General features: G+C 44.5%; 45 protein-coding genes and 1 pseudogene (1 of these 46 running past the window's edge). 21 read left to right on the forward strand and 25 right to left on the reverse strand.

The window, feature by feature from the left end:
- The 6 genes and pseudogenes from AAA952_RS18915 to AAA952_RS18940 form a co-directional block, all read right to left on the reverse strand.
- Positions 1-414 (reverse strand): hypothetical protein (locus AAA952_RS18915; RefSeq protein WP_338258848.1); only part of this gene is annotated, 414 nt, incomplete at its 3' end.
- Positions 415-422: 8 nt separating this feature from the next.
- Positions 423-2,027: a site-specific integrase gene (locus tag AAA952_RS18920; RefSeq protein ID WP_338258849.1), complete on the reverse strand. Its 1,605-nt coding sequence runs from the start codon at positions 2,025-2,027 to the stop codon at positions 423-425.
- A gap of 301 nt (positions 2,028-2,328) precedes the next feature.
- Positions 2,329-3,522 carry a hypothetical protein gene (locus tag AAA952_RS18925; RefSeq protein ID WP_338258851.1) on the reverse strand — a complete coding sequence of 398 codons (1,194 nt, stop codon included), beginning with the start codon at positions 3,520-3,522 and terminating at the stop codon, positions 2,329-2,331.
- Positions 3,523-3,575: 53 nt separating this feature from the next.
- Positions 3,576-4,136 (reverse strand): hypothetical protein, encoded by a 561-nt coding sequence (locus tag AAA952_RS18930; protein ID WP_338258852.1) that lies wholly within the window; start codon positions 4,134-4,136, stop codon positions 3,576-3,578.
- Between the two features lie 11 nt (positions 4,137-4,147).
- Positions 4,148-5,458, reverse strand: a complete 1,311-nt coding sequence (locus AAA952_RS18935; RefSeq protein WP_338258853.1) for a site-specific integrase — start codon at positions 5,456-5,458, stop codon at positions 4,148-4,150.
- Between the two features lie 71 nt (positions 5,459-5,529).
- Positions 5,530-5,847: pseudogene (locus AAA952_RS18940) on the reverse strand (toprim domain-containing protein); the annotation flags it as partial.
- Positions 5,848-6,013: 166 nt separating this feature from the next.
- Here AAA952_RS18940 and AAA952_RS18945 point away from each other — a divergent pair.
- Positions 6,014-6,301 carry a hypothetical protein gene (locus AAA952_RS18945; protein ID WP_338258854.1) on the forward strand — a complete coding sequence of 96 codons (288 nt, stop codon included), beginning with the start codon at positions 6,014-6,016 and terminating at the stop codon, positions 6,299-6,301.
- Positions 6,302-6,568: 267 nt separating this feature from the next.
- Positions 6,569-8,047 (forward strand): alanine/glycine:cation symporter family protein, encoded by a 1,479-nt coding sequence (locus tag AAA952_RS18950; RefSeq protein ID WP_338258855.1) that lies wholly within the window; start codon positions 6,569-6,571, stop codon positions 8,045-8,047.
- Positions 8,048-8,173: 126 nt separating this feature from the next.
- On the opposite strand, the gene purF is transcribed toward AAA952_RS18950, so the two are convergent.
- From purF to fabB, 9 genes are all read right to left on the reverse strand, one after another.
- A complete protein-coding gene (gene purF / locus AAA952_RS18955; RefSeq protein WP_028761029.1) occupies positions 8,174-9,688 on the reverse strand; it encodes an amidophosphoribosyltransferase in 1,515 nt (504 codons plus the stop codon).
- A 57-nt stretch (positions 9,689-9,745) separates the two neighbouring features.
- Positions 9,746-10,234: a CvpA family protein gene (locus tag AAA952_RS18960; RefSeq protein ID WP_028761030.1), complete on the reverse strand. Its 489-nt coding sequence runs from the start codon at positions 10,232-10,234 to the stop codon at positions 9,746-9,748.
- A gap of 115 nt (positions 10,235-10,349) precedes the next feature.
- Positions 10,350-11,123 (reverse strand): SPOR domain-containing protein, encoded by a 774-nt coding sequence (locus AAA952_RS18965; RefSeq protein ID WP_338258856.1) that lies wholly within the window; start codon positions 11,121-11,123, stop codon positions 10,350-10,352.
- Positions 11,116-12,387 (reverse strand): bifunctional tetrahydrofolate synthase/dihydrofolate synthase, encoded by a 1,272-nt coding sequence (folC, locus tag AAA952_RS18970; protein WP_338258857.1) that lies wholly within the window; start codon positions 12,385-12,387, stop codon positions 11,116-11,118. The genes AAA952_RS18965 and folC overlap by 8 nt, the downstream gene beginning before the upstream one ends.
- A 44-nt stretch (positions 12,388-12,431) precedes the next feature.
- Positions 12,432-13,217: a tRNA pseudouridine(38-40) synthase TruA gene (truA, locus tag AAA952_RS18975; RefSeq protein ID WP_028761033.1), complete on the reverse strand. Its 786-nt coding sequence runs from the start codon at positions 13,215-13,217 to the stop codon at positions 12,432-12,434.
- A gap of 102 nt (positions 13,218-13,319) precedes the next feature.
- Positions 13,320-16,754 (reverse strand): FimV/HubP family polar landmark protein, encoded by a 3,435-nt coding sequence (locus AAA952_RS18980; RefSeq protein ID WP_338258859.1) that lies wholly within the window; start codon positions 16,752-16,754, stop codon positions 13,320-13,322.
- Positions 16,755-16,931: 177 nt separating this feature from the next.
- On the reverse strand, positions 16,932-17,948 hold the full coding sequence (locus AAA952_RS18985; protein WP_338258860.1) for an aspartate-semialdehyde dehydrogenase: 1,017 nt from the start codon (positions 17,946-17,948) through the stop codon (positions 16,932-16,934).
- Between the two features lie 2 nt (positions 17,949-17,950).
- Entirely contained in the window at positions 17,951-19,081 is a 1,131-nt protein-coding gene (locus AAA952_RS18990; RefSeq protein ID WP_338258861.1) for a 4-phosphoerythronate dehydrogenase, read from the reverse strand.
- A gap of 159 nt (positions 19,082-19,240) precedes the next feature.
- Positions 19,241-20,452: a beta-ketoacyl-ACP synthase I gene (gene fabB / locus AAA952_RS18995; protein ID WP_168824238.1), complete on the reverse strand. Its 1,212-nt coding sequence runs from the start codon at positions 20,450-20,452 to the stop codon at positions 19,241-19,243.
- 138 nt (positions 20,453-20,590) lie between these two features.
- Here fabB and mnmC point away from each other — a divergent pair, with 138 nt between their 5' ends.
- On the forward strand, positions 20,591-22,633 hold the full coding sequence (mnmC, locus tag AAA952_RS19000; protein ID WP_338258862.1) for an FAD-dependent 5-carboxymethylaminomethyl-2-thiouridine(34) oxidoreductase MnmC: 2,043 nt from the start codon (positions 20,591-20,593) through the stop codon (positions 22,631-22,633).
- 96 nt (positions 22,634-22,729) lie between these two features.
- On the opposite strand, the gene AAA952_RS19005 is transcribed toward mnmC, so the two are convergent.
- The 6 genes from AAA952_RS19005 to prmB form a co-directional block, all read right to left on the reverse strand.
- Positions 22,730-23,503, reverse strand: a complete 774-nt coding sequence (locus AAA952_RS19005) for an RNA methyltransferase (protein ID WP_338258863.1) — start codon at positions 23,501-23,503, stop codon at positions 22,730-22,732.
- Positions 23,493-23,777, reverse strand: a complete 285-nt coding sequence (locus AAA952_RS19010) for a YfcL family protein (protein WP_263181552.1) — start codon at positions 23,775-23,777, stop codon at positions 23,493-23,495. Before AAA952_RS19010 ends, AAA952_RS19005 begins: the two co-directional genes overlap by 11 nt.
- A gap of 4 nt (positions 23,778-23,781) precedes the next feature.
- Positions 23,782-24,960 (reverse strand): ATP-NAD kinase family protein, encoded by a 1,179-nt coding sequence (locus tag AAA952_RS19015; RefSeq protein WP_338258864.1) that lies wholly within the window; start codon positions 24,958-24,960, stop codon positions 23,782-23,784.
- A 58-nt stretch (positions 24,961-25,018) separates the two neighbouring features.
- The gene (locus AAA952_RS19020) at positions 25,019-26,194 is read right to left on the reverse strand and encodes an MFS transporter (RefSeq protein WP_263146205.1); all 1,176 of its coding nucleotides are present in this window, start codon (positions 26,192-26,194) and stop codon (positions 25,019-25,021) included.
- A gap of 66 nt (positions 26,195-26,260) precedes the next feature.
- Positions 26,261-27,355, reverse strand: a complete 1,095-nt coding sequence (gene aroC, locus AAA952_RS19025; protein WP_028761043.1) for a chorismate synthase — start codon at positions 27,353-27,355, stop codon at positions 26,261-26,263.
- A gap of 124 nt (positions 27,356-27,479) precedes the next feature.
- Positions 27,480-28,424, reverse strand: a complete 945-nt coding sequence (prmB, locus tag AAA952_RS19030; RefSeq protein ID WP_011788895.1) for a 50S ribosomal protein L3 N(5)-glutamine methyltransferase — start codon at positions 28,422-28,424, stop codon at positions 27,480-27,482.
- Between the two features lie 80 nt (positions 28,425-28,504).
- Between prmB and smrB the strand changes: the two genes are divergently transcribed.
- Positions 28,505-29,035: an endonuclease SmrB gene (smrB, locus tag AAA952_RS19035; RefSeq protein ID WP_105252090.1), complete on the forward strand. Its 531-nt coding sequence runs from the start codon at positions 28,505-28,507 to the stop codon at positions 29,033-29,035.
- Positions 29,036-29,135: 100 nt separating this feature from the next.
- On the opposite strand, the gene sixA is transcribed toward smrB, so the two are convergent.
- Entirely contained in the window at positions 29,136-29,606 is a 471-nt protein-coding gene (gene sixA, locus AAA952_RS19040; protein ID WP_028761045.1) for a phosphohistidine phosphatase SixA, read from the reverse strand.
- 169 nt (positions 29,607-29,775) lie between these two features.
- On the opposite strand from sixA, the gene AAA952_RS19045 reads away from it, so the two are divergent.
- The 3 genes from AAA952_RS19045 to AAA952_RS19055 all read left to right on the forward strand — a co-directional run bounded on the left by AAA952_RS19045 (position 29,776) and on the right by AAA952_RS19055 (position 37,519).
- Positions 29,776-32,565: an insulinase family protein gene (locus tag AAA952_RS19045; protein WP_263184860.1), complete on the forward strand. Its 2,790-nt coding sequence runs from the start codon at positions 29,776-29,778 to the stop codon at positions 32,563-32,565.
- 284 nt (positions 32,566-32,849) lie between these two features.
- Positions 32,850-37,136 carry an EAL domain-containing protein gene (locus AAA952_RS19050; RefSeq protein WP_338258866.1) on the forward strand — a complete coding sequence of 1,429 codons (4,287 nt, stop codon included), beginning with the start codon at positions 32,850-32,852 and terminating at the stop codon, positions 37,134-37,136.
- A gap of 107 nt (positions 37,137-37,243) precedes the next feature.
- On the forward strand, positions 37,244-37,519 hold the full coding sequence (locus AAA952_RS19055) for a hypothetical protein (protein ID WP_258547651.1): 276 nt from the start codon (positions 37,244-37,246) through the stop codon (positions 37,517-37,519).
- A 310-nt stretch (positions 37,520-37,829) separates the two neighbouring features.
- Here the strand turns inward: AAA952_RS19055 and AAA952_RS19060 are convergent, their stop codons facing one another.
- The 3 genes from AAA952_RS19060 to fadI form a co-directional block, all read right to left on the reverse strand.
- A complete protein-coding gene (locus AAA952_RS19060) occupies positions 37,830-38,030 on the reverse strand; it encodes a hypothetical protein (RefSeq protein ID WP_263166705.1) in 201 nt (66 codons plus the stop codon).
- 379 nt (positions 38,031-38,409) lie between these two features.
- A complete protein-coding gene (gene fadJ / locus AAA952_RS19065; RefSeq protein ID WP_263206250.1) occupies positions 38,410-40,530 on the reverse strand; it encodes a fatty acid oxidation complex subunit alpha FadJ in 2,121 nt (706 codons plus the stop codon).
- 5 nt (positions 40,531-40,535) lie between these two features.
- On the reverse strand, positions 40,536-41,846 hold the full coding sequence (gene fadI, locus AAA952_RS19070; protein ID WP_338258867.1) for an acetyl-CoA C-acyltransferase FadI: 1,311 nt from the start codon (positions 41,844-41,846) through the stop codon (positions 40,536-40,538).
- Between the two features lie 262 nt (positions 41,847-42,108).
- Between fadI and AAA952_RS19075 the strand changes: the two genes are divergently transcribed.
- The 14 genes from AAA952_RS19075 to AAA952_RS19140 all read left to right on the forward strand — a co-directional run.
- Positions 42,109-43,065, forward strand: a complete 957-nt coding sequence (locus AAA952_RS19075; protein ID WP_028761051.1) for an AAA family ATPase — start codon at positions 42,109-42,111, stop codon at positions 43,063-43,065.
- Between the two features lie 24 nt (positions 43,066-43,089).
- A complete protein-coding gene (locus tag AAA952_RS19080; protein ID WP_338258868.1) occupies positions 43,090-44,043 on the forward strand; it encodes a DUF58 domain-containing protein in 954 nt (317 codons plus the stop codon).
- Between the two features lie 2 nt (positions 44,044-44,045).
- Positions 44,046-44,690, forward strand: a complete 645-nt coding sequence (locus AAA952_RS19085) for a DUF4381 domain-containing protein (RefSeq protein WP_338258869.1) — start codon at positions 44,046-44,048, stop codon at positions 44,688-44,690.
- Positions 44,684-45,703 (forward strand): vWA domain-containing protein, encoded by a 1,020-nt coding sequence (locus AAA952_RS19090; protein WP_263254719.1) that lies wholly within the window; start codon positions 44,684-44,686, stop codon positions 45,701-45,703. The genes AAA952_RS19085 and AAA952_RS19090 overlap by 7 nt, the downstream gene beginning before the upstream one ends.
- Positions 45,703-47,754 carry a VWA domain-containing protein gene (locus AAA952_RS19095; protein ID WP_338258870.1) on the forward strand — a complete coding sequence of 684 codons (2,052 nt, stop codon included), beginning with the start codon at positions 45,703-45,705 and terminating at the stop codon, positions 47,752-47,754. Before AAA952_RS19090 ends, AAA952_RS19095 begins: the two co-directional genes overlap by 1 nt.
- On the forward strand, positions 47,748-49,469 hold the full coding sequence (locus AAA952_RS19100) for a BatD family protein (RefSeq protein WP_338258871.1): 1,722 nt from the start codon (positions 47,748-47,750) through the stop codon (positions 49,467-49,469). The genes AAA952_RS19095 and AAA952_RS19100 overlap by 7 nt, the downstream gene beginning before the upstream one ends.
- A gap of 72 nt (positions 49,470-49,541) precedes the next feature.
- On the forward strand, positions 49,542-50,105 hold the full coding sequence (locus AAA952_RS19105) for a sigma-70 family RNA polymerase sigma factor (RefSeq protein WP_006085483.1): 564 nt from the start codon (positions 49,542-49,544) through the stop codon (positions 50,103-50,105).
- Positions 50,098-50,802: a DUF3379 domain-containing protein gene (locus AAA952_RS19110; RefSeq protein ID WP_338258872.1), complete on the forward strand. Its 705-nt coding sequence runs from the start codon at positions 50,098-50,100 to the stop codon at positions 50,800-50,802. The genes AAA952_RS19105 and AAA952_RS19110 overlap by 8 nt, the downstream gene beginning before the upstream one ends.
- Positions 50,803-50,959: 157 nt before the next feature.
- Positions 50,960-52,411, forward strand: coding sequence for a sodium/proline symporter PutP (gene putP, locus AAA952_RS19115; RefSeq protein WP_105253092.1), 1,452 nt, complete (start codon positions 50,960-50,962; stop codon positions 52,409-52,411).
- A 353-nt stretch (positions 52,412-52,764) separates the two neighbouring features.
- The gene (locus AAA952_RS19120; protein WP_131525288.1) at positions 52,765-54,069 is read left to right on the forward strand and encodes an outer membrane protein transport protein; all 1,305 of its coding nucleotides are present in this window, start codon (positions 52,765-52,767) and stop codon (positions 54,067-54,069) included.
- 103 nt (positions 54,070-54,172) lie between these two features.
- Positions 54,173-54,559 carry a VOC family protein gene (locus tag AAA952_RS19125; RefSeq protein ID WP_028761061.1) on the forward strand — a complete coding sequence of 129 codons (387 nt, stop codon included), beginning with the start codon at positions 54,173-54,175 and terminating at the stop codon, positions 54,557-54,559.
- 143 nt (positions 54,560-54,702) lie between these two features.
- Positions 54,703-55,419 (forward strand): SIMPL domain-containing protein, encoded by a 717-nt coding sequence (locus tag AAA952_RS19130; protein ID WP_263236913.1) that lies wholly within the window; start codon positions 54,703-54,705, stop codon positions 55,417-55,419.
- A 176-nt stretch (positions 55,420-55,595) separates the two neighbouring features.
- Positions 55,596-56,609 carry an efflux RND transporter periplasmic adaptor subunit gene (locus tag AAA952_RS19135; RefSeq protein ID WP_338258877.1) on the forward strand — a complete coding sequence of 338 codons (1,014 nt, stop codon included), beginning with the start codon at positions 55,596-55,598 and terminating at the stop codon, positions 56,607-56,609.
- Between the two features lie 35 nt (positions 56,610-56,644).
- Positions 56,645-57,671, forward strand: the start of a protein-coding gene (locus tag AAA952_RS19140; protein ID WP_338258879.1) for an efflux RND transporter permease subunit. The gene runs 2,204 nt beyond the window's last position; 1,027 of the gene's 3,231 nt are visible here — the first part of the coding sequence; the start codon lies at positions 56,645-56,647; its stop codon lies beyond the right edge, outside the window.

The raw sequence follows: 57,671 nt of genomic DNA on the forward strand, positions 1-57,671 counted from the left end.
CTCTAACAGAGATAGCTTTTCTAAAGCTTCAAACAGTGTAAATTCAAGCTGGGCATTATGGGCAACAATTTGATCACTAAACGATTTAATTTGATCACGCTGAGTTCTATAACGCTCTTTCAATTGTCTTTCTTTGTCGCGTTGCTCACGTAAATTTTGTTCAGATTGCTTGTGCTGATCGCGTTTACCACTAACAACTTTTCGCTTCGCGGTCTCAATTATACCATTTGCCTTCTTAACAAATGATGAGTAGTAATAGATCCCCCCCGAACTCAAGCCAGCCTCATCATTGATTCTTTTGAGGCTAATACGGCCATCGGACTTAGTTTTTAATGGTTTACCATCAATGAGCCTTTCAAGAGCTTGTTCAAGCCTAATCAGGGTCTCTTTGCCTCTATCTGAATGTTCAGTCATAGGTGATCTTATAATAAAGTTTGGTTGATATCGTGTTTAAAAACTTCAAAAGCAATGTTGTGTTCATTTAAACATTGCTCAATCGATTTAATTTCATAGTAAAGCTTCGACAGAATATTGGGCATTTTGACCCCATAGTCGACTAGTGACTCAAATTTTTTAATCAACAAGTTCCTCTTAGGAATAAGCTCTAGTGCTTTGACTTTTGTAACAACAGCATACTTGCACGCTACGGCATCACAAATACGATTGCATTGTGGATTGGTGCAATGCCCTACTGGTGTCTCAATAATCGACATCTGTCCATCACGTATTTGCCTTGAAATCTCTTCACGACTCAGATAAATCGTACTCCTATCCTCACCGCGTAACTTTTCAATTCGTTTGCCTTCCGCACCAGATAACGATTCGGCTTCATTATAAATATAATAAAGTGTATCAGTCATAAACTCATGATTTTCTTGAGCTATATCTAACAACAGTTCATTGTCTAACATCATATCAAAATAGCCCGCTACATTAGCTTGGTTTGAGTACCAAGAAGTCATTGCAATATTAATATGTTTAAATTGGTATTTAATATCCAAAAGAGATGCCAGCTTGTTACGGACAAGATAGACAGCAAATGTTCTTCGGAAAGAATGAGGATTGACATTTAACAAATCGCCTAGCTTTAGCTCCCCTTTACGTGATGGGTTTAGTAGATTAAATTCAGCAACATCTTGAGACTTTGCTGAATAGTTAATGTTTTTAACTAAACTTTTTAGTGACTTATCAATTGCTTGACGGCCAGCAGCCGGGGACTGGGAAGATAGAGAAAATGATATAAATAGTGATTTAGCTTCTTCTATAATTTTCATTTTTTCATCAAAATGGGGGTATGAGTTAGCTCTATCTATCCAAATATCTCTAGCAAAATCGTAAGCATCCCAGATAAGTTCAATAGCATGTTTTACCGCAGGAATCGTTACCCAACTAGTCTGCCTTTTAACACCCGCAACATTTACTTTCGTATGAATACCATTAACTACGGGGATTATAAAACCCGCATACTTTTTCTCTTCATAAGACTTAAGCGACAATGACTTGATCTCTGAATCTCTACAACCTGTAAATGCAGCAATAACCATATAGCATGCACCTCTAAGAAAACATAACCATGAACCTGTTAAATCTAATTTAAAACCTATCCGTTGAGTTTTTTCACAGTACTTCTCTTGAGCTTTTTTCCTGGCAGTTACAACACCATAACCAAGTTCAATGTTGCCGTTATAATCATTTATAAATCTGCTATAAGTATCACTAATTATTTTTCTATGCTCATAAAAATTACTAACAATATCTAATGATGCTTTAAAATAGATTTTTGCGATATTATCAGGTAAAGCTATAGTTTGTTGTATCTCGTGCTGACCTTCAGAAAGCAGCAAGGCTAATTCATCAAAGCTATTAATGTTATACGAAATAATCCCTTCATTTTTCAAGTACCGCATAACTATTAAATAGTTTTTCCAAGTCTTATACTTTAACTTTTTACTTTGAGCAGCTAAGATAAAACTTCTAAATCCATTATCTGAATTTATATAGGAAAAATTAGTTCCACCAGAAGCCAAGATGCACTTGGACAAAATTGAGAAGCCTTGAATAAATTTAGAAATAACACTCTTTTTATTAATCAATTCATTATTGTATATATGTTTATAAACAACTGCTTTACACAGACTTTTAAATTCACCACTAAGTATTCTAAAATTAACATCAATCCCTTCCGAAAAAACAACCCATCTATCGTACTGTAATAGCTATACGGCTTTCCATCAGAGGAAAATGATACCACCGACCAATCTACATCTTCATTCTTAAAATTAGATTGCACATCAATAGAATAAAATTCAGTTTTAGCATTGTTAATCATCAATAGAGTTCCACTAAAAAATTAAAATCTGTTTTATCAGACCACAAGGGATGTGGAGCATCATAATACTTTGACATTGCGAGGTTATACTCAAATGAAAAACATGACTTAACTCTTTCCAAAATTGATTCCACCGTATATAACACCTTTGTCAAGGTATTAGTCGGAATTGTGTTAATTGAGGGCTGACAAGAAGCTTCAAGAATGACATCACGGAACGATAACATTAACCAAATATCTTCAACCTCAGCAATAACAGCATGATGTGGACAACCAAAACATTCTAAAAATTTATGACATGCAACGATATTATCTTCCTTTGCTAAACCAACTTTAACCAATGAATCTTTTAATTTATGAGCTTTCTCCCCAAAAGAGCTTTTACAGCGAAGTCCATTTGATAATTTACTAGGTACAATTTGTTTTCTTTGTTTATAAAATTGCTCCCTCACTGGATCTGAATAATTATATGAACTTTCAATAATTGCTGTGCTTAACTCTTCTCCATGAGCTGTCATCAGCCTTACATCTAGTGCAGCTGCGATTGAAAATTCCATGGCCTCAGGAACACCATTAGTATAATGCCTAGATACAGCTTTTGGACTATTGTTTAACCCTTCAGCTACAGAAAATATACTTTCTGTAGCCCTCATAATAAGAGTTGCTTTCGTCTTACGAAACTTTTTAGTGCTTAATAATGGAATGCCAAGCATCCTAAAACTATTATTCAATGTGCCAGCTGCGGCTACTGGTTTCATTTTTGTCACATTATTTTTTACTATATATGGGAAAACATAATCAAAATCAATAGATAGTACTATTTTCCTAAGTAATAACCACGCTTCAAAAAACTCTTTTGCTTTTTTACTAAACCCTACCTCAATAAAATTACTTTTTCCATTTTGTCTTTTTTTTACTATTTTAAGAATAAAGCTTCTACTAGAAACTTGGGTAAATTGTTCCGATGAAATATCTGATATTTTTAAATTCCTTAATCCAGAATCATTAATCCCAGTATAAAAACAAGTCAAAAAGAAAGCTGTTTTAATAAGATCGTTACGCCATGTGTCTTCGCTGTTTTTGGAGTATAGTTTTTTCCTCCACGCACTCTCACTGGCATATGTGAAACTGTTATTTTCTCGAAGAATGCGTTCATCATACAGTGGATGTACACTTGGAATAGAGTTTTCCAAAACACATTCTCTATATTTGTTAAAAATTTTGTATAAAGATAAAACTATCTTATTTAATTCATCATCAGTATAAGGTGATGCGGGGTGGTATCATTAGGGAATGCTACAAATTTAGATTTAATACTTTCAAAACCTATGGGATTAACTTCCGCCAAAATGACTTTGACTGAATTTTGAATCGATGAAAGTGTTTTCCCTTTTGTTCCATTATTATATTTTCTTTTTAATTCAGATATAAACCCTACAATTGCGGTTTCAGAATAAAAATCTGATATACAATTGAAATCACAATACTGAATCAATAAAACCATAGCATTAAACATATTAATCTTTGATCTTTTGCTTCGTTCAATTCTAACAAAAGTAAAGTATAATTCTTTAATTTTAACCCACCGATTCATATCAACTAATTTCTGAACTTTTTTTAGTCTAAACTCTTTGCCATATGAACCAATCTTAAGAATAGGACAGCCTTGGTAACCTAGCCTTCTAAAGTAGGCGACATGACTATCATCCTTTAGAGTCATTTCATCAATTGGAATATCAATAAATTCAAGATTATTAAAATTTTTTGAACTTATTACTTTTCTTTTATTGGTGCCGACAAATGCCAATTAAGTCACCATTACCCTTTTAAAATAACATCTAAAGATTTTTCATAAATTTCATTTGCACTAATATCTTGACGGCAAAACTTCAAATAGACTAAAAGTGTACTTCTAGATTTATGTCCCATTACCGACTGTAGATAATCAAGAGCATCCCCCTCCTTAATTCCATTATTCAAAATTTCTTTTAATCTATTTACTGCATATGTTGAACGGAGGTTATGAAATTTATGAACAAAGTTTGGATGTGTCAATTTAACAGAATTCCGTAACTCACCCCATCTGGCATTAAATGTTCTTGAAGCATAATAATCTCCATTCTGCGAAATAAAAAGAGGAGGATTATCTGCTTCTTCTGGATTATTCAGTTCAAAAAGTTTCCTGCGCTTAATGTAACGATTAGAGTTTATATATTGATGTAGCTGTAACATCAATAATGATGGAACTTCAATAGTTCGGCTAACAGATCCTTTAGTTCCTACACCATCTTGTGGTGATATATGAACACCATCAGTATTAATTAAATATTTTTTACTAAGCTGTTCACTTGTTGGCTTGTAAATAAATTTAGACCTGAATGTAGTCAATTCTTCTCTACGCAACCCAGTATATCTTACAAGATAAACTGCAAGCTTAAACTCTTGCGATAAATTAACAAACTTAATACCCGACTGAACCTTTACTTCAAAACGACATATATCATCGACCAAACTCCACTCATGTTCACTCAGAGGAACTAACTCTCTAGATACACCACCATAACTAGTATCTGCAGGTAAATTAAGTCTAATATCCGTTGAGTTCACAAAGATAAATCTATCTCGAATATACTCATGTCCACCATCTGCTTTAACCTTTATAGTTTCATAGTTAAATGGTTTATTTTCAAAGAAATATCCTTTAGCCAAATAAAATTTGTAGAAGTTAACTACTGAGCCTATGTAATTATTTGCAGTTGTTCGCGAGAACAATCCATTTTTTACAGCATCTTTCAAATGTTTACTAAATTTATATGTAGGCCTATTTCTAGATATAATAGGCATCTCATCCCAATCACAACCAATATCATTTAGAAATATAAAATAATGTAGTAAAGCTTGTGCTTGAGTGTTAACTTTTTTCCTATTACGAGAAGATTTCAAGTAGATAAGCCAATTATTTACAATTGATACGGGTTTTCCATTATCTTGGTACAGCAAAGGGATATCCAAAACTTCATAACCAGCTCCATCAAATCTAAAACTGATTTCACCAGTGCTTAAACTAACTTCTTTAGATAAATGTTGATCCACCCTTAAGCGCGGAACTGTCCAGATAATGTAATTCATAGGCTCCATATTTCACACTTTTCCAAATTCAACCGTAACAACGCTTTTTAATCACTAAATCGTAACAGTACGCGGTCGGGATCGCCCGCGTTAACCAGCGTGTTGGCTTGTTTGACTAATCGTTTTAGCACTGTGAGTTGGCTGCGGGTCGCAGCCTTAGGTTTTAGTTGCCACTTGTCTGGCACTATTGGCAAATGCTCGAATTTCCAAGACTTAAATTCGGGATTATAGGCATCAGGTTCTGCTTGCTCGAGCAAGTGACCAACGCACCAAGACACACAATCGCCATTGGCGGCTTCGATAAATCCATCGCCTTTTTTATGGGGTTTAGGCAATACATCGGCAATGGCCCGCCCTAGGCTAGGTTTTTCTGCGATATAGAGAATCATACAAACACCAAGCACTGGATATAATTACAGTATAATTTAGCCCAAACGCCAGTTGAGTGCAAATTTCTGTAGTAAACCGAGCTTAAATGTAAAAGCTTAAGTGTAAATTCAATTGCGAATGATTCTCAACAAGGCATAAGATACACTAAATAACTAAGGAGTGACTATGAGACAGTTTGCAATAAATGCGCGACAGGCTATGGCAATAACTCCAGCATTAATATTAAGATTCAATCAGTTATTGATATTCCATAGCTTAATGTTACTCGCAATAAGCATGCTCACCAGTACCTGGCTGGGACAAATGAAAATCATCGATATGCCGTTAGCATGGGGATTCATTCTCGTCATTCCTATTGCTGTGAGTGTATCTCTATTACTCAGCCACCAAATCACGCGCCATAGCTTAAGTAGCTTATTCGGCGTGTGGATGCTACTTTGGGTAATGGGATAACTGACATTCATAATAAATCACTACCGTATTTCGAGTTAACTCGCCCCTCCGCTCTATTTATCCATGCTAAAACTCAATTTCAAAACACATTGGTTTCAAATATTTAACACTTTAACTATGAAGCTCCCTAAAAAATAGTTATGTTGAGTATCTTGGATATTTACAAAAAATGTCTTAATCAAAAGTGAATGTCCTAACTCAACATCTGTTGAATAACCGTAAACCTAAAAACTCTGCTAAAACAACACAATAAAGGAATCGGAGTCTATGAATGAGATTGTCAACGCGATCAATAGTGTAATTTGGAGCCCTGCACTTATTTTTCTTTGCCTAGGTGTCGGGCTCTATTTCTCCCTTCGCACTCGATTTTTACAGCTGCGCCATCTGCCAGAAATGATCCGCCTGATGTTTGATGGCAAGAGTACTGATGCGGGAGTGTCGTCTTTTCAAGCACTCGCGATGACATTAGCGGGTCGAGTCGGTACAGGTAACATTGCAGGGGTCGCCACAGCAATCACCTTTGGTGGTCCTGGCGCTTTATTTTGGATGTGGATGGTTGCCTTTCTCGGTGCCAGCTCCGCTTTCGTTGAATCTACCTTAGGTCAAGTCTATAAAGAAAAAATCAATGGTGAGTATCGCGGTGGACCTGCTTTTTATATTGAAAAAGGCTTAGGCATGAAATGGTATGCATGGGTATTTGCAATTGCGACCATATTTGCCTGCGGGATCCTGCTGCCGGGCGTACAAGCTAACTCGATTGGTTCAAGTTTAAAAACCGCTTTCAACATAGATCCGAATGTGACTGCAGCCATACTGGCTATGCTTCTTGGTTTTATCATTTTTGGCGGTGTAAAACGTATCGCTCACTTTGCCAGTGCCGTCGTCCCCTTTATGGCACTGGGTTACATCATAGTGGCTTGTGTCATCATAGCGCTAAATATTGGCCAGCTACCGGGTATTTTATGGTTAATTATCAAAAGTGCCTTTGGCTTTGATGCGGGTTTTGGTGCCATTTTAGGCTTAGCCATCATGTGGGGGGTAAAGCGGGGTATTTACTCCAACGAAGCGGGTCAAGGTACAGCGCCACATGCCTCATCTGCAGCGGCGGTAAGCCATCCTGCCAAACAAGGGTTAGTTCAAGCTTTTTCTGTGTATATCGACACCTTATTCGTTTGCTCTGCAACAGGTTTCATGCTGCTCATTACAGGACTGTATAATGTTCAGGGCCCAGACGGTGCGGCGCTCTATACAGGGATTGCCGGAGTCGCTGCAGGACCAGGCTACGTACAAACGGCAATGGAAAGTATGATGCCAGGATTTGGCAATATCTTTGTGGCTATCGCACTGTTCTTCTTCGCCTTTACGACCATAGTGGCTTATTACTACATTGCCGAGACCAACATTGCCTATATCAACCGTAAAGTAAATCATCCTTGGCTCATGGTCGTTCTCAAAGTCGTGATCATTGGCTCAACCGTATACGGCACAGTTAAAACGGCTGATATGGCTTGGGGAATGGGTGACATTGGTGTCGGACTTATGGCATGGCTCAATATTATTGCCATTATTCTATTAAGGAAAACCGCATTCACTTGCCTTAAAGATTATGAATCACAGCAAGCACTCGGCATAGAGCCACTTTTCGACCCGGTAAAACTGGGTATTAAAAATGCGGATTACTGGGTTGAACGCAAACACGCTGAAGAAAATGTAATGACTGAAACAGCGCAACGCATAAATACGTAGACGTTACCACTATGATCCGTTAAGCAAATATAAGCCATTAAAAAGCCAGTGATTTCTCACTGGCTTTTTTGTATCGTTTAGAACAAAAAGGACACAAACTTTACGATACTAAATTACCCACAATCCTTATGGGTGACAGACGTTATGCAGCTCTAAGTTAGTGCCGATATCTTTATTTCGATCGGCTTTGGCATCGTCATTACGCAGTTGCGTCAAGTGATCTAAATACGCTTGGTCAACGTCGTTCGTGATGTAGTGACCATCAAATACGGACGTTTCGAAACGTTTAATCGCAGGATTCTCCATTCTTACCGCTTCAATTAAATCGGGTAAGTCTTGGAAAATAATGCCATCGGCACCAATTAACTTGGCGATTTCATCGGCATCACGACCGTGTGCAATAAGCTCATTCGACGTTGGCATGTCAATACCGTACACGTTTGGGAAACGAATTTCTGGCGCGGCAGAGGCAAAGTACACTTTCTTGGCACCGGCTTCACGGGCCATTTCGATGATTTGCTCAGAGGTCGTACCGCGAACGATAGAGTCGTCCACCAACAGGACATTTTTGCCTTTGAACTCAGTGTTAATGGCATTCAACTTACGACGCACTGACTTCTTGCGCTCCTGTTGACCAGGCATGATGAAGGTACGGCCAATATAACGGTTTTTCACAAAACCTTGGCGGTACGGTAAGTCCATGCAACGGGCAATTTCCAGCGCGATATCGCAAGAGGTTTCAGGAATAGGAATAACCACGTCGATATCGTGATCGTACCATTCCTTCTTAATCTTCTCGCCAAGCTTAGCGCCCATGTTGACGCGACTTGCATATACAGACACTTTGTCGATCGTCGAATCTGGACGGGCAAAATAGACGAATTCGAAGATACAAGGTGCATAGCTAGGCTCGGCCGCACATTGACGGGTATACAGCTGGCCGTCAATTGAAACATAAATCGCTTCACCCGGTGCAACATCACGCATCACTTCAAAGCCAACGGCATCAAGTGCCACACTTTCAGAAGCCACCATGTATTCAGTGCCAGTGGCAGTTTCGTGCTTACCTAATACCAAAGGACGAATACCAAATGGGTCACGGAACGCGACTAAGCCTTGACCAATAATCATAGCCACAACCGCGTAGGCACCACGAGCTTGTTGGTGTACGTTAGCGACCGCATCGAACACTTCTTCCGACGTCAGAGTCAAACTCGTGGTTTTTTGCAGTTCGTCGGCCAACAGGTTTAACAAGACTTCAGAATCCGAAGTGGTGTTCACGTGGCGACGTTTTTTGATCAGCCCTTCGGCTAATTCGACTGTGTTAGTTAAGTTACCGTTATGGGCTAATGAGATCCCAAATGGCGAGTTAACATAGAAAGGCTGCGCTTCAGATGCGCTTGAACTGCCCGCAGTTGGATAACGCACATGGCCAATACCAGCATTACCTTGTAGGCGTTGCATATGTTTGACTTCAAAAACGTCTTTAACCAAACCATTGGCTTTACGTAGTCTGAAAGCACCACGATCAATGGTCACAATACCTGCCGCATCCTGACCTCTGTGCTGCAACACTGTCAGTGCATCATAAATGGTCTGATTAACCGATGATTGGCCAACTATTCCGACGATACCACACATGGGTAAGCTTCCTCATTGTAAGATGTTCTATCACTTAGGATTATTTTATTTTCTTTCTTATAGTTTGGGTACAAAGCTGGAGGTATTTTCCAAATAGTCAAAAAACCATTGAATAACAACGCCAAATTCGGGTACTAGCACAGAATCTTTCCACCATTGGGAGTTGGGAGAGCCTGTGAAAGCATCCATGAAAAACAACAAGGCGCTCACAATAAGCGCGCCTCGAATAGCACCGAAGCACAAGCCCAAAAGCCTGTCAGTGCCAGATAATCCGGTTTTGACAACAAGTTGTCCGAGAATATAGTTAACTAAGGCACCGAGTACCAAAGTGGTAATAAAGAGGATGGCAATAGAAACGCCATTACGCAGCATCTCATCGTTCATTTGTGTTAAGTGAACGGCAAGATCTTGGTAAAATTGGCTGGCAACAAAGAAAGCCGCAAACCATACCACTAAGGACATGGCTTCTTTGGCAAATCCACGGATCAGACTGATGAGAGTCGATAATCCGATGACGAATATGATAGCGTAATCAATCCAAACCATTGAGATGGCTTTCCGACATGGGCTTTAAGACGGCGCGATTCTACCAGAGACTGAAACGATTCTCACCCCTAGTGAGGTAAATAAATCATTTTCAGTCTCGAGTGTTGTATCACCATTAAGATTCTAAGGGATTAAAAGGAACAATCCAGCCCTTGAGACGCGTGAGGTTTTCCACCTCAACTTGTACTTTCTTCAGCTTTACCTCAGACACATCGGGTCCGACAAATACTTTAGTTAATACGCCATCTTTAGGGTTTTCAGGAATAGTGTACGCTTTAAAACCACTCTTACGCAGCTGTGCAACCAAGGCTTTAACATTCGTTGCGTTGTTAAAACTGCCAAGCTGCAAGGTAAAGCCACTTTTCAAGCTGTCACGACTGACCACTTTAACGGCATCCTCTTTGGCAGCACTGGCTTTAGGCATTTCTGCTTTCGGCTTTTCAACCTTAGCCACAGAGGTCGCTTTAGCGTCCGCTTTTTTAGCCGGCTCAGTTTTTACAGTGGCTTTAGGCGGCTCTTTTTTAGCTTCAGGTTTCGTTTCAGGCTTAGGCTCTGCTTTTTTAACATCAGGCTTAACGTCTTTCTTAACATCTTGCTTTGCGACTTCGATTACTGGCGCAACGGCAGACTTTTCATTGTCAGCATTAACTGGCATTTCGGCTAGGGCGACCTCAGTCCCATTCAGCGCAGCAGCATCCTCGGCCGACAAGACTTCAAACATATCATCGTCGGCTTTTTGCTGCTCAATCACGGTCGGGCGCAAAGGAATTTCGGAAAACTGCTCTTCTTGGCGATCTTTTTTGCCATCCAAAATATCCGGCAAAAAAATTACCCCAAGCGCAACCAGCACCACAGTGCCGACTAAACGATTATGAAACTGGCTAGACAAAACTGACTTCCTGCATAAATTGAGACTTAAAACCTGCCACAGTGTAAAAGGAGCCAAACACAATTACCACATCATCTGGGTTAATTTGCGCTTTTAATGCAGACCAAGCCTCAGATATGTCCTCAAACTCAAATGCAGCAGCCTCAGTGGCTAATGTTTTGCGTAGCATGGCCGAACTCGCGCCACGCTCACCGTGCAGACTGACCAAATACCAAGTGTCGATCAGTGGATTGATCACAGGCAACACACCTGCAATATCTTTATCCTTCAGCATGCCGCAAAGGGCGAACACGCGCTTACCCACAACGATTGGCGCTAACTGTTGTACCAAAAACCGCGCCGCATGGGGATTATGGGCAACATCGAGTAACACTAACGGCTGCTCACTCACCCGCTCTAATCGACCCGTTAACCGAGCAGTGCTAATACCCTCAGCAATAATTGAAGGCGTGATATCCGGCCAGCCCAGTTCAATCACTGCCAATACAGTCGCCGCATTAGGTAATGGCAAAGTTGGTAACGCTAAATCGTGCAGTTTGAGCACTTGACCTTGAAAATCCCACAGATTGCCATGGGCTTGATAACTGAATTCGTTACCGACGCGATACAAGATGGCGCCAACCTCATTGGCGACATCATTGACAGTGTGTGGCAAGTTGGGTTCACCCACAATGGCAGGTTTACCACGGCGGAAAATGCCCGCCTTTTCACGGCCCACAAGCTCACGGGTATTACCGAGATAACTTTCATGGTCTAAATCGACCGACGTCAGTACGCTAATGTCGGCATCGATAATATTGGTAGCATCTAACCGTCCACCTAAACCGACTTCTAAGATAACCACATCAAGCTGAGCGGTTTTAAAGAGTATCAAGCCTGCGAGCGTAGCGTACTCAAAAAAGGTCAGAGAAATATCGCCGCGCGCGGCTTCAATTTGCTCAAATGCCGTAACAAAATCGCTATCACTGACATCGCTACCATTGATACGCACTCGCTCGTTGTACTTCAGCATGTGTGGCGAACTGTATACGCCCACCGTCAAACCCGATAAGCGCAGAATATTTTCGAGCATGGCGCAGGTGGTACCTTTGCCGTTCGTCCCCGCCACTGTCACTATTTTGGTTGGACCTAAATCCAAAAGACCAAGGGTTTGCGCGACCTTAGAGACACGGGTTAACCCCATATCGATTTCGGTTGGATGTATAGATAGCAAATAATCCAACCACTGTTCCAATGCTGCATTTGACGCTGGTACTGTAAGCATGTCCGTATATCCTCGTATTCGATTATCTCTCAAATAAGATCTTTTCAATCCAACATGAATAATGGCCCAAGGGCGAGCTTAGGTAATTGATATTGTTCTGGATAAGTCACATCAACTAAATAGAGTCCATGGGGTTTAGCCGTTGCTGCGGCTTGGTTTCTGTCTTTTAACGCGAGCAAATCGCCCATCCAAGTCAGTGGCTGATTACCTAGACCGATTTCTAACAATGAACCGACAATATTACGCACCATGTGATGCAAGAAAGCATTCGCGGCGATATCAACAATCACATACATACCTTGGCGCGTGACATTAACGCAATGCACATTACGAAACGGTGTTTTCGACTGACACTGGACAGCGCGAAAGCTGGTAAAATCCTGCTCACCCAAGAGTGCCTGTGCCGCTTGGTGCATTTTGTCAGCATCGATATTGCCGTGATAATGGCTTACACCATGGCGTAAAATCCCAGGGCGAAAAGTGTGATTATAAATCACATAGCGGTAGCGTCTGGCGGTGGCCGAAAAGCGCGCATGGAAACTGTCGTCGACTTCTTTGACCCAACGTACGGCAATATTGTCGGGCAAATTAGCATTCACCCCTAAGGTCCATGCGCCTTCATTACGAATGGCATTGGTTTCAAAATGAACCACTTGGCCAGTGGCATGCACGCCCGCATCGGTACGGCCAGCGCAGAAGACGCCGATAGGCTCATTAGCCACTATCGATAACGCCCGTTCTAATTGCCCTTGTACTGAATCGACTTCGGCCTGACGTTGCCAGCCAAAATAACCATTACCGTCATATTCAATACCTAATGCAATCCGCATCCACTTATCCTCACAATTGATTTAGCGGCGCATTTTATCACAGCAGCCCATAAAAAAAACGGCGCTAAAGGCGCCGTTAGATTGAAACACTCTCAATCGGGATTAACTAATCTCTTTGAGCAAACGTCCTGCTTCATCCTGCTGGCGCTCGTTACCGTCAATTTGCACTTCTTTGAGCAGGGCTTTCGCACTGTCGCTGTCGTCAATTTCGATATAAGCACGCGCTAAATCCAGCTTAGCGTTGACTGAGTTTTCTTCATCATCAACATCGATCATCGCGGCATCACCGATTAAGGCACCGACATCACTCATCTCAACGTCAACTTCCGAATACAAATCGGTATCTGCGCCCTCTTCATCGGCATCATTCAGCAACTTGTCGATGTCGATAAAACCGTTTTCATTTTGAAAACTGGTTAAATCATGGTCAGGAACAAACTTTTTCTGCGCTTTTCGTGACTCCTGGGCATCGAGTGCAGCCAAGGCTTCATCGACGGTAAGATTATGATCATCGACCAGAGAGAAACTGTCTTCCGACGTCAACACATCTTCATCGTCATAATCTGTATTGGCTGTAAAAGCGGCGAGCACATTATCGTCACTTAAGTCTAGCCCTTGCTCAAGGTCCAAATCATCCGCGTCTTCTTTGATATCAAGTTTAAAATCTTCACTAAAATCAATATCGTTACGCGTAGCCTTAATGGGCTTCTCTTGAGAAGCATAATCCAGCGCGGTGGCATCTTTTTTAGGCTCAACATCATTAGCCGTTACATCTGCTTGCGTTGCCGCAGGCTTAGCCTTAGGCGCAAAATCTAGCTCTGAGTCCCAATCGAGCACATGGGGATCTTTGCTCTTATTGGCTTTTAAATCATTAAAGAAAGAAGATTCTTTTTCTTTAACACTGGCCGCGGCTGCAGCAGCGGCCAAAGTGACTGCGGCCGTCGCTAATACATCAGCGTCGTTATCGTCACTCAATTCCTCGACTAATGTAAAAGTATCATCGGTGCCATCGATAGAGTGAGCCGCACCAATGCCTTTAAGTAAATTATCTTCGTCAACTGAATTGTCTTCTGAATCGAGCTGCGCCGTTTCCATATCGAAGTCGAATTCATCTTCATCGGCATCCAATTGCTCCGGCACATCAAACTCAGCTAAGAGTGCATCTAAATCATCACCTGACGCTTCACCTTTTATGTCTTCCGGTAACGAAGCTTCTAATTCTGCGGCAATTTCTGCACTGAGATCATCATCTTCTGTATCGACTTTGAGTTCAGGCTCAGCATCAAAACTCGCCAGTAGTAAATCAATATCATCGGATTCTTCTACGCCTAATTCATTAAGCTCATCGTCTAACTCAGCGGCAATTTCAGCACGAATATCGGGCTCGACTTCAGGTTCAGCCGCTGGTGTCGGTTTATCAAAATCCGCTAACAGAGCATCAATATCATCGGTATCTTCCACACCCAGTTCATCAAGCTCAGCGTCTAACTCTGCGGCAATTTCAGCGCCGAGGTCGGGTTCAACTTCGGGTTCTGCTGGTTTATCGAAATCGGCTAACAGGGCATCAATGTCGTCGGTATCTTCTACGCCCAGTTCATTAAGCTCAGCGTCTAGCTCTGCGGCAATTTCAGCGCCGAGATCAGGTTCAACTTCAGGTTCTGCAGGTTTATCGAAATCGGCTAACAGGGCATCGATGTCATCGGTGTCTTCTACGCCCAGTTCATTAAGCTCCGCATCTAGTTCAGCAGCAATTTCAGCGCCAAGATCAGGCTCGACTTCAGGTTTAGCGGCTGGCGTTGGTTTATCGAAATCAGCTAATAAGGCATCGATATCATCAACGTCTTCTCCGCTAAGTTCATCATCTAGCTCATCACCGAGTTCTGCCGCGATGGCAGCACTGAGATCTTCATCATCAGACGCAACAACGTCTGGTGCAGGCGCTTGTGCAGTCTCAATATCTTCAGCAGGAACACTAAACTCGGCAAGTAATGCATCAAGATCATCGTCATCCGCGATGGCTTCGTCGGCAGGTTTAGTGTCTGCGACTTCAACATTATTCAGCTTAGAAGTAATATCATTACTGTCATCTTCTTGAGCTAAATCGCTCGCAAAGTTACGCTCTAATTCACTTAAATCCTCTTCGGCTTCGGTGCTGTCTTCAGAAGTGCTGTCGTCAGAACCTAGGCCCGCTAATAGTGCATCAAGATCGGCTTCCTCAAGAATATTGCCAGATTTAGGTTTCTCCTCAACAATATCCTCTTCCTGATCGCCCATGGCTTCGGCCCACAGATCATCGAGGGACTGTCCTTCATCCTCGGCTTCAGGTTCGGCAGAGATCCCCGGATCGACAAACATTTCAGAAGCCATATCCATCTGATCGTGGGAGTCAGTCAAATCTTGCTCAGGTTGTAAATCGACACTGCCCATATCAAGAAGACTATCGATGGAGTCCGCATGGTCAGAATCTAAATGTACCGCCATATCGTCTAAATCGTCATCATCCATGTCCATGATGGCGGTACCCGCAATCCCAGCGGCACCGGCGGCCATAACCGCTTCTTGTGTCTGCATTTCACGACGTTCTTTATTGCGTTTACGGCGCAGGAACCAGAACACAGCAAGCAGTAAGAACAAGGCAGGGATCACAGCCGCGGCAATCAATAACACAGGATTATTAAGGATATTGCGCCACAAGTCATCGGGCTCAATAGGTGCCTCTGCCTCTACTTCAGCTTCAACAGCTGTCGTCTCTGGCACTTGCGCAGCTTCAACTTCGGCTTTCAAGGCTTGGTTTTGTAGTTTACTGGCTTGAAGTGTTTCTTCCAGCACCGCAATCCGTTGATTTAATTCTTCAACTTTAACTTTTAGCGCTTCAACATCTGAAGTGCGCACTGACAGTTGATCTTGCGTGCGGGCTAATTCATCGGTTAATGACAGATTTTTGCTTTCTGCCGCTTCTAACCGCGCCGTCACATCTGAACTCAGCATCTTGGGCTTTTCTGGAACAGGTGTTTCAGCAACTGCTTTAGGTGGTGTCACTTTCGTTTCAACAATCACCGCAGGAGCCGTGACTGGCGCTTTAGCTGTCGTCACCTTAGCTGGCGGTTTAGATGTTGCTTTCGCCGGAGCCCGAGATTGTCTATCACTTTGCTCTGCTCTGGCTATCGCCATACGATTGGGGATCGACAGCATGACTTCTTTAGACGGAATGAGCAGGATCATACCGCGTTCTAAACTGTTATAACTGGCAGAGTTAAACGCATGAGGGTTAGCATCGTATAAGGCGGCCATCACCTGATAGACGCTAACACTGGCATCAGGACGGACTTTTTGCGCTATGCTCCAAAAAGTGTCTTTAGATGTCGTTGGACCATATTGATGGTTAACTTGACGAATCTGTCCGTCTGGCCCCATGATTTTTAAGGGTTTTAATCTTGGTGTATCTGCAGCAACGGCGGGATCAATAAAATAAGCGGTAGAAGAAACAGCTAAAACAGTGGCCATTAGACCCACAAGATACGAAGTGCGAAATTTCATCAATCCTTCCCTTTGAAGCGCTATAAAGTTATCTCACTGATAACAGGCTTTAGGCAATTGTATTTATTGAGATTACTATAAACCAGAAATCCCCGCCCTGCTACTGTTCACAATTGTAAAACAAAAAAAGCCTGCTGACAGCAGGCTTTTCAATGGGCATCAAATGCAATCTAATGCTTAGTAATAATCTCTCACTAAGATCTCGGCAATTTGCAAACTGTTCAAGGCTGCGCCTTTACGAATATTGTCTGACACGACCCACAAGTTAATCCCGTGAGAATGAGAAATATCCTTACGAATGCGACCCACATAAACCGGATCGGTTCCTGCGGCATCTGTCACTGCTGTTGGATAATCATCATCGGATTCAAACAATACCACTCCTTCGGCATTACGCAGTAAAGCTTTAACGTCTTCGGCATCAACAGGCTGACGAGTTTCGATATTAATGGCTTCCGAGTGACCATAAAACACAGGCACACGTACGGCAGTCGCATTCACTAAAATCTCATCGTCACCGAAAATCTTCTGGGTTTCCCAGACCATTTTCATTTCTTCTTTGGTATAGCCGTTATCCATAAATTTATCGATTTGTGGCAATACGTTAAAAGCAATTTGTTTTGGATAGACTTCAGCGTCAGCAGGTAAACCTTGCAATAATTTAGTGCACTGATGCGCTAATTCTTCAATGGCTTTTTTACCTGTGCCCGATACTGACTGGTACGTTGCCACATTAATGCGGCTGATACCATAGGCATCATAAATAGGCTTAAGTGCCACCAGCATTTGAATGGTTGAGCAATTTGGGTTAGCAATGATATTGCGATTGCGGAAATCAGCGATAGCATGCGGATTCACTTCAGGTACAACCAAAGGAATATCGATGTCGTATCTAAAGTGAGAGGTGTTATCAATCACAACACAGCCTGCTTCAGCGGCAATCGGTGCCCATTTGGCGGAAACATCACCACCTGCAGAGAAGAAACCAATTTGAGCTTGGGTCCAATCGAAGGTTTCTACGTCGAGAATGGTAATTTGTTTGCCATGAAAGCTGACCGTTTCACCGGCGCTGCGGCTACTGGCTAAAGGGTACAAATTGGCAACCGGGAAATTACGCTCTTCGAGGATCTCTATCATAGTTTGACCCACTGCGCCCGATGCACCTAAAACGACAACATTAAATTCCTGTGACATAGCTACTGACCGACTCCTGAAAAACCTAAATTGGACAACCAATCTACCTCAGATTGACCGTCATAAGCCAGCGCCAATGCACTAAATTCGCGTCTATGTTGGTGATTTTTTCTCATAGTGTCGAAGCCATTCTCATTTAAGAATGTATTTCTGAACATCTTGTCATCATCGCGCAAATCATAGACAAAACGCGCGAGCTGTAATAACGCTTTTTCATTCGGCGCAGTCGCAAGTTCGACCGCCTTAATGTTAAAGCTTGGCAAGAGATCCAGCAGACTTTTATCGGCAGTAATATTAAGTAACTGACACAGCTTTTGATAGAGCATAAAAGTGCCACGCGCCTTACCTTCTAAGCTGTAACCTGCAATATGCGGGGTGGCAAATTCAGCCAGTGGTACGAGTTCAGGCATCGGTGTTGGCTCGCCTTCCCACACATCGAGCACTAATTTAAGATCATCACGCTGGCGTTTAACTCTGACAAGTGCTTTGTTATCTATCACATCGCCACGACAGCAATTAACTAACCAAGTATTGGGTTTGAGCGCCTTTAAGCGCGCCTCATCGAATAAATGTTTGGTTTTATGCTCGCCCGTGCGCGTGATTGGCACATGCAAACTGATGATATCGGCCTGCGCCATAATGGTGTCTAAACTCACAAAACTGCGCGGATCGCCCTGTTTCTCTTTGATGGGATCATTAAGCAACACCTTAATACCATAGGCTTGCAAACATTTTGCCGTTGCAGTGCCAGTGTTGCCCGCGCCCACTATGCCGACGACCTTGCCCTTAAGCGGCGAATTAAAGCGCTGCGCTAGCTCCAGCATAGCGATAAAAGCAAACTCCCCAACCGCAGTCGCATTGCAACCTGGTGCATTAGAGAAGGGAATATTATGCTCGGCAAGGTAGGCTAAATCCACATGATCTGTGCCTATAGTGGCACTGCCGACAAACTTCAGTTGATGATTGCCCGAGAGCAACTCGGCATTCACTTTGGTGACTGAGCGCACTAATAACACATCGGCATCGCGCACTTGCGCTGCGGTTAACGTGCGGCCATTAACAGGAATAATTTCCCCGAGATCGCCAAATAACGGTTCAACATAGGGCATATTTTCATCGACTAAAATCTTCATGGGCACCTGATCTAAAAAAGTGGGAATGGAAGGCATCAAGATGCTCGGTATTCTAACAAGACTAATGGGATAAATCCTTGTCGATGCAACAAGTTTACAAAAAACGCCCATAAAAAAGGGAAGCCTAAGCTTCCCTTCTATCGTGTTTGATAAACAAACTTATTTGAATTTGCGCATCACTAGCGTGGCGTTTGTACCGCCAAAACCAAAGCTGTTACTCATGACTGTAGTCAGCTCAGCATCGCGATATTCACGCACGATAGGCATATCTTTCGCCGCTTCGTCCAGATTTTCGATATTGATGCTTGGGGCAATAAAGCTGTTTTCCATCATGATTAAGCTGTAAATCGCTTCATGTACGCCTGCGGCGCCTAATGCATGACCTGTCATAGACTTAGTCGATGCAATCGGTGGGCACTTGTCTTTGAAAACTTCACGTAGCGCTTCTAATTCACGCACGTCGCCTACTGGCGTTGAAGTGCCGTGAGTATTGATGTAATCGATTGGGGTATCGACATCCATCATCGCCATTTGCATACAACGCACAGCGCCTTCACCCGATGGCGCCACCATGTCATAACCGTCTGAAGACGCGCCATAACCAATCACTTCAGCGTAAATTTTTGCGCCGCGAGCCAGAGCATGCTCTAACTCTTCAACCACTAAAATACCGCCGCCACCAGAAATCACAAAACCATCACGGTCTGCATCATAGGTACGAGAGGCTTTTTCTGGTGTGGCATTGTACTTGGTTGACAGTGCGCCCATAGCGTCGAAGCCCATGGTCAGTGTCCAATCCACTTCTTCAGCACCACCGGCAAACACCATGTCTTGCTTACCCATTTGGATAAGTTCAACGGCATGACCAATACAGTGGGCGCTAGTTGCACAGGCTGAACTGATAGAATAATTCATGCCTTTAATTTTAAATGGCGTTGCTAAACAAGCGCTGGCCGTGCTCGACATGATGCGAGGCACAATATACGGACCTACGCGTTTAACGCCTTTTTCACGCAATGTATCGGCAGATTGTACTTGGTTAGACGATGATGCGCCGCCTGTACCCACAATCAGCCCTACGCGCGGATCTGAATACTGTTCTTCAGTTAAATTGGCATCGGCAACCGCTTCTTGCATAGCAATGTAGGCATAAGCTGCCGCATCACCCATAAAACGCAATGCCTTACGATCGATATGCTCAGCAGGGTTTAACTTGATGTCACCCCATACATGGCTACGTAATTGCATCTCTTCAAACTGAGCTGAATGCGTAATACCACTGCGGCCCGCTTTCAGTGACTCGGTCACTTCTTGCTTGTTATTACCGATACTTGAAACAACACCCATTCCGGTGATCACGACTCTTTTCATTTTATTGCTATCCATTGTGTACATGTCAGTACCTACTTTTCGCTGAGCCAATAGTATCTGTTTTGACTCAATTAAGTGGTCAGCTTTCCATAAAGGCGAGTAAAATAATGCCAATTATGAGACCGAGAGTAAATTTCTTTGACTGCAGAGCCCAATAAACCTTGCCAAATTAAGCGCGATTACCCGCAATTAATCAACCTTTATCCCGCAACAGCTCACACTGATGCACACTATCTCAGCAAGTTGAGCATTTATCAGCAGCGGGTATTTGAGGCTCATTCACAGCAAAAACTCTTAGTATTAGGGCAAATAGGTTTAGGCAACGGGCTTGAACTCTTATCTTGGTGGCGCACTCAGACGAACCCTAAGCAACGATTACTCCTTAACGTATTCGAACCCAATCCGATTAATGCTTACGAACTTAAATTACTTTGGGATCAATCCGCCTGTTTAACCAAAGTGCCTGAACTTGAGCCACTTGCCCAACGCTTACTTCATACAGAGCCGACGGCTATTATAGGTTGCCAGAGATTAATTTTTGATGACGGTCGTATCACAATCGACCTGCACTTTGGTGATATTCAATCCCAGCTCTGTTCACTCATCCATTCTCCGCTTCACCCCGTTCAGCACTGGCTGGTATTGCCCCATCTACAAAATGGGTTAAATCAGCAGATCCATTGGCAGATGGCAAAACTCAGTGACGATGGCGCCACTGTGGCAACTATTGGATTAAACGAATCAAGCGGATTAAGCGAAACTCCTGTGAGCCGTTTCCAAGCCTGCGGCTTTGAGGAGAGGGATTTTACCTGCGCTGCAATACAGACAAACCATCAGCCTGATGCCATTTTGTTACACGAGCGCCACGTCTTACGCCAGCAAGATGCTAAAGCCTATGCCTTTAATCCTATGGCTGCAATCTTACCCTCGGACGGGCCCAGCTCGATTGCCATCATAGGCGGCGGGTTAGCCTCGGCGCATTTGGCACTGTCTTTGGCGGAACGCGGCCAAAGTACGCAGCTCTTTTGTAAAGATGCCAAGCTTGGCCAAGGCGCCTCGGGCAATCGCCAAGGGGCGATTTATCCGCTGCTGACACCGGAAAATGATGAATTAAGCCGCTTCTTCCAGCAAGCATTTTTATTTAGCCGCCGTCGAGTACAAGCGCTGACATCTGCCCCCGCCCCAAATCAAACGCCGATTTCCCATGACTTTTGCGGGGTATTGCAAACCGCCCACGATGAACGCAGCCAATTACGACTCGATAAAATTATTCAAAGCCAGAACTGGCCAAGTGAAATAGCCTATCGAGTCGATGCGAAACTGGCCAATTCTCTTGCGAACATTAATATTGACAAATCAGGCTTTTTCTATCCGCTGGCTGGCTGGGTTTGTCCGTACGAATATGCCGAAGCCGCAATACAAAAAGCGCAGCAGCTTACCGAGGTCAAACTCCATTTGGAGACTAAGATCCTTGAAATTGAGCATCAAAGTGAAGGTTGGTATTTAATCACCGCTAAGCATCGCTTTGGCCCCTTTGCACAACTTGTGCTCGCCAATGGCGCAGCGCTCACGCAATTTGATGCCAGCAACAAATTACAAATTAGCCCTTTTCGCGGCCAAGTCAGCCATGTGCCCGCTCAATTTCAATTGAGTCAGCTCGCGACTGTACTGTGCGCCAACGGTTATTTAACCCCGAGTCACGAAGGACTCCACTGCCTTGGCGCGAGTTACGTTAAAGAACCTAAGCATTTAGATTTTTGCCCGCAGGAGCAGCAAGAAAACCTCGCCAAAATGCACGAGAGTTATCCCAATCAGCCTTGGCTTGAAGATATCGACATGAGTGGCAACAATGCTCGCGTTGGCGTGCGTATGGTGACGCGGGATCATTTCCCTATGATGGGCTGCGCGCCCGATGTGCCACAAATTATTAAGGATTATGCAGAGCATCAACTCACGAAAGAAAGTCGCCACTACTGGCAAACCACGCCAGCGCCGGTGCACGAAGGGCTGTATATTCTCGGCGGGTTAGGCTCACGGGGGTTAAGTTCTGGACCACTTGCCGCCGAATGTCTCGCGGCGCAGCTTTGCGGCGAACCAATACCGCTCGATAAAGCGACTCTGTGTAAACTCAACCCTAATCGTATGTGGCTGCGAAAATTGCTCAAGGGCAAAGCGCTCTAGGCAATCAATCGCTAGAAAAATAACGTTTTTGAGCGCTATAAAAAAGGGATTAAGCCATGGCTTAATCCCTTTTTAAAAATGTTATTTTTAAACCAATTAAGCTGCTGTGATGGCTATCGCGTTATCAATGCTGCTAGGTTCAAGGCTGCTAGACCCGACACTACTGGATTCAACATGTCGAGGTTTTCGCGGCGCTCTGGCCACTTTCACCCGAGTACGATTGTTGTTATCACGACTCTGACGGATGAGTGCATCGCCGCTTAAGTTCGAAGGTAGACCAGATGCTAGGCTCGATGTCAGGCTTGCAGCCTCACGGTGAGATTTAGCCAATCTGTCGTATAGCAGCACATTGACCGATGCGGCAAGATTCATACACCCGACCGTAGGCACATACACTACGGCATCGGCTTTATCGATAATCTCTTGGCCAATGGTGCCATCTTCAGGACCAAACACATAAAAGGCTTTTGCGGGATGGACAAACTCCGGCAGCGGCGTTGCGCCCACCACCAAATCGACACAGATAAGCTGAGTGCCCGCCGGAATCGCGGCTAACAATGAAGTAACGCCCGTGAGCGGAATGCGCTCGCCAGCATCTTTAGTATCGACATGGTATTGCACAGCACCCGAACGCGCGGCTAACTCGTAGCGCCTGCCAGTGTAAAATACGCCATCGACGCCATAACAACCCGATGCGCGCATAATGCCACCGACGTTAACGGGTGTTTTAGGATTCACTAAACCGATAAATACCGCGCTAGCATCGAGAGCTTGCTCACTGGCTAATTCAGCACTCGGCATTTCTACACTCGTTACTTCGGCATTAGTCACGTGCTCGTTGTCAGTCATCGGCTGGGAGCTAGGCAACATCCAATTCGCCTATAATCTTTACCTGCAGCTGTGCCCATGCCTGTTCAACCAAGGCATAATCGGCATCATTTAATTCTTGGCGCGCGAGTGCTAGACAGTCAGTCATTTTTAGCATTAAAGCATCAAGATCCGTTTCACCCTGTGCTTCCAATTGGGACAACACTACGGCCACATGGCCCTGTAAGTAGCCACAGGCAAACAAAGCATCGTCATCACCATGACTAACAACGCTGGCGATCCACTGTTCTAATGCGTCTTCGTAATGCTCTAACATGGGTCTAACTCTCCATTAATACTGGATTGGCCGACACATCTGCTGCGACCAATAAATCTGGATTGGCCACCTGATACATGACGTAATCATGGTAGCCCGTCGTCACTTTATAATAGCCGCCAAGCTCGCTATCTAATTTAGGGTCGCCACTATCCACAATTAGTGGTCGTCCATCAAGTGCTTTTAGCTTAGTTTTTGTGGCAAGGATAATAATATTGTCTTTTCCGATGCGCCGAATGAGCTCGGGCGACAATTGTTGATTACCGCGCCCTAAGATATGGCCTTGACCGCCAATCAGAGTGATCACCAACCTAGTCGGCTTATCTTGGGTCAGTTCGAGTAATTTGTTCGCGGTTAAGTCACTGCCGACTAAACTTTTATTTTGAATAAGATCAACACCGAGCAGGGTATTATCGAGGCCTAACTCTTCCATCACAAAGGCAACCGTACTGCCAGAGCCCATGATGTACAGTTCATCTTCCATTTGATTGATCACATCGGCGGCGATATCGGCCAGCACGAGTTCATCGACTTCCTTACCGCCCATCTTCACCGCTTGCACATAACGCGGCTCGGCGGGCACTAAGAGCTCACCAAAGCGTTTAGCGCGCACTGTGCCTTGGCGAAAAGCCACTTCATCAATATCCATTACATCGGCGGACATCAAACTGACAAGTTCGCCATCGAGTAACATCTTGACCACCATGCCAGACGCATGGGGCGTAATGCCGTAAACGCCGGAATGAATTTTCACCCCAGCAGGCACACCGAGCACAGGGAGTTTGTCGTCGATAGTGGCTTGTTCAAATACGGAGTAAACATCGCGGGCCGTGCCATCGCCACCGGCAAAAAGGAGTAAATCCAGCGGTTCATCCAGCAGCGCACGCACAACGGCCTGCGTATCCAGTGCCTGAGTTTTATCCGGAGTTTGATACACCACTCGCGTGGTAAAACCGAGTGTTTTAGCGGCGTCTTCACCCATGATGCCTGAAGCAGTAATGACTTCAATGTCATCACTATAATCACGGATAACCTCGAGGGCCTGCATCATACGCAAGGCGGCTTTGGGTTCAGCGCCTAAGGCGAGCGCTTCTTCGGCAACGCCATCGCTGCCCTTAAGACCAACACTGCCACCTAAGCCAGCCAACGGATTGACAACTAACCCTAAACGAAACCGAATCACCTTTACCTCACTTAACACAATCTTTTGATTTTTATATTTTTTATCTTAATGGATATGACTAGGCCGTATGGGCTACAACACTCGGTTTATCCTTAGGGATAAAGAATACCGCCAGCATAGCGGCAAAGGCGCATACTGCGGCAAATACCCAAGACCAAACCGCCCCGCTACCATCGCCCCAAATAAAGCCACAAATCCAAGTACCGAGCGCGCCGCCAACCCCAAAACTTAAGCTGGCATACAGGGCTTGACCTTGGCTTCTGTGACTCGCATCGAAATGTTTATGCACAAATTGAATCGATGCGGCGTGGGTTAAACCAAAGGTAAAGGCATGTAATAATTGGCTAAAACCAAGCCACAACACGCTATCTACCCCAAAAGCAACCAATAACCAACGTAGACAAGTCATGCCGATGCTGACAATCAATAAGGTATTCACGCCATAGCGGCCGAGTAAACGCGGCGCGAACATAAACATCACGATCTCGGCCATTGCGCCAAGGGCGACAAATATGCCCGCCGAGGATTCGGAGTAACCCGCTTGCTTTAAATATAAAACGAAGAAGCCGTAGAAAGGTCCCGCGCTCATTTGCAGCAACATCGCCGAGACTAAGAACCAAATAATCGCCCGATTCCATTGCAATGGCGGCCGCACTTGGCTGGTGTCGCGCACTAAACGATTTGCTGGTAATGGCAACGCACTGGCTAACATGCCAATAAATAATGACAAACCAATATAAGGCAACACCTCAGTGCCCCACTGACCAATGGCAAAGCCCGCACCGACAACAAGACAAATATAACCGACACTACCCCAACTGCGAATTTGACCGTAGCGGCTGGCATTCTCGCCTAAGGTTTCTAAGGTGATCACTTCAAGCTGGGCGAGGATTGCATTCCAAAAGAAGGTATATAAGGCCAAACTCAGCGCCATATACACAAAACCACCATGGTAGAAGAAACTCAAATACGCCAGCGCGGCGGCTCCCGCGCCCATTTTGATCAGCTCGGCGCGCATCCCAGTACGGTCAGCCACTTTAGCCCACACATTCGGCGCAACAATGCGCGTCGCCATCAGGATGGCGAGTAAAAAACCAATTTCTTGAGGATTAAAACCGCGATTTTCGAAGAAGACCCCAAGATAAGGGACCATAGTGCCGAGAATAGAAAAGAAGAAAAAATAGCAGGCACAAAGCCAGCGCAATTGCCGGCTTGTGCTAGAAGAAGTTGACATTAACGCATTCCATTTATCTCATGCTACTCATTGTATCGTTATCGCATACCAGCTATTTCATGCCACTTATCGCATACCAAGCACTGGCGTATGACTACGCACATCCTGATTTTGCGCTCTGTGTCTTAATAAGTGATCCATCAACACAATGGCAAGCATAGCTTCGGCAATCGGTACTGCGCGGATCCCAACACAGGGATCGTGACGACCTTTAGTGACAACTTCGGCCATTTCACCCTGCGCCGTCATACTTTGGCCCGGCACACTGATGCTTGATGTGGGTTTTAAGGCAATATGGGCAATGATCGGCTGACCCGACGAAATCCCACCGAGTACACCGCCCGCATGATTAGATTCAAAGCCTTGCGGCGACATTAAGTCACGCCCTTCGGAGCCCTTTTGCGTCACGACACCAAAACCATCACCAATCTCAACACCTTTGACGGCATTAATACCCATCAGCGCATGGGCGATATCGGCATCGAGTCTATCAAATACTGGCTCACCTAAACCCACTGGCACACCTGTCGCGATAACGGAGATTTTCGCGCCAATCGAGTCACCGGATTTTTTCAGCTCACGCATGTATTCATCGAGCGCTTCCAGCTTGCTAGCATCGGGGAAGAAAAAGGCATTTTGCTCGATTTGGTCAAGATCAATGGTCTGCGCACAAATAGGACCCAGCTGCGACATATAGCCGTAGATCTCGATACCGTGAACTTGCTTTAAATACTTTTTAGCCACAGCACCCGCCGCAACCCGCATCGCAGTTTCACGGGCTGAAGAGCGGCCACCACCGCGGTAGTCACGCATACCGTACTTTTGCTGGTAGGTATAATCGGCGTGCCCAGGGCGAAATAAATCTTTGATATTAGAGTAATCTTGACTGCGTTGATCGGTATTTTCAATCAAGAGTCCAATCGAGGTGCCCGTGGTTTTACCTTCGAAAACGCCGGATAAAATCCGCACTTCATCGGGCTCACGGCGGGCCGTGGTATATCGGGATGTCCCTGGGCGACGGCGGTCAAGATCATGCTGCATATCGGCTTCGGTTAATTCAAGCCCTGGTGGGCAACCATCAATAATGCAACCCAGTGCAACACCGTGACTCTCACCAAACGTCGTCACTACAAAATTTTGACCAATACTGTTTCCAGACATCCGCTTTGTACACCTTAGGTTATTTGTTCATCGCTCCGCGCCCAGCGAGTACTGGACAATTTATTTTCCCGCTGCAAGCCTAACTGGCAGCGGGAAAAGTCTCAACCTAATTTGCTATCTTAGGCTATTGTGCGTCGCGATAAATGCCGAACACTGACTGATTTTCGACCAGTTGATCGCGGGTCAATACGAATACGCCATCGCCACCATTTTCAAAGTTAATCCAAGTGAATGGCACTTCTGGGAACTGCTCAATCAAATGCACCATAGAATTACCGACTTCGACTACGAGTAAACCCGTTGGTGTGAGGTATTGCGCGGCATTGGCGAGTATACGCTTGGTTAAATCTAAGCCGTCGCGACCTGAGGCTAAACCAATGGCAGGCTCATGATGATATTCATCAGGCATGTCGCCAATGTCTTCAGCATCCACATAAGGTGGGTTTGAAACAATCAAATCATACTGAGGCCCTTCTGGGATGGCCGAAAACAGATCCGATTGCATCGGGAATACTCTGTCCATCACACCTAAGGTTTCGATATTGATTTGCGCCACATCTAAGGCATCTTCGCTGATATCCAGCGCATCGACTTCGGCGTCTTCAAATTCATAGGCACAGGCAATCGCGATACAAGCGCTGCCAGTACATAAATCTAAAATACGTGTGACTGGCTTGTTATATAACCAAGGGCTAAAACGATTAGCGATCATTTCGGCAATCGGTGAACGTGGCACTAACACGCGCTCATCGACGTAAAACTCAAGCCCAGCAAAACGCGCTTTGTTGGTCAAGTAAGGCACAGGTAAGCGTTCTCTCACCCGACGAATGATCAACTCGACAATTTTATGCTTTTCACTGCTGGTCAAGTTACTTAAAATCACTTGCTGACCGATTTCTTCGGGTAAGTGTAAGGCATGGAAAACTAAGGCGATGGCTTCATCCCACGCATTATCAGTACCATGACCATAATACACATTGGCATCGTTAAAACGGCTCACGGCCCAACGTAACATATCGCCAATAGTACGTAATTCTGTCACAGCTTCATCTACAAAGATCTTATCCAAAACGTGCTCCCGCTAGTTTGTTCGCAAACATTGTAACTGAACTCTATTCAGAAACCATAGGATTCAATAGAATACCCGCCATGAATAAAGACGACGACAAAGAAGGCTTGGCGATGTTCTCAGCGCTTATTGATGGAATTAAACCCATCACGCAAAATAAGCGACACTTTCGCATGCCCTTAAAAACCAAACAAGAAATAGAACTGAAAGAGCAGCAACTGCATGCTAACAGTTATTTCTCAGATACTTATCAGCCACTACTGCCTGTACAAGGGCCGATGCGTTGGTTAGAAGAAGGTGTTGACAGTTTAGAGCTCAAGCGCCTCAGACGTGGGGATTACCAGCCAGATTTGCTGCTGGATTTGCACGGCTATCGCCAATCGGAAGCCAAACTTGAGTTAGCGGCACTGATCCAAGCCTGCGTTAAACAGCAAAGCCTGTGCTGCTGCATTATGCATGGTTACGGCAGTGGCATATTGAAACAACAAGTTCCCATGTGGTTAGTGCAGCATCCTATGGTGAAGGCTTTCCATCAGGCCCCTAAAGAATGGGGCGGCGATGCGGCGTTATTAGTGCTGATTGATATTGGTGAGCAACCGCATAGACGTTAGCTCGCTATCGGCTTAGGCTTTAACATTTACTATTTAGCTGAAAACAAACGGCCCATTTAATGTGGGCCGTTTGTTTTGTAAATAGAGATATTAACCTAGATTAGCTAATACTATGGGGGGCGTGCTGCCACACGATTGAGGCTTGCTCGGCATGTTTATCAATGAGCGTAATGCCTGACGTCGCGAATAATGGCGGCTCAACGCCAGCCACTAACTCACTGACTAAGTAGCCCAGTAACGGCATGTGAGCAATCACGAGTACTTTATCCGCCTTGTATAACTCAGCATAAGCCACAACCAAGGCGGCTACATTGGCGGGATCGCCAGAAGGTACAAGATCATCGGCGACTAGCCACTTACGCGGCTCAGGAAAATGCTGACTCAGTTCCTGCCACGTTTGCTGTGCTCGTAAGTAAGGACTAACTAAAACAAGATCGAAATCAGCCACACTGCGAGCTAGCCAGTTGCTCATCAACACAGTATGGTGCCTTCCAACATCGGTCAGTGTTCTGTCTCTATCAGACTGAGCATTAAATCCGGCGTCACCATGTCTCATCAAAAATAGCTGCATACTTCTCTCGCGACTCAAACTTGTTTTTGTTTTATCCCAATTGTAGCCCTAAAATCCGTTTCAACAAACCTCACAAGACTTAATCTTTAGTCGATAAACACAAGAGATATTTGCTAAAAACCATTAAGACTATCAATATATAACAAGCTATCGTTACCGGAGTGTCTCTTTGCAAGCCTCTCAGTCCATATATAAAAGTCCAAATGATCACCGCCAGTATCGTTATCTTGTATTAGATAATGCACTCAGGGTGTTATTGGTTGAAGATCAAGATGCCAGCCAAGCTGCCGCATCTATGGCTGTAGGCGTGGGTCATTTTGATGATCCCGCAGATAGACCCGGCATGGCGCACTTTTTAGAGCATATGCTCTTTCTAGGTACTGAGAAATTCCCAGACTCAGGCGAGTATCACGCCTTTATTAATCAGCATGGCGGCAGCAATAACGCTTGGACAGGCACAGAGCACACTAACTTCTTTTTCACCATCAATGAAGAAGTGTTTGCCGACTCTTTAGACAGATTCAGCCAATTTTTTATCGCCCCAAAATTTGATTTAGATTTAGTCGATAGAGAACGCCAAGCTATTGAATCTGAATTTAGTTTAAAACTAAAAGATGATATCCGTCGAACCTATCAAGTACTCAAAGAGACAGTCAACCCACTGCATCCATTTTCGAAATTTTCCGTGGGTAACTTAGTCACCTTAGGCGGAGAACAGGCACAAGTACGTAGTGAATTACTCGATTTCTATCAAAGCCATTACAGCGCCAATTTAATGACCTTGTGCTTAGTCGCTCCGCTTTCCCTTGATGAATTACAAGATTTAGCCTGTCACTATTTTAGTGGGATCCGAAACTTGAACTTAGTGAAAAACTATCCTCAAGTACCACTATTTTCAGAAAAAGAACTGTTGAGGCAAATCGATATTGTGCCGCTTAAGGAGCAAAAACGCTTAAGCATCAGTTTTAATTTCCCAGGAATTGATCACTACTACAAACGTAAGCCTTTGACTTATATCAGCCATATTTTAGGCAATGAGAGTCATGGCAGTCTGTTATCGTATCTAAAAGAACAAGGATTAGTGAACAACTTGTCTGCGGGCGGCGGTGTAAATGGCTATAACTTCAAGGATTACAGTATCGGTTTACAGTTAACCGATAAAGGGCTAGGCAATCTCGATGAAATTATCAGCTGCTGTTTTGAGTATATTGAACTTATCAAAACCCAAGGCTTAGATGAATGGCGTTATTTGGAGCGTGCAAACCTGCTCAAAATGGCGTTTCGTTATCAAGAGCAAGTTAAATCACTCGATTTAGCCAGCCATCTCAGTATCAATATGCATCACTATGAAGTCGAAGACTTGGTCTTTGGCGATTATCGGATGGATGGGCTGGATATCCCTGAAACCATTGAGCTACTTGAGCTCATGGTGCCACAGAATATGCGCCTGCAGCTTATCGCCCAATCGGTTAAAACGGATCGTAAAGCTAACTGGTATCACACGCCGTACAAAGTCCGCCCAATTGCGCCACAGTCCCTCGCTCGTTGGCAAGTGAACAATATTCGCCCTGAATTACAGCTACCGGCTGCAAATCCTTTTATTGTCGCCGACTCGATTGCCCGTCCGGATAAGAGCGATGTTGACGTGCCAGTGATAGTTGCAGAATCAACTGGATACCGCATTTGGCATAAGAAAGATGATGAGTTTAATGTGCCAAAAGGTCACATGTATTTATCGCTAGATTCAGAGCAGGCAAGTAAAACGCCAAGGCATGCCGCCCTCACCCGCTTATATGTTGAAATGCTACTCGATTATCTAACCGAGCCAACCTATCAGGCCGAAGTTGCTGGATTAAGCTATAACATTTATCCGCATCAAGGCGGAATTACACTGCATTTATCGGGCTTTACCGGCAATCAAGAAACGTTATTAGCGCTATTAATCCATAAAGCCAGAGAGCGCAATTTTACCGAAGAGCGCTTTGCCCTCATAAAATCTCAGCTACTGCGCAGTTGGCAGAATCAGACACAGGCTAAACCGATTTCACAATTATTTACTAGCCTGACTGTTACTCTGCAAAAAAGCAGTTATGAACCAGCACGCATGGCACAAATGTTGGAAGATATTAGCCTAGAAGATTTACATAACCATGTACGCGCCTTCTACGAAAAGATCTACCTTGAAGGGTTAGTCTATGGGGATTGGTTAGTCTCTGAAGCACAAGCTCTCGGCAAACGTTTAGAGCACATTTTATCTTTAGTTTCGACGCCGAGTGCAGAGTCCACCAGAGAATTAGTGAATTTAACAGGCCAAGGCACGTTACTGAGAGAGCTCGCAATAGATCATCAAGATAGCGCAATTATTGTGTATTACCAATCTGCCGTGGCAACACCTGAAAAAATGGCGCTATTTAGCTTACTGAATCACACTATGTCGTCCACCTTCTTCCATGAGCTGCGTACTGAAAAACAGTTGGGCTATATGGTAGGCACAGGTTACCTGCCGCTCAATCGTCATCCTGGACTTATTTTCTATATTCAGTCACCTACAACTGGGCCACTGCATTTATTAGAGGCCATCGACGAGTTTATTGCCGACTTTAATTATGCAGTGATGCAAATCACCAACGAAGAATGGGAAAGCACAAAGGTAGGTCTGATTAATCAAATCATGGAGCACGACGCGAACCTCAAAACTCGCAGTCAACGTTATTGGGTCAGTGTCGGCAATAGAGATTATCAATTTAACCAAAGAGAACTCGTCGTAGACGAAATCACTAAGCTCACCCGCACTGATTTACTCAAATTCATGATGCGTAAAATGCGTACTAAGCACAGCGATCGCTTAGTGTTATTTAGCACAGGTGAACAACACAGAACCCAAGCCGCGCTGATGTCAGACAAAATGATCACGGATCTTAAAGTTTTTAAGCAAACGGCAGAAAAGTTTAATTTCTAAACAAAAAACACTTTTGCTCACACATTTGTGAGCAAAGTTAGGTAAACAAACAGAACCGCTACAAATCAGTCCAACTATAGTCGTATCTTTCAGTGTTGGACGTAATCCTGATGTAAAACATGGCTAGCCCATGTTCTACCACTTCAGCACCGAACAATTTTACTGCATCTACATGCTGTTAAAAGGATTTTCTGCAGACTCCACTTTGACAAACCGCTCACTTTCTGGAAAAGTGATGTAACATAATTGTTTCATGGCATCCTCGGATAATAAGAACAAACACTATGCCTAAAGCACTCTTTAAAATCGTCTTGCTCGCTTTTTTTAGCTTGCATGCATTCGAAGACGTAAACGCATCTCCCTTTTCTGATAAATCTCCTATTATTCTCCAATCACAATCTTTTGGTGTCCCAGAAGGACTTTCCCAAAGCACTGTTACGTCTATCGTTACGGATAATGATGGCTACATTTGGATTGGCACGCTTAACGGACTAAATCGGTTCGACGGAAAAGAGTTTAAACACTTTTATGCTGATAATAGCGCTTCTGGTTTACCCAGCTCTTTTATTCGTAGCCTGCTAATCACTGAAGAAGGTGATCTACTAGTTGGTACTGACAAAGGACTTGCTATATATGATAGAAATGATGAATCACTTAAATTTATCGATGTGAAAAATGAATATTTGAATGGTGAGATATGGAGTTTATCCAACAATGACTTTACTAAAGAGATTTTAGTTGGAACCAATAAGGGCATACTTAGCCTCAACTTAAAAAATAAAGTTCTAAGCTCAGAGTACATAGAAAAAGAATATTTCGAAGTAAAGAAAAGTTTAAACATTGGTGATGAAATATTTATAAAAAGTTATGATGGAATACTTTACAGAATAAATGGCAGTAATAAAGTAAAAATTATTGATAACGTACTTGATATAGAAAAGGAAAATAAAACCCTATATATATCAACAGAAAATGGACTTTACATCTATAGCGATAAAAGGGTATTAAAATTATCAAACAGAAAATATACTTTATTAAGTCGATCCAACAGTGACATTTATGGAATAGATAAAAACAAAATATACTCGGTGAATAACGAGTCCTATCTGATTGGAAAAACGGTAGAGGAGAAAGAAAAAAGTAAGGAAACATATCTATTTTCAACGGCTGATTATCTCATTATAGGAATGAACAACCAAGGTTTTGAAATAATAAGAAAGTCAAACAATCTTGTTTTAAGTACAGATCTAATAAAGGATAATGTTTGGCACATTAGTAAAACATTTGATAGCAAAATATTAGTATCATCTGATGATAGTATTCTTCGATGTTACAACACAGATTTGAATTTAATAAAAACTTATCAAACCGACATTACCGGCTATAAAAACTCCGTAATGACAAAAAACGGAATTTACATTGGAAATGAGAAAGGTGTAATTTTCTTACATAACAATGGCGATATAAGTAACATAATAGAAGGTGAGCAGATAACAACTATTGACTTAATCAATGACAATGAAAATATTATAGTTGGAACCGCTTCAGGGAAAGCTTTAATCATAAAAGATAATCTAATTTCAAAAAAAATTACAACTAACAAAAAAGATCCAGTTTTTGAAATCCTTTACATTTCAGATGCTGATATTTATTTAGCAAGCCAAAATGGACTATATCATTACACTGATAGTGAAACTAATAAAATAGCAGACGAACTAACCTATAGCATTACAAAATTTAGAAATGAAATTATATTCGGCACTTCAACTGCAATTATGAAGTATAACCCAATCAGCAAAAAATCAAATAAACTTTTCTCCGACAACAAAGAAATTTACTCCATCTTAACTTTGGACAATTACATTTTTGCATCATCCCTGGGGCAAATGATTTTAATTGATGGTGATAGTAATTATATTTTCTCAACAAATAATGGAAGTCAATACGAGTATAATACTCGAAGTAGCGTTATCATTGATAATGAAAATATTTTTTTTGGGGGCATTGATGGTTTAAGCTTGATATCTAAAGATATAATTTTAGATCATATTAGAAACTCACAGCCACCAGAGACCTTCATCTCTGGATTACGTGTTTTCAATTCCATAATAGCTGGAGATGGTGAGTATTTCACAGGTTCAATAAGTAAATCAAAAAGTATACAACTAAAATACTCTGATTATCCATTCACCATAACATTTAACTCACCAACATCAGAACCCTATACTACATCTTATTACTATAAAATGGATGGTCTATCAAATGAATGGATAGCATCAAATAAAATAAACTCAGCAACCTATACGAACTTATCACCTGGTGAGTACATATTCAAAGTTTATGCAGTTGATTCATTAACGCAGAAGAATGGTCCAATAAAAGAATTAAAAGTTATAATTACACCACCTTGGTGGCTATCAACATTAGCAAAGTCAATCTATTTTATTATTATAGTAATAATATTTCTAGGGATTACAAAATCAATTTTAAGAAAACGAGAGGTTCAACGCCAAATAGCGCTCAGCGAAGAAAGATTAAAACTTTCCCTTTGGGGAAGTGGTGATGAAATGTGGGACTGGGACATTGAAACTGGCAACATTTTTCGCTCCAATATCTGGGGAGCTCTTGAATTTCCCCGTGATGGACATCGTTCAGGTAAATCGGATGAAGAGAGTAATATACATCCTATGGATCAAGAACGTGTTCGTGAAGCACTCAATAAGCATTTTTATGGTGAAACAGATCATTTTGAAGCTGCATATAGGGTAAAAGGCAAAGACAACAATTGGGTATGGATCTTAGACCGTGCCAAGATTGTAGAGCGTGATGACAAAGATAATGCCCTGCGAATGACTGGAACGATTAAAAATATTAGTCAATTTAAACAAAAGGAAGAACAGCTAAAACTCTTTGAAAAAGCGATTGAAAACATTTCGGAAGGCATGTTTATCCTCGACAACGAATACCGTTTTGTCGAAGTCAACGAAGCTTGCTGTAAAATTTCATTACGTAACCGAAATGACTTTATTGACAACTTACTCACATTTGATTTATACCCTGAAACCTTCTCCACCCAAATCAGAACCATGTTAAAACAGCAAGGTCGCTGGGCAAATGAAGTCGAAGCCGCCAGAGGAGATAACAGTCACTTCCATATGGAGCTCACTATCGATGCTATCTATGATGAGTTAGGCGAATTGTCACATTATGTTGGTGTTTTTTCTGACATATCAAGACGTAAGCAGCAAGAAGAAGAGCTTAGAAAACTAACCAATAACGATCTCTTAACTGGACTGCCAAATCGCTCCAACTTACAAGTGACCTTAAATAACCTAGTAAATCGAGAAATAGCTCATGCGCTTATGGTGCTTGATCTTGATAATTTTAAACGTATTAATGATTCCCTAGGCCATCAAATTGGGGATATATTATTAAAGCTCGTTGCTACCCGCATTAAGTCCTTACTTCCTAAAAATACCAGTATTTATCGTCTAGGCGGAGATGAATTCGCCATTGTATTAGACAAGGGTTCAGATATAAGCGCCAGTGCAGCAATAGCTAACCGTATTATTGAAGGGCTAAAACCTGCATTTAACGTTAGCAATGAACAGCTAGTCCTAGGATTAAGTATTGGTATAGTGCTGTTCCCAGAAGATGAGCAAAGCGAGCAAGCATTACTGAGAAAGGCTGACATTGCTATGTACCATGCTAAGTCTGCGGGAGGTAATTGCTACCAGTTTTATTCTGAGTCCTTGAACCAACATGCAATTAGGCAATTAGAAATAGAAAATCTTATACGTGAAGGCTTAAAAGATGATCTATTTGAAGTTTATTATCAACCTAAGGTTGATCTTAAAAGCGGTAAAATTGCAGGTATGGAGGCTTTAGTCAGATTAAATCATCCAGTACATGGTTTAATTCCCCCCAATGACTTTATTCCACTTGCTGAAGAAAACGGTTTGATTGTTGAAATTGGTGAAATTGTCTTACGTAAGGCCTGTTTCGCAGCGCAAAAATGGCGTGAACAAGGCATATTCAGCGGCAGAGTCGCCGTCAATTTATCGTCACGTCAATTTGCTCTGCCCGATATTCAACAACGAATAGAGTCAATTTTAAGACTCACTAAACTCCCTGCATGTCATCTTGAATTAGAAATAACTGAGGGCACCGTCATTAAACAGCCTGAAACGGCAATTATTGTCATGCAGCAATTGGCTAAAATGGGCGTCAGTTTAGCACTCGATGATTTCGGCACAGGGTACTCGTCCCTTTCATACTTAAAACGCTTTCCTATTCATACTTTAAAAATTGACAAAGCCTTTGTTGACGATATAGATAAATCTGATCGCGATCTCAAAATGGTCGATTCTATTATCACCATCGCCCATAACATGGGGCTTTCTGTTGTGGGTGAAGGCGTAGAACAAGCTGCACAATTGAACATTTTACGGGCACTTAACTGTGAAGAAATTCAAGGCTATATTTTTAGTAAGGCCATAAAAGAGACCGAATTTACTCTGCTACTTCAAGAAGACATAGTAAAGCCAAACACTAAGAGCAACATTACCTAATCATTTAACCCTCAATTTGATATCGACTTACAACATTGGCACAACAAGTGCATCAGCGCTATTAGTGTCAATAATAAATCAATATTAACTACCCTGAGAGAATTAGAATGATTAAAGGAATCCTAGTAACAGTTACTCTATTATCTTCAATTGGCTTTGTAGCAAATAGTCTTGCTCTTCAAGGTTCTCCATATGTGAAATTCAAACCCCTTGAAGTTGCGGGCTCTCCATATGTGAAATTCAAACCCCTTGAAGTTGCAGGCTCTCCATATGTGAAATTCAAACTCCTTGAAGTTGCAGGCTCTCCATATGTGAAATTTAAATACCTTGAAGTTGCGGGTTCTCCATATGTGAAATTCAAACAACTAAAACAAGTTGCATAACATTAATCAGGTTAAGGAGAGTGACTATGCTAAATTCAATCAAAAAAGCACTCGGTTTATCCAAGCCAGCGCGTAAAAAAGTTAAGTTGCCTGAAGGCTTGAATCACCTTGAAGTGATTTCTGCAAAAGGTTGGTGGAACTAATTTAAGTTCTGTAGCCATGATTCTAACTCATGTACAGTGATAGTTAATTAAGCTAGCGCAGCTTAGAAACAATAAAGGGAGCATTGGCTCCCTTTAGTTTTAAGTGAATATAAAAGTACTAACTAATAGTCATGTAGTCATGGATAAATACATAACAGATTGATAAATCAGCTATTTAATATCCATTCCTCACTACAACGGATTTTCCTCAAAGCTAAATGGCGGTGTGTCGTAAAGAGTGGATAAGCCAGAGGCCCGAGCACAAAACCCAGTAATGCCCAATACGTAACAGAAAGGTCTGCGGTAAATGCAGCCAAGCCGAAGTACCAAGCCGAGATTAATGCGATAAAGATAACCAGCAAAGCCACAAACCACCTCTTTAAAAACAACTAAATAAATCATAAATGTAGAGAAATTAATTCCTCATTAAAATGCGGATGCTACTAGCGTAGTCTTGGTGATTGATGCACATGTTAAATACGCCATTTTAACGCCAGAATAAAAGGTTCTCCGCATTATGCATAAACGAGCAATACTCATTCCTCGCTGCGCTCTCAGTACAGAACACGTAACACTGAACTCTCGATAAAGGGCTCGGATTATACAAAATCCACATCCCCAATGTGAACACTTTTTAGGCAAAAACATGCCTTGTGGCAATAAAAAAAGCGGCAACAAACTGCCGCTTTTTTGTTCAATTTTGATTAACTAAGACCTAGATTAACTATGACTTAGATTCACTGAAACTTAGAAAAAGTGCGCGTTTTCTTGAGCCATGGTTTTTAAGCGCTCACAAGGTTCGAATCTGTTACCGAATTGACTTTGATAACCTTCAAGGATCTTCACTAAGTTCGCAGCGCCTAAAGTGTCAATATAATGGAATGGGCCACCGAGGAATGGCGGAAAGCCAATACCGAAAATGGCGCCAATATCGCCATCTCTTGGCGATGCAATAATACCATCATCTAAACAACGCACCGCTTCATTGAGCATTTGTACGACACAACGCTCGGCAACCGCTTTTGCGTCTTTATTGGTGCCAGGCTTAATGCCTAACACGCCATAAACACTCTCATCGACAGCTTTAGCTTTCTTGCTCGATGCGCCGTATTGATAGAAACCTTTGCCATTTTTACGGCCTTTACGATCGTCACCTAAAAGCTTGTCAAATGCCGCTGGCGCTTTAAAACGTTCACCCAATTCTTTCTCGAGGATCGGTGAAATTTTTGCGCCCACGTCGATACCCACTTCGTCGAGCAAAGTAATCGGTCCCACAGGGAAGCCAAATTTCACTAAAGCTTTATCCAAATGCTCAACACTTTGGCCTTCAAGTAGTAATTGCGCGGCCTCATTCATATACAGAGCCAGAATACGGTTCACGTAGAAACCCGCACCATCCTGCACCACTATCGGTGTTTTACCTTGCTTACGGGCAAATGCGACCGTGGTCGCAATGGTTTCTGGTGACGTTTTAGCATGGGCAATCACTTCCACCAGCGGCATTTTTTCCACTGGCGAGAAATAATGCAGACCAATCACATTTTCAGGACGCGTCGCCGCCTCAGCGATTTGGCTAATTGGCAAAGATGAGGTGTTTGACGCAAAAATCGTGTGCTCACCACACTCACGCTCAATGTCTTTCACCATTTGATGCTTAAGCGCTAAGTCTTCAAATACCGCTTCCACAACGATGTCGGCATCTTTAACGCCTTTATACTCAGTGGTTGTCGTCATCAGCGCCATTAAGTTATCACGGGCAGCAGGCGTCATATGGCGGCGCTTTACCCCTTTATCCAACAACTTATAAGCGTAGGCTAATGCATTGCTTAAACCTTTTTCGCTGATGTCTTTGACGCGAACGGGGATTTTAGCCTTAGTGGTAGTCACAGAGGCAATGCCTCCGCCCATTAAACCGCCACCTAAGATCATCGCTTTCTTCACTTTACGCGGCGTAGCACCCTCAGCGCCGGTTTCTTTCTTCATTTCTGTGGTGGCGAAGAAAATACTGCGCAGCGCTTCAGATTCTTTTGATACCACTAATTCGGCAAAGTGACTCGCTTCGACTTCTAGCCCTTTTTGCATCCCCTTCGCAATCCCTTGACGCACGCAGTCAATAATTTTGGCTGGTGCTGGATAATTACCTTGGGTTTTCTTTTCGACTTGTTTAGTCGCTTGATCAAAAATAATGTTACGGCCAAAGCTCGTGCCTTCAAGTACTTGATTAACGAGTGACTTTTTAACAGGTTTCGGTGCACGTTTACCAGCAAGCGCCATCTCAACTGCGGTTTGCAGCAAAATGGTCTGCGGTACAACATCATTCACTAAGCCCATTTTCAAGGCTTGTTTAGGACGGATTTGTTTACCGGTCAACATCATGTCTAAGGCGGTGGTAATGCCGACTAAACGAGGCAAACGTTGAGTCCCACCGCCGCCAGGTAATAAGCCAAGTTGAACTTCCGGTACGCCGAGCATGGTTTTACCATCGTTGCTACATACCCTTTGATGGCAGGCTAAGGCTAACTCTAAACCACCACCTAAACAGGCACCGTGGATTGCCGCCACTACAGGAATTTTTAAGGCTTCTAACTCATTAAAAACCACATGCCCTTGCTGAGATAAGGCTTTGGCATCGGCCGCCGTTTTACAGGCATCGAGCATGGAAATATCAGCGCCCGCAACGAAAGAATCTTTTTTGCCAGAGATCAGCACGAGTCCACGAATATGAGGATCGCTTTTAATTTCAGCCAGGATCTCACTGATTTCAGGGCCAAACTGTGCTTTTAGGGTGTTCATGGTTTCGCCAGGAACATCCATAGTCAAAATGGCAATACCGTCGTCGCGGCGGGTTAAATTAAAGGTCTTTTCCATGCAAATTACTCCACTTCCACTATCATAGCCACGCCCAAACCACCGGCCGCACAGGCCGTCGTTAAGCCAGTTCCACCACCACGGCGCTTAAGCTCACGACACACTTGGGTGATTAAACGGGTTCCCGTTGCCGCAAAAGGATGACCATAAGCGAGCGAGCCACCGAGCACGTTAAACTTGCTCATGTCGATTTCGCCAATCGCGCGGTTGCGGCCGAGTTTTACTTCGGCAAATTTTTTCGAAGCAAACATCTGCATATTCGCTAATGTCTGTGCCGCAAAGGCTTCGTGCATTTCAATCAGGGTAAGATCTTCTAATTCCATTCCGGCACGTTTTAACGCCAGTGGCGTCGCGTAGGATGGCCCCATCAGCATATCTTGCCACACATCAATGGCGCTAAAGGCGTAACTCTTAATGTAACCAATAGGTTGATAACCTAAGGCTTTGGCTCGACCTTCACTCATCAGGATAATCGCTGAGGCACCGTCAGTCAGTGGCGTACTATTGGCCGCCGTCACAGTACCATGTTGTTTGTCGAATGCAGGACGCAACTTAGCATATGACTCCAATACTGAGTTTTCGCGGATATTGTTATCACGATCGATAAACTGCTTATACGGCGGTATATGCGCGACCATAACTTCGTCACGCAAATGGCCGGAAGCCCAAGTTTCACTCGCTAAGGTATGTGAGCGATGTGCTAAGGCATCTTGATCGGCGCGACTAATATTGTAGGTTTTTGCCATCTGCTCGGCGGTTTGTCCCATAGACAAGCCCGTTGAGTACTCTGCCACCGCAGGCGGCACAGGTAATAAATCCTTTATGCCTAAACGGCGGAAAATTTGTAATTTTTGCCCAAAGCTACGGGCTTTATTCAGATCGACTAACGCATGGGCTAATTTTTTCGACACGCCGATAGGCAAGACAGATGAAGAGTCGGCGCCGCCCGCAATACCGATTTCGATATTGCCCGTCATGATAGATTCGGCCACGTTTACGGCAGATTGAAAGCTAGTCGCACAGGCGCGAGTGACACTATAGGCATCGGTCGACACATTCATGCCAGTACCGAGTACGATTTCACGGGCGATGTTAGGTGCAGCGGGCATTTGCACCACTTGTCCATAGACCAGCTGCTCAATCAGTTTAGGGTCAAGTTCAGAGCGCGCCAATAATTCATTGACCACCATTTTGCCCATATCAAGCGCCGATACACCGTGGAATGCCGTAGCTTGCTTTGCAAATGGCGTTCTTAAACCCGCTACTATGGCGATACGCTCGCCCTTGGCGTTCGTAACCTGTTGTCTATCACTCATTTGTCACCCTCTTTATGTGCGCAATCGCTGAGAGATTTCAGGCGGCGCTATCGATTTCCGTGTTTGACCTATTGTTTTACGGCGAAAAACGCCCAATAACAGGTCTGACCATTAAAGTGTGATCTGATTCTAACTTCTTGTCAGCAAGTTTTAAACACCTGTTTGTTTTTTTAACACTAGCCAAACCCTAAGGGAATTCTTTACCATAGTTGTTGTCTATAGCCCACACACGTATTTTCAACATAATAAAACGAGTAGCATCATGCCTTTGAGTCGCTTCCACGCATTACGCACTTACCTAAATAAGGTTGTTTTAGGGCAGCCAGTATTGACCGAAAATCTGCTCATTGCCTTAATTGCCAATGGCCACTTATTAGTTGAAGGACCACCGGGGCTGGCAAAGACCCGTGCAGTGAAAGCCTTATGTGACGGGGTTGAGGGCGATTTTCACCGCATTCAATTTACCCCAGATCTGCTACCCGCCGACTTAACCGGCACAGATATTTATCGCTCGCAAACTGGCACCTTCGAATTTGAAGCCGGACCGATTTTCCACAATTTAATCTTGGCGGACGAAATTAACCGCGCCCCAGCCAAAGTTCAGTCAGCCTTATTAGAAGCCATGGCCGAAGGTCAAGTTACCGTTGGTAAGCACAGCTATAAGCTACCACCGCTGTTTTTAGTGATGGCCACCCAAAATCCATTAGAGAACGAAGGCACGTATCCGCTGCCCGAAGCACAGCTTGACCGTTTTCTGATGCACTTAAACCTTGATTACCCGAGCGGCGAGACTGAAATCGAAATTCTGCGTCAATCCCGCAAAGAAGCGCTGACCCACGAATTGCCAACCACTGAGCCGATTGCACAAGCAGATGTGTTTGCCGCCCGTGACGAAGCCATGGAAATCTATCTTGCCGAGCCGCTCGAAAAGTACATAGTCGAAATCGTGATGGCGACCCGTGAGCCTTTACGTTACAGCGAAGACTTAGCTAAGTGGCTTGAGTACGGCGTCAGCCCGCGCGCAACTATTTCATTAGAACGCTGTGCCCGCGCCCGCGCTTGGCTGCACGAGCGGGACTTTGTTTCACCGGAAGACATTCAAGCTGTTGCGCCAAATGTATTACGCCATAGACTCCTACTTAGCTACCAAGCACAGGCCGAAGGTGTCAGCCGCGATCACGTGATCAACCACATCTTAAGTCAAGTTGCAGTACCTTAACGGTGAAGATAAAGGTGAAATAAGATGAGTGACACAGCGCGACTCTCAGCCTCGGTCGATGGCTTGCCGCTTTTTGCCGATGGCTTGCATTTAACCGAGCAAGAGCTGCTGGCGTGCCAAAATATCGCCCGAGCTATGCCTGAGCGTTATAGCCGTGCCCGCGCTAATTTAGCGGGCCATCGCAGCAGCTTAATCAAAGGCCGCGGTATGGAGTTTGCCGAGGTGCGCCACTACCAACAGGGCGACGATGTGCGCACCATTGATTGGCGCGTTACCGCTCGTACAGGCACAACTCACACTAAGTTATTTGTCGAAGAACGTGAGCGCCCTATTTTATTGTTAATCGACTTGAGCCAAAGCCTCTATTTTGGTTCGAGTTTATTGCTGCAATCAGTGCAAGCAGGACACCTTGCGACCACCTTAGGTTGGAATGCAATTAACCATGGCGATCGGCTCGGCGCCTTGATCGCCTGCGAGTCTGAGCATTTAGAGCTCAAACCCCGCAGCCGTCGTCAAGGCATATTGCAATTGATCTCAGGCCTGCGCCGTGTGCACGAAAATCAGCTCAATCATGTTGGCAGTGGCCAGCGCGATCCTGACCATATCCTGCGTGCCTGTCAGCGATTACAACGTATCGCCAAACCCGGCTCCTTAGTTTGGATCGTGACAGATGGCAGCCATTTTAGTCCCCAATGTATCGCGCCTCTCACCGAGCTTAAGCGTCATTGCGATGTGGGTGCCTATCTTATTACCGATCCTCTGCGTCAAGGCACACTGCCGTTACCGCACAACTTTAATTTGCCGGTACGGGATGGGGATGAGGACTTAGTGCTTACCCGCCACAGTTATCAGGCTTGGCTCGACATTCAGTTGCGTCAGCAAAACGATTTTATCGCCATGATGCAGCAACTGCGCGTTCGCACCCAGCTCATAGATGCGAGTGCTCCCCTAGCCCATCAATTGGAATTATTGCGTTAACTATGGATCCAGCAACAGTGAATTCAGAAATAGCAAATCCACAGGCAACAGTACCTATGCCTTCTACGGCGCCAAACCCGGCTCTTGCACAACTGCAGGATATTATTCATCCCGAACCGATCGGCGCTTGGCCTTGGGCAATCGGTTATTGGCTGGTTTTAGCACTTGTGATTGCCCTCATCACACTCTTAGTTATCTGGCTAAGAAAACGCGCCCGTGACTTAGCGCCAAAAAAAGCCGCTAAACAGTTACTCAATCAGCTCGATAGACAAGCGACTTCCTATGCCTCTGACGTCAACAGCCTATTAAAGCGCACCGCCATGACTTACCTCAGCAGAGAAGCAATAGCCTCCTTAGATGGCGAAGCTTGGGCGGCTTGGTTAGACAGCTATTTACCCGAGCATAAACGCCAACATATCGGCCCTTTGCTAGCCAAACGCCATCAGGCAACGCCATTGACCTTAGCTGAAGCCAATGAATTGCATCAACTCGCACAGGCTTGGTTGGCATCGAAAGCAACACTGAGTGCGCCTGAGTCGAATCTTGTTCAAGCGAAGGGCTACGTTCAAGCGAGTGGCGACGCTCAAGCTAAAAGCCAAGCGCCAATCCAGCCAGCTGACACCAAACAACCGGAGGCACAATGTTAACAATTGCATGGCCTTGGCTATTGATATTACTGCCTCTGCCTTTGATTTTTTGGCGCCAACAAACCGTACAAGTGGATGGTGGCCGGCTGCAATTACCCGGAATAAGCCAAACGGGTAAACAAAGCTTAGCGGCCAACACACGCCAGAGTCGCAAACGCTACTGGCTGATGTGGTGCCTATTAGTGCTCGCTATTGCTCGTCCTCAATGGCTTGGTGAACCTATCGAACTGCCAAGCCAAGGCCGCGATCTGATGATGGCGGTGGATTTATCCGGCAGTATGCAGATTGAAGACATGGTGGTGAATGGCAAAACCGTCGACCGTTTTACCTTGATCCAACACGTGGTCAGTGACTTTATCGAGCGCCGCAAGGGTGACCGTATCGGTTTAATTCTCTTTGCTGATCACGCCTATTTGCAGGCGCCGCTCACCCAAGACAGACGTTCAGTCGCGCAATTTTTAAAAGAAGCACAAATTGGCTTAGTCGGTAAGCAAACCGCCATAGGTGAAGCTATCGCTCTAGCGGTAAAACGCTTCGATAAAATGGACGAGAGTAATAGAGTATTGATTTTATTGACCGACGGCTCTAACAACGCTGGCAATATCGAACCAGAGCAAGCAGCGCAAATTGCCGCTAATCGTAAAGTTACTATTTATACGGTTGGTGTGGGCGCAGATGTAATGGAGCGCCGCACACTCTTTGGCCGCGAGCGGGTTAATCCTTCGATGGATCTGGATGAAAACCAACTTAAGCATATCGCCGACGTCACCCACGGCCGTTATTTTCGCGCCCGTAACAGCCAAGAGCTAGACCAGATTTACCAAGAAATCGATAAACTCGAACCTGTGAGTCGCGATCAATTAAGCTATCGTCCGCAGGCAGATCTGTTCTACTGGCCGCTGGCACTAGCATTACTGACGAGCCTGTGGATTGCCTTAGGTCAATTGCCACTGTTTGCAGCGCGCCGCGTTAAACCCTCTGTCGCAACCACTTCACAGGGGAACATCAAATAATGAGCCTACATTTTATTCGTCCCGAATGGCTACTCGCACTAGTACCGCTAGCCTTAGCCTTGTTGAGTTTATGGCGGCAACACGAGAGCCACAGCGCTTGGAATCGTTATATTGCGCCGCACTTAGCCAAGATATTGGTCTCCCAAGGTAATAAGAAATCCCGCCGTCCGTTGCATTTATTAGCCTTCACTTGGTTGATTGCGACATTGGCACTCGCCGGACCTGCCGTGAATAAACAATCCTTACCTGTGTTTGCCGCAGAGCAAGGCCGCGTACTGGTGATGGACATGTCCGTATCTATGTTCGCCACCGATCTTGCGCCGAATCGGTTAACCCAAGCTAAATTTAGGGCTACGGATCTCCTGCGTAATCTTAAAGAAGGTGAAACAGGTTTAGTCGCCTTTGCCGGCGATGCCTTTACGATCAGCCCGTTAACGCGCGATACCGGCACGCTACTCAATTTATTGCCGACCTTGAGCCCTGAGATCATGCCCGTTCGTGGCTCAAACTTAGCGGCAGGTTTAACCCAAGCTAAAACGCTACTGGCTCAGGGTGGGCATATTCGCGGTGATATTATCGTGATGACAGATGGCATAACTGCTGCCCAATTTGATGACGCTAACTCGACATTAAGTGGCACGCAATATCGTCTTGCGGTCGTCGCTTTTGGGACTAGCCAAGGCGCGCCAATTCGTCTACCCGATGGACAATTGCAGCGCGACAGCAGCAACGAGGTCGTTGTGGCCAGCACTGACTTTGGCCTGCTGCAAAAACTGGCAGCGGATAACAAAGGCGTGTTAATCCAAAATCGCACCGACGGCAATGATCTGGCCCAATTGCAACATTGGTTAAGTGATACGGGCGATGCCAAAGCCACAGATCTTGACGGTGAAACCTGGCAGGATCTCGGCCCTTATCTCGCCCTGCTATTACTGCTGCCCGCCCTTTTCAGCTTTAGGCAAGGAATCGTGGCAAGCGTTGGATTTGCCACTCTTGCTAGCAACTTACTGCTCGCGGCTGTGCCTCAGCCAGCCCATGCCAGTGTGTGGGACAATGCCTGGGACAATGTGTGGAAAACCACAGATCAACAAGCGATGCAGGCCTATCAATCCCAAGATTACGCAAACGCCGCTAAGCAGTTTGAGTCGCCCCAATGGCGTGGCAGCGCCCAATACAAAGCCGGTGATTTTGCGCAAGCACTGAAAACCTTCGAGCAAGATAGCTCAGCCCAAGGCCTCTACAATCAAGGCAATGCGTTGATGCAGCTCGGTAAACCCGATAAGGCCAAGGAGCGCTATCAAGCCGCACTTGAGAAACAAGCTGATTTCCCTGCGGCCAAGGCCAACCTTGAACTAGCTGAAAAGTTATTGCAAGAACAGCAACAACAGCAAGGTAAAAACGAGCAACAGGATAAGAACCAAGATCAACAAGGCGATCAACAGTCCGGTGATCCCCAATCAGGTGATCAACAGTCTGGTGACCAAAAGTCGCAGGATAAACAGCAATCTGACCAAGATAGCGCTCAGAAAGATAAGCAAGATCAAGCAGGGCAAGAGTCTCAGGATCAACAGGACGATGCCAATTCTGAGCAAAGCCCTGAGCAGCAAAAAACGAATGAGCAACAGTCTGAGCAAGATAAGCAAAATGGCAATGCTCAGGACAAGCAGAATGAAGCTCAGCAAGATCCCGCTGAAGATAAAGCGCAACAGGATCAACAAGCTCAGCAGGAAAATGAGCCGGTAGATAATGAAGCTAAGATGCAAGCGCAGGCTAAAGCCGATGCTGAAGAGCAAAAGTCAGCAGAACAAGAAAAGCAAAGCGTTGCCGCCAAAGAAGCTCCTGAGCAAAATGCGCAAGATAAACAAGAGGCTGCTATGAGTGAATCGGTCGAGGCACCGCCAACCAATAGCGAGCCACTGCCCGCAGAAATGCAACGAGCACTGAGGGGCGTGAGTGAAGACCCGCAAGTGTTACTGCGCAACAAGATGCAGTTGGAATATCAAAAACGCCGTCAAAATGGCCAAATATCAAAGGATAACGAACAGTGGTGACGAGACAATTTTTTATCCTGCTACTCCTTGCCATCGGAGTGGCTCATCCCGCCTTTGCACTTAGCAAAATTGAGGCCTCGGTCGATCGCAACCCTGTGATGGAGGGCGAATACTTTGTGCTCAACATCAGTGTCGATGACGAAGTCGATACCGGTAAGCTAGACACATCCGCCCTACTGAAAGATTTTATTGTCGGCCGTACTAGCGTGAGTCGCAGCACGCAAATCATGAACTTCGATGCAGTCAAAGAAACCCGCTGGCAAGTGCTGCTCGCGCCAAAACAACAAGGTCAGTTAACCATTCCGGCCTTTAGTATTGACGGCGTCAGCTCATCGCCTATTCCTCTCAAAGTGGTCGAAACCGGTAGCCAGCCCGCGCAAATGAACAATCTGTTCATTGACGCCAAAGTCTCGACCGACGAAGCCTATGTTGGGCAGCTCATTACCTACAAGGTGAAACTCTATCTGGCGGTAGAATTACAAAGGGGCGTATTGAGTGCACCAGTAATCGAAGGCGCACAGATCAAACAAATCGGTGAAGATAGGGATGGTTCAGAGATAGTCGATGGCCGACGTTACCGCGTGATTGAACGCACCTATGGCATCATTCCCGATTTGCCCGGCCAAGTGAATATCAAAGGTGCAACCTTTGCTGGCGATGTGTTGGTAGAAGCCCAACGCCGCGGCGGTATGTTTGGCTTTAATGAAAGCCGCCCAATGCAAGCAGGCGCGCCCTCACTGACAGTTCAAGTGAATCCCGCACCAACAAGTTTCCAAGGCCAATGGCTAGTTGCCGATTTAGTGGCGCTAAAAGAAAACTTCCCTGAAGATATTAAAAAGTTTACCGTCGGTAGCCCTATCACCCGCACTATTACGCTGTTGGCTTCCAATGCCGATGAAAATAGTCTGCCTGATATAGTGCAAACTCTGCCCAATGAGCTTAAGTCATACCCAGAAAAACCCCAGCGGCAGACCTTTGTGCGCGATGCACAAATTGTTTCGCAGTACAGTATTACTTCGGCAATCGTTCCCAGCAAAGCGGGGACTTTCACCCTGCCCGAAGTCAAAGTGCCTTGGTGGAATCCGCGCCTTAAACGTCAAGAAACTGCAACGCTGCCCGCACGTACCATCATCGTTGAAGGTGGTGCTGTAAGTGATACGCCAGCTCAACCAACATGGGAAACCAACTCCGCGGCCGATAAGGGCTGGTCTTGGCTAACCACGGTTTTTGCTACGCTATGGCTGGTCACTCTAGTCGCTTGGATTATCACCTTAGTCGCTTGGCGCCGCGCCTTAAAAAATCAAACGGCCGCCCTAATTGCAGTAAACTCTTCAATCAGTTCAGCACAATCAGTGACTGCCTCCGGCTTGAAAGGATTAGAGCAAGCCTGCGCCAGTGGCGATGTGAGCCGAATTATGTTGCAATTGCAGCGATATTTCAGTGAGTTACAGCAAACGCCTATGACATTAGATAAGATTGCTGAACAGTCACCACAACTGGCAGCAGCGATACAGCAACTGCAAATCAAAGCCTACAGTGCGAAGGCCGATAAGAGCCACCATACTGACAGTGCTAATACGAGCAGTGCGAATTCTAACAATACAAATAGCCACTTAAGCGCCGAATGTACCGCCTTACTTAACGCGGTTAAGGCCTGTGAGCAAAAACATTCAAACCCAAAATCAGCGCCATTAAGCCCACTGAATCCTAAATAAATGATGGTGTTAATGACAAAGAAGCGAGTGCTACCATGCTAAATATTCAGACAAAAAGCCTAAAGATAAAAAATGTTTGCTAACTGGCGCAAGAAATCCGTCGAGCCCGCGGTCTCTTCTGACATGCTAAGCAAACAACGACGATACAACAGCCTAGTCAAGGCGCTACATGCAGACATTTTCCGCTACGCCTATTGGTTATGCGGCGATAAGCACGTGGCTGAAGACATTACCCAAGAAACCTTCTTGCGGGCGTGGCGCTCTTTGGATTCCCTCAAGGATGATAAAGCGGCGAAAGCTTGGCTGATCACGATTCTTAGGCGTGAAAATGCGCGGCGTTTCGAGCGTAAACAGTTCGATTATTCCGACGTTGAGCAAGATACCTTAGAGGACAATATCTCCAATAGCAGTGAAGAGCAGACCGAGCAATATCTGATCCGTCGACAAATTGGCAAGCTGGATATCGAATACCGCGAACCACTCTTACTCCAGCTCATTGGTGGCTTTAGCGGCGATGAAATCGCCGAGCTGATGGAGCTCAATCGCAACACCGTAATGACGCGTTTATTTCGGGCGAGGAGCCAATTGAAAGAATTACTTGAGAAGAATGATGTGAGAGGTCAATCCAATGGATGAGCTTAAATTTAGACGTCAAGCTTATGAAGATCCTCATAATCAAGATGCTGACTTTCTGGCGCAGATCAATTCAAAGCCAGAAAACCAAGCCCTAATTAATGAGCTTAAAAACCTTGATGCCAAACTGAGCAACGCATTGAAAGTGGATGTGGCGGAGGATCTCGCCGACAAACTCATTTTGCGTCAGCAGTTACAACAGCACCATAAACAGCGCCGGCAAACGTTTTTTTTAGTGGCCATGGCAGCCTCGGTCGCGTTTGTGGTAGGGATCAGCTTCAGCCTATTACGCTTAGGGCCTATTGATTTGGCTGAACATGCACTGGCCCATGTCTACCATGAAGATATTGCCTTGCATGTCGATCAAAATGTCAATTTTAGTCAAGTCAATGCCCAGCTTGCGTCGATAAAAGACTTTGGCAATGCCAAATTTACCCAACAACCAGGCAAAGTGTATTACACCTCTTATTGCGATTTTCAAGGGGTAAAAAGCCTGCACTTAGTACTTCAGGGCGAACAAAGTAAGGTGACACTCTTTATCGTGCCACTCGAGAAACGTATGGTGTTGGATAAAACCTTCGCCGACGGTAAATATCAAGGAATGGGCTTTGAAACGCCCGATGCATTTATTTTGCTCATAGGTGAGGATCAAGCTGACCTTAGCTATATAAAAGACGAAATCAAGAATATATTTATTTAAGCTATTGTTATAAATTGCATTTAAAAATCAATCTCCGATATTTTCATGTTATCGGAGGTTAGATTTCAATCACACTTACATCTGCTAATGGGCGCACGTTCAAACATCTGGTAGCATGCTTGCCACTTTTAATAATAAAAAGATGGGAAAAGGCAAGATGACGATTGAAACCCCGATTTTAATCACATTTGTTGGTTACTTAGTATTGATGATGGGCATAGGTTTTTGGGCTTACCGTGCTACCGATACTGTTGATGATTATATTTTAGGTGGCCGCAAAATGGGCCCCGCAGTGACCGCACTCAGCGTGGGTGCATCTGACATGTCAGGTTGGCTGTTACTGGGGTTACCCGGCGCAGTTTACTTAAGCGGCTTAGGTGCAGCCTGGATTGGCGTAGGATTAATTATTGGTGCTTGGCTAAACTGGTTATTTGTTGCCAAGCGATTGCGCATTTATACCCAACTCGCCGATAACGCCCTCACTTTACCGGATTTTTTCGAGAAACGTTTCCACGATACCCAAGGCTATCTCAAGCTCGTTTCCGCAATCACTATTCTGGTGTTTTTTACTTTCTATGCCTCCTCAGGCATGGTCGGTGGCGCGATTTTGTTTGAGAAAGTCTTTGGGCTTGATTACACCGCAGCCCTCGTGATTGGCTCGGCAATCATAGTCGGTTACACCTTTATTGGCGGTTTCTTTGCCGTGTGTTGGACTGACTTTTTCCAAGGCAGTTTAATGCTCATCGCCCTATTGATTGTCCCTTTTGCCGTTTTCGCTCACCCCGAAAGCCATGCAGGTATTGAAACGATTGATCCCGCAATGTTGGCATTGGTCAATGACAAAACCACTGCCATCGGCATGTTATCTTTGCTCGCATGGGGCCTAGGTTATTTTGGTCAGCCACATATTTTGTCGCGTTTTATGGCGATAGGCAGTGCCGATGCCCTGCCCTTGTCACGCCGTATAGCCATGAGCTGGATGGTGTTATCTCTCATTGGCGCGTTAGCCACAGGTATCGCAGGCTCGCTCTATTTCGCCAAAGAGCCATTAGCCAATTCTGAAACAGTGTTTATCCATTTAGCTCAAGCAGCGTTTAACCCATGGATTGGTGGGCTATTAATCGCCGCTATTTTATCGGCAATCATGAGTACTATCGACTCGCAACTCTTAGTCTGCTCAAGTGTCATCACCGAGGATTTCTACCGTAAATGGTTGCGCCCAAAGGCCGATGATCGCGAGCTAATGATGGTAGGTCGTTTAGGCGTTCTCGCTATCGCTGTAATTGCAGGTGTGATTGCCCTCAATCCTGAAAGTAGCGTACTCAGTTTAGTGAGTTATGCTTGGGCAGGCTTTGGTGCGGCCTTTGGTCCCGTAGTCTTGTTATCCCTGTTTTGGAAGCAATATAGCCGTAATGGCGCTATCGCCACTATTATTGTCGGCGCATTGACTGTGGTGATTTGGAAACAACTCACTGGTGGCATTTTTGAAGTATATGAAATCCTTCCTGGGTTTATATTCGCGACTATTGCGGGTATTTTAGTCAGTAAATTCTCTGCTCCAAGTGAAAAAGTAACGACAGAGTTCGAACAATTTAAGTCTGCACTCTAATCTAGATATGCTTCCATATGTTTAAAAGCGCACAAGTGTGCGCTTTTTACATTTTGTATCCTTTTAAATACCCTACACACCATTACAAACCGTTAACTTCAATTGAAACCCATAGCAGCACCCAAAGCCCTTCATATCAAGCATCTGGCCAGACCATTCAAGCATACTAAAGTATCACTCTTGTTTTAAAGACTTTTAATTAACTGAAAATTAACATATTTCACCTCTGGTCGGACTTGTTGAGGGTACATTGAATCCATAAGATGCCGGAGACTAATAAATGGATTTAAATACTTTCGGCGGACTAGGACCGAATAAAAATCCAATACTTATAAAAAATAGAGAGAATAATAATGAAAACATTCAACAAGACACTCATTGCCGTTTCTGTGGCATTAGCAAGCACACAAACCTTAGCCGCAGGCTTCCAATTGAACAGCCAATCTGCAACAGGTATTGGCCGTGCATTCTCCGGTGATGCTGTTATCGCCGATAATGCCTCTGTTTTATCTCGTAACCCAGCAGCTATGGCTTTATTTGATGAGAAAGCCCTCTCATTCGGCGTAACCTATGCCGATATCAGCGTTACTGTTAAAGACGTTGAAAAAGCTGGCACGCCAATTAGCTTTGGCAGCGAACACGATGCTGCCGACAGTAAAGTGATCCCAAACTTTTACTACATTCAACCGCTAAACGATCAATGGGCTTTTGGTCTAGCCGCATTCAGTAACTTTGGTACAGGCACAGATACCACCGCATTAGCAAATAATGCCGTCACAATCCCAGGCATGGGTACAGTACCTGCACCAGTGGATTTACTCGGTAATACCGAAGTCGTCACCATGAACTTCAATGCGAGCTTATCCTATCGTTTCAACGATCAATTTAGCGTCGGTGCAGGTCTCGATTTAATCTATGGTCAAGGTAAACTGAGCCGAGAAGGTAACTTACCTATCGGTCCTAACGGCGCTATGGTTAATGCTAATCTAGTCGATGTTGATGCTGATGGTTTTGCCGTAGGCGGAATTATTGGTGCTGTGTATGAGTTCAATAAAGACAACCGCATTGGTGCCAGCTACCGCCTGAGCCCAGATTTCAAAGCGACTGGCGATATCAACACTCTGAATACTCAATTAGGTAAAGTGGTTTCCTTTGATGAAATCAATATCCCATTACCGGATATTTTCCAAGTTGCGGGTTTCCATCAGTTAACAGAGAAATTTGCTATTCACTACACTGCCCAGTTATCAACTTGGGGTGACTTTGATCAGATCACATTGACTGATGGCACTGTAGGTGGCACACCAGTCGTTAGCAGCGCGCCATTAAAACAATACGTATGGGATGATTCTTGGTTATTCAGCGTAGGTGGTACTTATACGATTAATGATAAGTGGACTGCCCGTGCAGGTTACATGCATGACCAAGGTGTTGTGAATGATATCAGCTCAATTTCAATCCCTGATTCGAACCGTAATTGGTTTACTGCAGGTTTAAGCTATAACCTGAGCACTCATTCAACTGTGGATATGGGTCTTGCCTTCGTTCGCGGTGAAGATACTGAAGTATTAGAACACAGCGCAATCATTGGCGACGTGATTGCCCATACTCGCTCTGATGCTGTGTACTACTCAGTTCAATACAGCTACCAGTTCTAAGATAAATTCCTAACACCAAAAGCCGCATTTTTTGCGGCTTTTTTGTATCTTAAGCATTTATTGCCTAAAGTTAATTCATACTCCTGTAAACGCAGCTACGGCTATGGCTAAAGTCATTGGACTCGGTGGAATTTTCTTTAAAAGTGTCGATCCCGTTGCCTTGGCAACTTGGTACAAAACCCATCTTCAAGTCCCCATTGAAAACTGGGGCGGCGCCGCATTTTATCACACAGATAAATCAACTCTTGGCTACCATGTTTGGACCCCTTTCGCCCATAGCACGGACTATTTCGCCCCCTCAGATAAAGGGTTTATGTTCAACTTTGTCGTTGACGATCTAGAGCAAGCCCTCGTACAAGTAGAGCAAGGTGGCGGTCAACCGATTGGTGGTATTGAAGATTCAGAATTTGGCCGCTTTGGCTGGTTTATTGACCCTGATGGCAATAAAGTCGAATTATGGCAGCCAAGCGCGATTCCTCCTGAAAAATAAATGCTTTAAACAGATATTTCCAAACTCATCTCTCAACATAATCTCCCCTGCCTTAAGCGGCATCTATTCCGAATAAACCCAGTGCATGACTGAGGTTTATTCGGTATCGTAGACTGAGTTCATCTAATCAAGAGATTCTTTTTATGGAAAAAAATAACATCCTTCCTGCCCTGCTGTTAGGTGGTTTCCTTTGCGCGGGGCTTGTTTATGTAGGCCAGACAGCAAGCTCAGCACTATTGCAAATGAAAGCCATGGAACGCACTGTCACGGTAAAGGGCTTAGCGGAAAAAGAAGTCAAAGCCAATGTGGCAATTTGGCCAATCAATTTCACTGAGGTCGATAACAATCTGCCTAAACTCTACGAGACGGTTCAGCAAAAAACCGATCGTGTTGTGGCGTTTTTAAAGGAACAAGGCTTTAGCGACAGCGAAATTACTGTCTCTTTGCCTTCAATTGAAGATCGCCAAGCCCAAGGTTATGTCGATCCTAACGTCAGATACCGTTACTCGGCAAAAGTGAACCTATCGGTTTATACCCCACAAATTGATCTCATGCTGAACACCCGTAAGCAAATGATTAACTTAGTAAAAGAAGGTATAGCGATCGCTAGCCAAGATTATGATAATCGCACTGAGTTTCTGTTTACCGATCTCAACTCAGTCAAACCTGTCATGGTGCAAGAAGCGACTCAAAATGCCCGCGAAGTGGCTGAAAAATTTGCTAAGGATTCGGATTCTCGCCTCGGAAAAATTAAAAGTGCGAGTCAAGGCCAGTTCACTATTTCTGACCGCGACAGCAGCACGCCTTACATTAAACAAATTCGCATCGTTTCCACACTAACCTATTATTTAAATGACTAAATTTTAGGCTTAATTTGAAGCTCTGAAGCACGAGGAATAAGGCGCTATAGGCCTTATTCCTTATTCCTAAATTAGGTAAAAACACTACATTAAATTTTTCTAATAAATATTGATTGCCTATTGAAAACAACTCCATTAGAATTTTCTCATAAATTACATCTGGGGTGATATAAGTTATGACATCAATTTCTCGTGCTTTTTTCTTACTGCTGGCACTTTCCAGTACTCAAGCTCAGGCTGCCTCAGTCGAAACCATCGAAGTCTTAAATAAACCCTATCCGAATTGGGTCACCTTAGACGCCACCATTGAAGCAGTAAAAGCAGCGACGGTATCGGCGCAAACCTCTGGTCGTATTGTTAAACTCAACTACGATGTTAACGATGTCGTCCCCGAAGGAGCCGCCCTACTAGAAATAACCAGTAAAGAGCAAGGCGCTGAACTGGCAAGCTTTGAGGCTGATCTAGCCAAAGCGAAGGCTTTAAATGTCGAAGCTCAGGCACAATACAAACGTTATAAAGAGCTATTTCCCCAAGGCGCGATTTCTAAGGGCGCGATGGATGAAGCCACCGCCAATGCTAAAGCAACAGAACAAGCCGTCAGTGCAGCACAAGCCCGTGTCATCAAAGCCAACGAATCCCTAAAATACACTGTCGTTTCAGCGCCTTTTAGTGGCATAGTCACTGAGCGTTTTGTCGAACTTGGCGAAACCGTAAGCCCAGGACAAGCACTACTTTCAGGGTTTTCCGCGAGTCAAATGCGCGCCATTACCCAAGTGCCACAGCGTTACATTAACCAACTTAAAAATTCCCCCGAATTTCTCGTCCGTTTAAGTGATGGGCGCGAGTTCACCTCAACCGACCTCACGATTTTCAGTTTCGCCGATCCTGTCAGCCACAGTTATCAAGTGCGCATTAATCTGCCAGAAAATGAAGCCAATCTTCAACCCGGTACTTGGGCAAAGGCTTCCTTTAAAAATGGCGAGCGAGAAAAAATCCAATTGCCCACCTCAGCGTTACTCACAATGAACGAACTGAGCAGCGTTTACCTTAAAAAAGGCGAAGAATTTGTACTCACCCAAGTCCGTGTCGCTAGTCCCATAGATGGCGAGGTCGAAGTGCTGGCGGGCCTTAAGTCGGATGACAAGGTTGCCCTTGATGCCTACCAAGTGTTGCTCAGCAAAAAGCAATAAATTCCCAGCGACTTAAGCTTTGTCGAGGTTGTTTTATGAAACATGCTCCAGTACCACAAACCACACTTGGGATTTCCGGACGAATTGCCGCCGCCTTCCAAAATAGCGCCATCACGCCGCTATTAGCGCTTCTCGGGCTCTTACTTGGCTTATTCGCCATTTTGGTGACACCAAAAGAAGAAGAGCCACAAATTGATGTCACCTTTGCCGACGTGTTTATTCCTTTTCCCGGTGCGACACCCACTGAAGTTGAAAACTTAGTCACCTTGCCTGCGGAACAAGTGATCTCTGAAATCAAAGGTATAGATACCCTGTATTCGTTCTCCCAACCCGATGGCGCGCTGATCATCGTCATATTTAAGGTCGGCGTCGCGCGCAATGATGCCATCGTCAGCCTGTACAACCAGATTTATTCTAATATGGATAAATTGCCAAGGGGCGCTGGCGTGGGCGATCCGCTGATCAAACCCCGCGGCATCGATGATGTGCCCATTGTCAGTTTGACCTTGTGGTCCAAGGACAGACAAGTCTCTGCCGAGCAGCTAACCCATGTCGCCCTTGGGTTAGAGACCGAAATTAAGCGCATTCCCGGTACCCGCGAAATCTATACCGTTGGCCAGCACGATATGGTGGCCAACATACGTATCGATCCCGCAAAGATGAACAGCTTTAATCTGACCTACGACAAGTTAAGACAGAGTCTAAATGACAATAATATGGTCTCTATGCCTGCATCCTTAGTGCAAGGTAATCAAGAGATTAAAGTTCAGGCTGGGCAATTTTTACAATCCATAGACGATCTCAAACAATTAGTTGTCAGTGTCTATCAGGATAAACAAGGCAAGCATATTCCGATTTATTTGGCGGATATTGCCGAAATCAGCTTGAAGAGTGACATCCCTAAACAGAGCGTTTGGCACGCAGATAAAACCGATATTTATCCCGCCGTCACTATCGCAATTGGTAAACAAGCGGGCCAGAATGCCGTCGATATCGCCGACAGTGTGATTGAGCGGATAGCTAAAGTCGACAATGTGTTGATCCCGGCAAATGTCGAAGTCA

The organism is Shewanella sp. M-Br (genome assembly GCF_036245925.1).
Taxonomy (GTDB): Bacteria; Pseudomonadota; Gammaproteobacteria; order Enterobacterales; family Shewanellaceae; genus Shewanella; species Shewanella oncorhynchi.

Excerpts from the sequence above, each read along its gene's own strand:
- AAA952_RS18945 (WP_338258854.1), top strand. The coding sequence starts at position 6,014 with ATGAGACAGTTTGCAATAAATGCGCGACAGGCTATGGCAATAACTCCA.
- AAA952_RS18985 (WP_338258860.1), bottom strand. The coding sequence starts at position 17,948 with ATGTCACAGGAATTTAATGTTGTCGTTTTAGGTGCATCGGGCGCAGTG.
- AAA952_RS18935 (WP_338258853.1), bottom strand. The coding sequence starts at position 5,458 with ATGAATTACATTATCTGGACAGTTCCGCGCTTAAGGGTGGATCAACAT.
- AAA952_RS19020 (WP_263146205.1), bottom strand. The coding sequence starts at position 26,194 with ATGTCAACTTCTTCTAGCACAAGCCGGCAATTGCGCTGGCTTTGTGCC.
- AAA952_RS19090 (WP_263254719.1), top strand. The coding sequence starts at position 44,684 with ATGTTAACAATTGCATGGCCTTGGCTATTGATATTACTGCCTCTGCCT.
- fabB (WP_168824238.1), bottom strand. The coding sequence starts at position 20,452 with ATGAAAAGAGTCGTGATCACCGGAATGGGTGTTGTTTCAAGTATCGGT.
- AAA952_RS19005 (WP_338258863.1), bottom strand. The coding sequence starts at position 23,503 with ATGTTGCCTAGCTCCCAGCCGATGACTGACAACGAGCACGTGACTAAT.
- AAA952_RS19110 (WP_338258872.1), top strand. The coding sequence starts at position 50,098 with ATGGATGAGCTTAAATTTAGACGTCAAGCTTATGAAGATCCTCATAAT.
- AAA952_RS19050 (WP_338258866.1), top strand. The coding sequence starts at position 32,850 with ATGCCTAAAGCACTCTTTAAAATCGTCTTGCTCGCTTTTTTTAGCTTG.
- smrB (WP_105252090.1), top strand. The coding sequence starts at position 28,505 with ATGAATAAAGACGACGACAAAGAAGGCTTGGCGATGTTCTCAGCGCTT.
- AAA952_RS19130 (WP_263236913.1), top strand. The coding sequence starts at position 54,703 with ATGGAAAAAAATAACATCCTTCCTGCCCTGCTGTTAGGTGGTTTCCTT.
- folC (WP_338258857.1), bottom strand. The coding sequence starts at position 12,387 with ATGCTTACAGTACCAGCGTCAAATGCAGCATTGGAACAGTGGTTGGAT.
- AAA952_RS19120 (WP_131525288.1), top strand. The coding sequence starts at position 52,765 with ATGAAAACATTCAACAAGACACTCATTGCCGTTTCTGTGGCATTAGCA.
- fadI (WP_338258867.1), bottom strand. The coding sequence starts at position 41,846 with ATGAGTGATAGACAACAGGTTACGAACGCCAAGGGCGAGCGTATCGCC.
- fadJ (WP_263206250.1), bottom strand. The coding sequence starts at position 40,530 with ATGGAAAAGACCTTTAATTTAACCCGCCGCGACGACGGTATTGCCATT.
- AAA952_RS19095 (WP_338258870.1), top strand. The coding sequence starts at position 45,703 with ATGAGCCTACATTTTATTCGTCCCGAATGGCTACTCGCACTAGTACCG.
- truA (WP_028761033.1), bottom strand. The coding sequence starts at position 13,217 with ATGCGGATTGCATTAGGTATTGAATATGACGGTAATGGTTATTTTGGC.
- aroC (WP_028761043.1), bottom strand. The coding sequence starts at position 27,355 with ATGTCTGGAAACAGTATTGGTCAAAATTTTGTAGTGACGACGTTTGGT.
- putP (WP_105253092.1), top strand. The coding sequence starts at position 50,960 with ATGACGATTGAAACCCCGATTTTAATCACATTTGTTGGTTACTTAGTA.
- AAA952_RS19125 (WP_028761061.1), top strand. The coding sequence starts at position 54,173 with ATGGCTAAAGTCATTGGACTCGGTGGAATTTTCTTTAAAAGTGTCGAT.
- AAA952_RS19135 (WP_338258877.1), top strand. The coding sequence starts at position 55,596 with ATGACATCAATTTCTCGTGCTTTTTTCTTACTGCTGGCACTTTCCAGT.
- AAA952_RS19075 (WP_028761051.1), top strand. The coding sequence starts at position 42,109 with ATGCCTTTGAGTCGCTTCCACGCATTACGCACTTACCTAAATAAGGTT.
- sixA (WP_028761045.1), bottom strand. The coding sequence starts at position 29,606 with ATGCAGCTATTTTTGATGAGACATGGTGACGCCGGATTTAATGCTCAG.
- AAA952_RS19085 (WP_338258869.1), top strand. The coding sequence starts at position 44,046 with ATGGATCCAGCAACAGTGAATTCAGAAATAGCAAATCCACAGGCAACA.
- AAA952_RS19080 (WP_338258868.1), top strand. The coding sequence starts at position 43,090 with ATGAGTGACACAGCGCGACTCTCAGCCTCGGTCGATGGCTTGCCGCTT.
- AAA952_RS18950 (WP_338258855.1), top strand. The coding sequence starts at position 6,569 with ATGAATGAGATTGTCAACGCGATCAATAGTGTAATTTGGAGCCCTGCA.
- purF (WP_028761029.1), bottom strand. The coding sequence starts at position 9,688 with ATGTGTGGTATCGTCGGAATAGTTGGCCAATCATCGGTTAATCAGACC.
- AAA952_RS19010 (WP_263181552.1), bottom strand. The coding sequence starts at position 23,777 with ATGTTAGAGCATTACGAAGACGCATTAGAACAGTGGATCGCCAGCGTT.
- AAA952_RS19105 (WP_006085483.1), top strand. The coding sequence starts at position 49,542 with ATGTTTGCTAACTGGCGCAAGAAATCCGTCGAGCCCGCGGTCTCTTCT.
- AAA952_RS19055 (WP_258547651.1), top strand. The coding sequence starts at position 37,244 with ATGATTAAAGGAATCCTAGTAACAGTTACTCTATTATCTTCAATTGGC.
- AAA952_RS18960 (WP_028761030.1), bottom strand. The coding sequence starts at position 10,234 with ATGGTTTGGATTGATTACGCTATCATATTCGTCATCGGATTATCGACT.
- AAA952_RS18990 (WP_338258861.1), bottom strand. The coding sequence starts at position 19,081 with ATGAAGATTTTAGTCGATGAAAATATGCCCTATGTTGAACCGTTATTT.
- AAA952_RS18980 (WP_338258859.1), bottom strand. The coding sequence starts at position 16,754 with ATGAAATTTCGCACTTCGTATCTTGTGGGTCTAATGGCCACTGTTTTA.